This is a genomic window from Burkholderia sp. BCC1972, assembly GCF_905339605.1.
Lineage (GTDB): Bacteria > Pseudomonadota > Gammaproteobacteria > Burkholderiales > Burkholderiaceae > Burkholderia.
Genome location: NZ_CAJPGH010000018.1, coordinates 114,067 through 167,856, shown reverse-complemented (window position 1 = coordinate 167,856; position 53,790 = coordinate 114,067). Strand labels below are relative to the sequence as shown.

At 67.9% G+C, this 53,790-nt stretch carries 41 protein-coding genes and 2 pseudogenes (1 of these 43 only partly in view); 23 read left to right on the top strand and 20 right to left on the bottom strand.

Features of this window, described 5'->3' with window-relative positions:
- Positions 1 to 67: 67 nt before the first annotated feature.
- From mgtA to U5798_RS24450, 3 genes are all read right to left on the bottom strand, one after another.
- Positions 68 to 2,833: a magnesium-translocating P-type ATPase gene (gene mgtA / locus U5798_RS24460; RefSeq protein ID WP_322083488.1), complete on the bottom strand. Its 2,766-nt coding sequence runs from the start codon at positions 2,831 to 2,833 to the stop codon at positions 68 to 70.
- Between the two features lie 47 nt (positions 2,834 to 2,880).
- Positions 2,881 to 3,039 (bottom strand): hypothetical protein, encoded by a 159-nt coding sequence (locus tag U5798_RS24455; protein ID WP_185658078.1) that lies wholly within the window; start codon positions 3,037 to 3,039, stop codon positions 2,881 to 2,883.
- Positions 3,040 to 3,549: 510 nt separating this feature from the next.
- Positions 3,550 to 5,208: a S8 family peptidase gene (locus U5798_RS24450; RefSeq protein WP_322083487.1), complete on the bottom strand. Its 1,659-nt coding sequence runs from the start codon at positions 5,206 to 5,208 to the stop codon at positions 3,550 to 3,552.
- Between the two features lie 423 nt (positions 5,209 to 5,631).
- Between U5798_RS24450 and U5798_RS24445 the strand changes: the two are divergent.
- The 3 genes and pseudogenes from U5798_RS24445 to U5798_RS24435 all read left to right on the top strand — a co-directional run bounded on the left by U5798_RS24445 (position 5,632) and on the right by U5798_RS24435 (position 8,611).
- Positions 5,632 to 6,524: pseudogene (locus U5798_RS24445) on the top strand (glutamate/aspartate ABC transporter substrate-binding protein).
- A gap of 300 nt (positions 6,525 to 6,824) precedes the next feature.
- Positions 6,825 to 8,093 carry a multidrug effflux MFS transporter gene (locus tag U5798_RS24440; RefSeq protein WP_322083486.1) on the top strand — a complete coding sequence of 423 codons (1,269 nt, stop codon included), beginning with the start codon at positions 6,825 to 6,827 and terminating at the stop codon, positions 8,091 to 8,093.
- Positions 8,090 to 8,611, top strand: coding sequence for a GNAT family protein (locus U5798_RS24435; protein ID WP_322083485.1), 522 nt, complete (start codon positions 8,090 to 8,092; stop codon positions 8,609 to 8,611). Before U5798_RS24440 ends, U5798_RS24435 begins: the two co-directional genes overlap by 4 nt.
- 53 nt (positions 8,612 to 8,664) lie before the next feature.
- Here U5798_RS24435 and U5798_RS24430 read toward each other — a convergent pair whose 3' ends face one another.
- The 3 genes from U5798_RS24430 to U5798_RS24420 all read right to left on the bottom strand — a co-directional run bounded on the left by U5798_RS24430 (position 8,665) and on the right by U5798_RS24420 (position 17,902).
- Complete coding sequence (locus U5798_RS24430) at positions 8,665 to 9,354, bottom strand: hypothetical protein (protein ID WP_322083484.1); 690 nt, start codon at positions 9,352 to 9,354, stop codon at positions 8,665 to 8,667.
- Between the two features lie 255 nt (positions 9,355 to 9,609).
- The gene (gene pbpC, locus U5798_RS24425) at positions 9,610 to 11,847 is read right to left on the bottom strand and encodes a penicillin-binding protein 1C (protein ID WP_322083483.1); all 2,238 of its coding nucleotides are present in this window, start codon (positions 11,845 to 11,847) and stop codon (positions 9,610 to 9,612) included.
- Positions 11,848 to 11,857: 10 nt separating this feature from the next.
- Positions 11,858 to 17,902: an alpha-2-macroglobulin family protein gene (locus U5798_RS24420; RefSeq protein ID WP_322083482.1), complete on the bottom strand. Its 6,045-nt coding sequence runs from the start codon at positions 17,900 to 17,902 to the stop codon at positions 11,858 to 11,860.
- A 304-nt stretch (positions 17,903 to 18,206) separates the two neighbouring features.
- Here U5798_RS24420 and U5798_RS24415 point away from each other — a divergent pair, with 304 nt between their 5' ends.
- From U5798_RS24415 to U5798_RS24395, 5 genes are all read left to right on the top strand, one after another.
- On the top strand, positions 18,207 to 18,713 hold the full coding sequence (locus U5798_RS24415; RefSeq protein ID WP_124446990.1) for a sugar dehydrogenase complex small subunit: 507 nt from the start codon (positions 18,207 to 18,209) through the stop codon (positions 18,711 to 18,713).
- Positions 18,713 to 20,332: a GMC family oxidoreductase gene (locus U5798_RS24410; protein WP_124446992.1), complete on the top strand. Its 1,620-nt coding sequence runs from the start codon at positions 18,713 to 18,715 to the stop codon at positions 20,330 to 20,332. The genes U5798_RS24415 and U5798_RS24410 overlap by 1 nt, the downstream gene beginning before the upstream one ends.
- A 2-nt stretch (positions 20,333 to 20,334) precedes the next feature.
- Positions 20,335 to 21,612, top strand: coding sequence for a cytochrome c (locus U5798_RS24405; protein WP_124446994.1), 1,278 nt, complete (start codon positions 20,335 to 20,337; stop codon positions 21,610 to 21,612).
- A gap of 172 nt (positions 21,613 to 21,784) precedes the next feature.
- Positions 21,785 to 22,204, top strand: coding sequence for a DoxX family protein (locus U5798_RS24400; protein WP_124446996.1), 420 nt, complete (start codon positions 21,785 to 21,787; stop codon positions 22,202 to 22,204).
- 63 nt (positions 22,205 to 22,267) lie between these two features.
- Positions 22,268 to 23,371 carry a porin gene (locus U5798_RS24395; protein WP_322083481.1) on the top strand — a complete coding sequence of 368 codons (1,104 nt, stop codon included), beginning with the start codon at positions 22,268 to 22,270 and terminating at the stop codon, positions 23,369 to 23,371.
- A gap of 96 nt (positions 23,372 to 23,467) precedes the next feature.
- Here the strand turns inward: U5798_RS24395 and U5798_RS24390 are convergent, their stop codons facing one another.
- Positions 23,468 to 24,787: an MFS transporter gene (locus U5798_RS24390; RefSeq protein ID WP_322083480.1), complete on the bottom strand. Its 1,320-nt coding sequence runs from the start codon at positions 24,785 to 24,787 to the stop codon at positions 23,468 to 23,470.
- A gap of 43 nt (positions 24,788 to 24,830) precedes the next feature.
- A complete protein-coding gene (locus tag U5798_RS24385; protein ID WP_322083479.1) occupies positions 24,831 to 26,015 on the bottom strand; it encodes a M20 aminoacylase family protein in 1,185 nt (394 codons plus the stop codon).
- 182 nt (positions 26,016 to 26,197) lie between these two features.
- On the opposite strand from U5798_RS24385, the gene U5798_RS24380 reads away from it, so the two are divergent.
- Positions 26,198 to 27,100, top strand: coding sequence for a LysR substrate-binding domain-containing protein (locus U5798_RS24380; RefSeq protein WP_124447004.1), 903 nt, complete (start codon positions 26,198 to 26,200; stop codon positions 27,098 to 27,100).
- 175 nt (positions 27,101 to 27,275) lie between these two features.
- The gene (locus tag U5798_RS24375; protein WP_006478890.1) at positions 27,276 to 27,596 is read left to right on the top strand and encodes a pyrimidine/purine nucleoside phosphorylase; all 321 of its coding nucleotides are present in this window, start codon (positions 27,276 to 27,278) and stop codon (positions 27,594 to 27,596) included.
- A gap of 87 nt (positions 27,597 to 27,683) precedes the next feature.
- Here U5798_RS24375 and U5798_RS24370 read toward each other — a convergent pair whose 3' ends face one another.
- From U5798_RS24370 to U5798_RS24355, 4 genes are all read right to left on the bottom strand, one after another.
- Entirely contained in the window at positions 27,684 to 28,019 is a 336-nt protein-coding gene (locus U5798_RS24370; protein WP_059240325.1) for a hypothetical protein, read from the bottom strand.
- A 487-nt stretch (positions 28,020 to 28,506) separates the two neighbouring features.
- Positions 28,507 to 30,294, bottom strand: coding sequence for a chloride channel protein (locus U5798_RS24365; protein ID WP_124447006.1), 1,788 nt, complete (start codon positions 30,292 to 30,294; stop codon positions 28,507 to 28,509).
- Positions 30,295 to 30,314: 20 nt separating this feature from the next.
- Positions 30,315 to 30,728, bottom strand: coding sequence for a MarR family winged helix-turn-helix transcriptional regulator (locus U5798_RS24360; RefSeq protein ID WP_124447008.1), 414 nt, complete (start codon positions 30,726 to 30,728; stop codon positions 30,315 to 30,317).
- A gap of 123 nt (positions 30,729 to 30,851) precedes the next feature.
- Positions 30,852 to 32,027 (bottom strand): HPP family protein, encoded by a 1,176-nt coding sequence (locus tag U5798_RS24355; RefSeq protein WP_322083478.1) that lies wholly within the window; start codon positions 32,025 to 32,027, stop codon positions 30,852 to 30,854.
- 365 nt (positions 32,028 to 32,392) lie between these two features.
- Between U5798_RS24355 and U5798_RS24350 the strand changes: the two genes are divergently transcribed.
- Positions 32,393 to 33,361 carry a LysR family transcriptional regulator gene (locus tag U5798_RS24350; protein ID WP_322083477.1) on the top strand — a complete coding sequence of 323 codons (969 nt, stop codon included), beginning with the start codon at positions 32,393 to 32,395 and terminating at the stop codon, positions 33,359 to 33,361.
- 27 nt (positions 33,362 to 33,388) lie between these two features.
- Here the strand turns inward: U5798_RS24350 and U5798_RS24345 are convergent, their stop codons facing one another.
- Positions 33,389 to 34,753, bottom strand: coding sequence for an MFS transporter (locus tag U5798_RS24345; RefSeq protein WP_322083476.1), 1,365 nt, complete (start codon positions 34,751 to 34,753; stop codon positions 33,389 to 33,391).
- Positions 34,754 to 34,825: 72 nt separating this feature from the next.
- On the bottom strand, positions 34,826 to 35,764 hold the full coding sequence (locus U5798_RS24340) for a 2-hydroxyacid dehydrogenase (RefSeq protein ID WP_322083475.1): 939 nt from the start codon (positions 35,762 to 35,764) through the stop codon (positions 34,826 to 34,828).
- Positions 35,765 to 35,877: 113 nt separating this feature from the next.
- Here U5798_RS24340 and U5798_RS24335 point away from each other — a divergent pair, with 113 nt between their 5' ends.
- The 4 genes from U5798_RS24335 to U5798_RS24320 all read left to right on the top strand — a co-directional run bounded on the left by U5798_RS24335 (position 35,878) and on the right by U5798_RS24320 (position 39,400).
- The gene (locus tag U5798_RS24335; RefSeq protein ID WP_322083474.1) at positions 35,878 to 36,786 is read left to right on the top strand and encodes a LysR substrate-binding domain-containing protein; all 909 of its coding nucleotides are present in this window, start codon (positions 35,878 to 35,880) and stop codon (positions 36,784 to 36,786) included.
- A 307-nt stretch (positions 36,787 to 37,093) separates the two neighbouring features.
- The gene (locus U5798_RS24330) at positions 37,094 to 37,339 is read left to right on the top strand and encodes a hypothetical protein (RefSeq protein WP_322083473.1); all 246 of its coding nucleotides are present in this window, start codon (positions 37,094 to 37,096) and stop codon (positions 37,337 to 37,339) included.
- 136 nt (positions 37,340 to 37,475) lie between these two features.
- Positions 37,476 to 38,246 (top strand): hypothetical protein, encoded by a 771-nt coding sequence (locus tag U5798_RS24325; RefSeq protein ID WP_124447022.1) that lies wholly within the window; start codon positions 37,476 to 37,478, stop codon positions 38,244 to 38,246.
- Positions 38,247 to 38,266: 20 nt separating this feature from the next.
- A complete protein-coding gene (locus U5798_RS24320; RefSeq protein ID WP_322083472.1) occupies positions 38,267 to 39,400 on the top strand; it encodes a transporter substrate-binding domain-containing protein in 1,134 nt (377 codons plus the stop codon).
- Positions 39,401 to 39,494: 94 nt separating this feature from the next.
- Here U5798_RS24320 and U5798_RS24315 read toward each other — a convergent pair whose 3' ends face one another.
- Complete coding sequence (locus U5798_RS24315; RefSeq protein WP_124447024.1) at positions 39,495 to 40,583, bottom strand: calcium:proton antiporter; 1,089 nt, start codon at positions 40,581 to 40,583, stop codon at positions 39,495 to 39,497.
- 553 nt (positions 40,584 to 41,136) lie between these two features.
- Here U5798_RS24315 and U5798_RS24310 point away from each other — a divergent pair.
- The 5 genes from U5798_RS24310 to U5798_RS24290 all read left to right on the top strand — a co-directional run bounded on the left by U5798_RS24310 (position 41,137) and on the right by U5798_RS24290 (position 46,853).
- Positions 41,137 to 42,693 carry a 3-hydroxyacyl-CoA dehydrogenase gene (locus U5798_RS24310; protein ID WP_322083471.1) on the top strand — a complete coding sequence of 519 codons (1,557 nt, stop codon included), beginning with the start codon at positions 41,137 to 41,139 and terminating at the stop codon, positions 42,691 to 42,693.
- A gap of 59 nt (positions 42,694 to 42,752) precedes the next feature.
- Positions 42,753 to 44,075, top strand: coding sequence for a phenylacetate--CoA ligase PaaK (gene paaK, locus U5798_RS24305; protein ID WP_200097893.1), 1,323 nt, complete (start codon positions 42,753 to 42,755; stop codon positions 44,073 to 44,075).
- Positions 44,076 to 44,113: 38 nt separating this feature from the next.
- Complete coding sequence (locus tag U5798_RS24300) at positions 44,114 to 44,914, top strand: enoyl-CoA hydratase-related protein (protein ID WP_322083470.1); 801 nt, start codon at positions 44,114 to 44,116, stop codon at positions 44,912 to 44,914.
- Positions 44,915 to 45,041: 127 nt separating this feature from the next.
- Complete coding sequence (locus U5798_RS24295; RefSeq protein WP_059240354.1) at positions 45,042 to 45,713, top strand: MarC family protein; 672 nt, start codon at positions 45,042 to 45,044, stop codon at positions 45,711 to 45,713.
- 159 nt (positions 45,714 to 45,872) lie between these two features.
- Positions 45,873 to 46,853 (top strand): aldo/keto reductase, encoded by a 981-nt coding sequence (locus tag U5798_RS24290; protein WP_124447033.1) that lies wholly within the window; start codon positions 45,873 to 45,875, stop codon positions 46,851 to 46,853.
- A 31-nt stretch (positions 46,854 to 46,884) separates the two neighbouring features.
- Here the strand turns inward: U5798_RS24290 and U5798_RS24285 are convergent, their stop codons facing one another.
- From U5798_RS24285 to U5798_RS24270, 4 genes are all read right to left on the bottom strand, one after another.
- Positions 46,885 to 47,751 carry a CPBP family intramembrane glutamic endopeptidase gene (locus tag U5798_RS24285; RefSeq protein WP_322083469.1) on the bottom strand — a complete coding sequence of 289 codons (867 nt, stop codon included), beginning with the start codon at positions 47,749 to 47,751 and terminating at the stop codon, positions 46,885 to 46,887.
- A 101-nt stretch (positions 47,752 to 47,852) separates the two neighbouring features.
- Positions 47,853 to 48,509, bottom strand: a complete 657-nt coding sequence (locus tag U5798_RS24280) for a VC0807 family protein (RefSeq protein WP_124447037.1) — start codon at positions 48,507 to 48,509, stop codon at positions 47,853 to 47,855.
- A 421-nt stretch (positions 48,510 to 48,930) separates the two neighbouring features.
- Positions 48,931 to 49,995 carry a 2,3-butanediol dehydrogenase gene (locus U5798_RS24275; protein WP_124447039.1) on the bottom strand — a complete coding sequence of 355 codons (1,065 nt, stop codon included), beginning with the start codon at positions 49,993 to 49,995 and terminating at the stop codon, positions 48,931 to 48,933.
- 361 nt (positions 49,996 to 50,356) lie between these two features.
- Positions 50,357 to 50,842, bottom strand: coding sequence for a GNAT family N-acetyltransferase (locus U5798_RS24270; RefSeq protein ID WP_322083468.1), 486 nt, complete (start codon positions 50,840 to 50,842; stop codon positions 50,357 to 50,359).
- 515 nt (positions 50,843 to 51,357) lie between these two features.
- On the opposite strand from U5798_RS24270, the pseudogene U5798_RS24265 reads away from it, so the two are divergent.
- Positions 51,358 to 51,710 (top strand): annotated as a pseudogene (locus U5798_RS24265) (MFS transporter); the annotation flags it as partial.
- Positions 51,711 to 51,751: 41 nt separating this feature from the next.
- Entirely contained in the window at positions 51,752 to 52,243 is a 492-nt protein-coding gene (locus U5798_RS24260) for a DUF3331 domain-containing protein (protein ID WP_322083467.1), read from the top strand.
- A gap of 28 nt (positions 52,244 to 52,271) precedes the next feature.
- Here U5798_RS24260 and U5798_RS24255 read toward each other — a convergent pair whose 3' ends face one another.
- Entirely contained in the window at positions 52,272 to 53,474 is a 1,203-nt protein-coding gene (locus tag U5798_RS24255) for a GNAT family N-acetyltransferase (protein WP_322083466.1), read from the bottom strand.
- 165 nt (positions 53,475 to 53,639) lie between these two features.
- Here U5798_RS24255 and U5798_RS24250 point away from each other — a divergent pair, with 165 nt between their 5' ends.
- On the top strand, positions 53,640 to 53,790 hold the 5' portion of the coding sequence (locus U5798_RS24250) for a PLP-dependent aminotransferase family protein (protein ID WP_322083465.1). The gene runs 1,322 nt beyond the window's last position; the window shows 151 of its 1,473 coding nt (coding positions 1-151); its start codon is at positions 53,640 to 53,642; its stop codon lies beyond the right edge, outside the window.

The following is a 53,790-nucleotide window of genomic DNA, read 5'->3' as shown; positions in this document are numbered from 1 at the left end:
CTGATGCGGCCCGTCGTGTAGTGGCTCGGCGCATGCATCGCGCCGGCACGTTGTTATCCGGACGGAATCAGAACCACTGCTTGTAGCGGCGCACGTAGATCGTCTTGACGATCTGCGCGAGCACGATATAGCCGACCATCGTCGCGGCAAGCCACAGCCAGTAGGTGCCCGGCAGGTGCATGAAGCCGATCGCTTCCGCGAACGGCGAGAACGGCAGCCAGCAGCCGATCGCGATCGCGGTGAAGGTCGACAGCAGCACCGGTAGCGACGCCGTGCTCTGCAGGAACGGGATTTTCTGCGTGCGCAGCAGGTGCACGACGAGCGTCTGCGACACGAGGCTCTCGATGAACCAGCCCGAATTCATCACGATCTGGCCGCCGGTCCCGCCGTTCAGGTGATACAGCGCGCCCGCGCCGAACACGGTCCACATCAGGACGTAGGTCGTGATGTCGAACACCGACGACGTCGGCCCGACCCACAGCATGAAGCGGCTGATGTTGCCGGCTTCCCACTTGCGCGGCTTCTTCAGGAACTCGGGATCCATCTTGTCCCACGGCAGCAGCATCTGCGACGTGTCGTAGATCAGGTTCAGCACGAGCAGCTGCGTCGCGAGCATCGGCTCCCACGGCAGGAACGCGCTGGCGACGAGCACCGAGAACACGTTGCCGAAGTTGGAGCTGGCCGTCATGTTCAGGTACTTCAGGATGTTGCCGAACGTCTCGCGGCCCTTGATCACGCCTTCCTCGAGCACCATCAGGCTCTTTTCGAGCAGGATGATGTCGGCGGTTTCCTTCGCGATGTCGGCGCCGCTGTCGACCGAGATGCCGACGTCGGCGTCGCGCAGCGCGGGTGCATCGTTGATGCCGTCGCCGAGGAAGCCGACCGTGTGGCCGTTTGCCTGCAATGCCTTGACGATGCGCGCCTTCTGCAGCGGCGTGAGCTTCGCGAACACAGTCGTGCGTTCGACGACCCTGGCGAGCGTGTCGTCGTCGAGCGCTTCGATTTCCGTGCCGAGCATCGGCTTGCCCGGTTCGAGGCCGACCTGGCGGCACACCTTCATCGTGACGGTCGGGTTGTCGCCCGTCAGCACCTTCACCGCGACGCCGTTCTCGCGCAGCGCGGCGAGCGCCGGTGCGGCCGATTCCTTCGGCGGATCGAGGAAGGTCAGGAAGCCGCGCACGACGAGATCGTGTTCGTCGGCGGTGCGGTACTGTGCGCGCTCGTCGCCGCGTGCGATCGTGCGCGTCGCGAGCACGAGCACGCGGAAGCCGTCCTCGTTGTAGGCGGTCGCCTGTTCGAGCAGCCGCTTGCGCGCGACGAAGTCGAGCGGGCGTACGCCGTCTTCGTCCTGCACGTGGGTCGACACGGCGAGCATTTCCTCGACCGCGCCCTTGCAGATCAGCAGGTGCGTGCCGTGCCTGTCCTCGACGACGACCGACAGGCGGCGCCGCACGAAGTCGAACGGCAGCTCGTCGATCTTCTTGTAGCCCTGCGGCTTCACGCGTTCGCCGATCTCGTCGGCACGCGCGACGACCGCGATGTCGATCAGGTTCTTCTGGCCGCTCTGGTGGAAGCTGTTCAGCCAGCCGAGCCGCAGGATTTCCTCGTTCTTGTGACCGGACAGGTCGAGGTGGTGTTCGAGGATGATCTTGTCCTGCGTGAGCGTGCCGGTCTTGTCGGTACACAGCACGTCCATCGCACCGAAGTTCTGCACCGAGTTCAGCCGCTTGACCACGACCTTGCGGCGCGCCATCGCGACCGCGCCGCGCGCGAGGTTCGCGCTGACGATCATCGGCAGCATCTCGGGCGTCAGGCCGACGGCCACCGCGAGCGCGAACGTGAGCGCGCTCAGCCAGTCGCCCTTGGTCAGCCCGTTGATCATGAACACGATCGGCACCATCACGAACATGAACTTGATCAGCAGCCAGCTCACGCTCGCGACGCCGCGGTCGAAGCTCGTCTCGATGCGCTTGTGGCTCACGACGTTGCGCGCGAGCGAACCGAAGTACGTGTCCTCGCCGGTCGCGACGACGACGGCCGTTGCCGTGCCGCTGACGACGTTGGTCCCCATGAAGCAGACGTTCTCGAGATCGAGCAGCGACGCCGACGCATCGCTTGCCGGGCCGGCCGCGGTCGTGCTCGCGGTTTTGCCGGCCACCGCGCCGAGCGTGTCGTACTTCTCGACGGGCAGCGCCTCGCCGGTCAGCACGGCCTGGCTGATGAACAGGTCGCGCGACGCGAGCAGGCGCACGTCGGCGGGGATCATGTCGCCGGCCGACAGGTGCACGATGTCGCCGGTCACGACTTCGCGCATCGGCACCTCGCGGCGTGTCGGCTCGGACGTGGCGGTCACGGAACGCTGCACGGTGGCCGTCGTGCGGACCATCGCCTTGAGCTTCTCGGCCGCGCGCAGCGAGCGGAATTCCTGCACGAAGCGCAGCAGCGCGCTGATCGTGACCATCGTCAACAGGATCGTCATGCCGACATAGTCGCGATCGTCGGGCGCCGCGAAGTAGACGTCGGTGCAGAAGCTGATGGCGGCCAGCACCAGCAGCACGTAGACGAACGGGTTGTGGAACGAGAGCAGCAGCTGGCGGGTCCAGTGCGGCGGCTTGTCGTGCGCGATCTCGTTCGGGCCGTAGTGCTGCAGGCGGTCGGCGGCCTGGTCGTAGGTGAGGCCGCGCGTGCTGGTGTGCAGCGCCTTCAGCGTGTCTTCGAGCGGGCGGGCCGCTTCCTGCGCGGCGCGCATGATGCGCGGCTCGTTTTGCCGGCCGGCGCCGGCCTTGATGAAGCCGCGCTGTTTCTTTTGAGAGGTGTTGTGTCGTGTTGTCATGAGTCGCTCCTTGCGCACGAGGCGGCGGGCGGGGAGCGGCCGTGACGTTATCGACGCACGAGCGCTCCCCGCCGCGTCGCGTCAGGCGCGATCGGCTGTGGATCGGTAAAGGCGGGAACGCTCGCCGGCGCGCGTGATGCGGTCGGCATGTCGATGCGCAGCGTCGCACCGGCGAGCGGTAATCGACTACTGTCGTCTGAGTTCATCTGCACTCCTGTCGGTTGCGGATAGTCGGCACGGGCGATCGACGGCGATGCGCGCAACGCGGCGCGCGGCCGGACGGCACGCGAACGGAGAGCGCACGCGGCTGGCGCCGCGCGCGACACGAACGCACACGCGCGACGGCGCGTCGCGTGCATTCGACAACTTCGAAAAATTCGGCGGGAGATCGGGCCAGTACTCAGGCCGGAAGGACGCCGCATCCTGCTTCCCGGGATGCGGCAGAAGACGAGGCTCTGCGCGTTTTCCTCAGGCAGCAGTCGAGTTGGTCAAGCACCAACTACAACTCGCATCGGTGTTCACAGAACACTCCATGTAACTAGACGGGGGCGATGGTAATGGCTCGCCGTGCGAAGCGTCAACCCTTTTGTCAGGCGTTATTTCGAGATACGTGACCGGGTCGATGCGGGCTCGCGGAAGCGCCGGCGGGCCGGCAATGAAGCGGCCGCGCGCATGCCATGCTTGCATGCGTGCGGCCGCTTCGGGCAGGGCGCCGGTTACTGGTTCGCCGACGCGATGGCGGCCCCTGCATCGAGGATGCCCGAGCCTGCAGGCATCGCGGTGCACGACGTGCCGGCTGCCAGCTTCGCCGCGCGCGTGCCGCCTTGCAGCTTCTGCTGGATCTGCGTGGGCGTGAGGTTGCCGTTCACCGACAGCATCAGCGCCGCGACGCCCGACACTTGCGGCGTCGCGAGGCTGGTGCCGTTCGCGAGGCCGTAGGTGTCCGTGCCCGGCGTCGTCGTGCCGGTGTTCGACGTCGACAGGATGTTGACGCCGGGCGCGCTCAGCGACACGTCGGCGCCGAAGTTGCTGAACGATGCACGGCGGCCCGTCGCATCGGTCGCGGCGACGGTGATCACGCCGCGGCAGTTCGCGGGCTGGTCGAGCCCGGTCGACAGGCCGTCGTTGCCGGCCGCGACGATGACGGTCACACCCTTCGCGGTCACGTCGTCGATCGCCTGCTGGAACGTCGTGCTGCATGCGCCGACGCCGCCGAGGCTCAGGTTGATGACCTTCGCGGGCCGCGGGTTCGTCGGGACGCCGTTCACGGCGATGCCGGCTGCCCAGCGCATCCCGTCCGCGATGTCGCTCGTCACGCCGCCGCACTTGCCGAGTACGCGCACCGGCAGGATCTGGCCGAGCCACGACACGCCGGCGATGCCGGTGCCGTTGTTCGCGGTCGCGCCGATCACGCCCATCACGCGCGTGCCGTGCCAGCTGCTGTCGCTCGGCTGGCTCGCGCAGTGATAGTACGGACCGTTGGCGTTGTCGAGTTCCTGCTGCGTGACCCAGTCGCCCGGATCGGTTGCATCGGGGCCGCGCGTCAGGCCGTTGTTGCTGGTGTTGACGTTGCTGATGAAGCTGTAGCCGGACAGCAGGTTGCCGACGAGGTCGCCGTGCGGCCGGTAGCCGGTGTCGAGCACGGCGGTGACGACGGTCGGCGAACCCTTGGTCACGCTCCACGCGGGCGGCAGGTCGATCCCGGCCGTCGGATCGGACAGGTTCCACTGCTGGCTGTAGAGCGGGTCGCTCGGCGTGTCGCGAACCTGCATCGGGTGATCCGGTTCCGCGTAGTCGACATCGCTGTCAGCCGCGAATGCCTGGGCCAGGGCGGCTGCGTCGGCGGCCGCCATGCGCTGGCCGAGCGACAGCACGGCTGCGCCGTTCGAGATCGTCCGCTCGACCTGCACGTTGACCGGCGTTTGCGCGACCGTGCTCGCATAGGCGCGCGCGCTGCCGGCCACCGGCGCCGTCCAGCGCGTCATCGAGCGCTGGATGACCGCATCGAGGCGCGTCCCGTTGTCGACGGCCGCCATCGCACGCGTGGCCGTCAGCGTCTTCAGCTTGACGATCAGGTGATCGACCGGCGGCTCGACCGGTGCCGCCTGCGCAGCCATCTGCACGGCGGCCTGCTGCGTGGCGCATGCATTGCTGCCGGACGAGGCGGGCGGGGTCGTGGGGTTGGTGGGCGCGGGGGCGGGGGCAGGCGTCGGGGCGGGTGCGGGTGAGGCGTTGGACGAAGAGGGGTTGCTGCCGTCGCCGCCGCCTCCGCCGCAACCGGCGAGAGGCAGGAGGGCGGCGGCGGACAGCATGCCGGCGAGCATGCGCGCGTGTGCGGAGCGCGCCAGCGCAAAATTGAAACGTTTGGCTCTCATGTTGAAACTCGATCCTCGTAGATAACCGTCGTGCCGGCGGTGGCGCTGGTCCGGCTGACCCGGACCTAGTCTTTTTTGTCTGACGGTTGCAGCCAGGTTGCTGCGACGCGCCATGCTCTGGGTAACGGCTTGCGCGGCGGCTTCTTGAGTACGTTTCACGAGAAAAACAGGGGTGGCCGCAAACGATTACGTTGGTGCGCTGCGGCATGAACGCGCGTTTGGAACGCGTGGCACAGAGGATGGCGGCGCGGCCGCGCGCGGCCGGTCGGGTCGAATGCGCCGCCTCGACGCGATTGGCGCGGCACGGAAAACGTCTTTCACGGCGCGGCCGGGGCGGAAGGTCGCTTACGCTTTCCCTGATGCGACGCGAATATTGACGGAGGTAGGATCGCGATTCGATCAACGTTTCATCAGGAGAAAAGCATGGATCGCCGCTTCCGTTTGCTGGCTGTCGCGCTGTCCTGTGCACTGGCGGGTGCCGCGCACGCGCAGGCCCTCACCGGTACGCTGAAGAAGATCAAGGACACGGGCATCGTGTCGCTCGGCATTCGCGAATCGTCGGTGCCGTTCTCGTATTCGGACAACCAGCAGAAGAACATCGGCTACTCGCGGGACATCGCGTCGCGCATCATCGACCAGCTGAAGACGGAACTGAACGTGCCGAACCTCGCGGTAAAGGAAATTCCGATCACGTCGCAGAACCGGATTCCGCTGCTGCAGAACGGGACGATCGATTTCGAATGCGGATCGACGACCAACACGCTCGAGCGGCAGAAGCAGGCCGCGTTCTCGAACAGCATCTTTCTCTACGGCATCCGTTTCAGCACGCGCAAGGATTCGGGCGTGAAGGACTTCACGGACCTGGCCGGCAAGACGGTCGCGACCACGGCCGGCACGTCGGACGAGCGTCTGCTGCGCAAGCTCAACGAGGAGAAGGCGATGAACATGACGATCATCAGCGCAAAGGATCACGCCGAAGCGTTCATGAACGTCACGACCGGGCGGTGGCGTTCGTGATGGACGAGCCGCTGCTGTACGGCGAGATCGCGAAGGATCGCAACCCGGGCGCGTATACGGTGACGGGCACGCCGCTCGTCCACGAGAACTACGCGTGCATGATGCGCAAGGACGATCCGGCGTTCAAGCATGTCGTCGACGGCGTGATCGCGAAAATGCAGACGTCGGGCGCGGCCGAGAAGCTCTACAACCAGTGGTTCACGCAACCGATTCCGCCGAAGGGCGTGAGTCTCGACTATCCGCTGTCGGCGGAGATGAAGCAGCTGTTCAGGAATCCGACGGACCAGGCGCAGTATTGATCCGGTCGTCGCAATGAAATGCCGCCGGCGCGTGCCGGCGGTTCGGGAGCGGGGCGAAACGCGCCGGGTGTCGAGTTGACGATCGGCTCGTGCGGAGGCGGGCCGTTGCGATGACGGATTCATCCCGGCTAGCGCCTTCCGGGATGTGCCACCATCGGCATTCAACCTCGCGCGCGCCATGGGAATCCTGTCGCCCGATGCAACAACGGGCACAATACAGGATTCGCCACGACCGCACGCATGTTCGTTATTCGAACATTGGCGGCGCGTCATTGCTGCCCGAGATCCTTCCCAGTCGTCATGAACGCCACGCCCACCCCGGCGCGCGAGTCGAACTCGCCGCGCTTCCTGCTGTTCCTGATCTGCCTGTTTGCGTCCGCCGGTCAACTCGCCATCGACATTTACGTGCCCGCGCTGCCCGACATGGCGCGTTCGTTCGCGACCACGCCGCAGGCGATCCAGTCGAGCGTGTCCGGCTACATGGCGGCCTATGCGCTCGGCCAGCTGATCTTCGGGCCGATCGCCGACGCGTACGGCCGCAAGCGCGTGCTCGCGTTCGGGCTCGTGATCTACACGATCGGCTGCCTGCTGTCGCTCGGCGCGCCGAATCTCGAGACGTTCATCCTGGCGCGCTGCCTGCAGGGCTTCGGGATCGCGACCACCAACCTGCTGGCGAAGGCGATCATCACCGATTCGTTCTCGGGCCAGGCGCTGATGCATGCGTTCACGTACATGTCGATCGCGTGGGGGCTCGCACCGATCATCGCGCCGGTGATCGGCGCGCACCTGCAGGAATGGTTCGGCTGGCGCGCGTGCCTCGTGTTCCTGCTGGTGTATTCGCTGGCGATGTGGGCACTGCTGTGGCACTACCGCGAAACCTTGCCCAAGCCGGTGCATCTCGAGCCGCGCACGCTGATGACGAACGCGGGCAAGGTGCTGGCGAGCCCGGTGTTCCAGAGCTGCTTCCTCGCACAGGGGCTGTGCTACAGCATCCTGCTCGTGTTCAACATCGTCGGGCCGTTCATGGTGCAGACCACGTTGCACAAGCCGCCGACCTTCTTCGGCTATCTCGCGCTCGGGATCGGGCTGATGTACTTCCTCGGCGGCCTGTCGAACCGGATTCACGGGCGCGGGCTGCCGAGCGCCGAGCAACGGCTGCGCATCGGCGCGCGCGTGATGGCCGGCGCATCGGTCGCGATGCTGGTGCTCGCGCTGACCGTCGGCCTGCGCGTGTGGACGCTCGCGACGCCGGTGCTCGTGATGGGCTTCTGCGCGGGCGCGATGTATCCGACGCTGATGGCCAAGGGCAATTCGCTGTTTCCGCATATCGCCGGGCTGACGAGCGCGATCCTCGGCTGCGCGCTGCTGCTCGTGTCGTCCGCGATGATGGGCCTCGCCGGTTTCGTGTCGATCCACGTGCTGACGCCGCTTGCGGTGTTCTTCGTCGCGCTGTCGTTCATCGTCGTGTGGATGGTGACGAAGCTGCTGCGCTACCTGTCGCAGCAGCAGGCCGCGCCGGTCGCGTGCCGGAGCGGGGAGGCCGCGCAAGCGCTGCCTGCCGACCGATGAATCGAATCCTGCTGAACCGCGTCGCCCGATCCGACGCCGCCGACCTGATCGCCGCCAACCGCGCGAGCCGGAGTCATCATCTGCCGTGGGTCGACTCGTTCGTCGACCAGGCGGGATTCGACCAATGGTTCAACCGCTGCCTGACGGGGCCGAACGTCGGCCTCGTCGCGCGCGATCGGGCTTCCGGCGTGGTGGTCGGTGTCGTGAACCTTAACGAGATCGTCGGCGGCGTGTTTCAGAGCGCGTATCTCGGGTACTACGGGATGGCGGATTTCAGCCGCAAGGGGCTGATGACGGATGCGCTGCGCGCGGCGATCGCCGTCGCATTCGGCGAGCTGGGACTGCATCGGCTCGAAGCGAACATCCAGCCCGGCAACCACGCGTCGATCGCGCTGGTGCGGCGGCTCGGCTTTACGAAAGAAGGCTTTTCGCCGCGCTATCTGCGTATCGGCGGCGAATGGCGCGACCACGAACGGTGGGCGCTGCTGGCCGACAACGAGAGCGCTGTGGACGCGTGAAGCCCGATGCCGCTCCCGCTCCCGCTCCCGCTCCCGCTCCCGCGTCAGGCCGCTTACAGCGGATGCGCGGCGCCGGCCTGTGTCAGTAACGACACGGCGGCAGGATCCGGCTGCCCGTTCGAATCGATCGCGCCGGCCTTCGCCAGCGCGACGAGGTCGCTGTCGACGCCCGGTTGCCCGACCACGAACGATGTGGTCAGGAACGCCGGCGCCGCGAGCGTGACCGCATAGCGCTGCTGCAGGTTCGACACCACGGCCGATTGCGCGGCCTGGACCGCGTTCGGATCGTTCATCACCTGCTGATCGTGCAGGCTGCCCTGGAAATTGCCGATCAGCCCGGCCGTGTTCGTGCCGAGCTGTGCCGCGAGATAGACCAGCATCAGCTCGGTCTCGGGCGTCGTGTTGAAGGTGCCGCCCGCATAGGCAAGCGAATGCAGGCTCGTGCCGCCCGACGCCACGGTGATGACGCACGGCAGCGTCGCGTTGACCGTCACGCGGTAGTTGCCGCCGCCGTCCGTCAGCGTCGTGGCCGAGCCGGCCGCGCAACTGACCGTCACCTGCGCGCTCGCGAGCGCGCCGCCCGTCGCGGCCGTACCCGACAGCGCGACGGTCTGCGTGTTGTTGTTGAAGCAGGCATCGACGCCGAAGCAGGCATCGCCGTTGCACGCCTGGAGGGCTGCGAGCGTTGCAACGCACAAGGCGCCCAGCGCGGGGCGGGTGAAGCGTTCGTGGCGAATGTTCATGGTCGCGTGCAGTCGGGAGAATGGGGCAACCGGCGAGCGTCGGGAATACGGCGCTGTTCTCATTCTATGTCCCGAATCGGCGTGCTGCTTGGCTGTTCGAATGGTTGGCGGCTTGACCCGCCCAGTCGGGCGATCGGGTGGCAAGCGATCCGGCAGCGTGGGCAGGCAGCGCTCCAAACAACCGCCTGGGCACTCGACTCCTACGCCCAGCCGCCGAACGCGAACACGGCCGGCCAATAAGGCCGGCTCGCCGGCTCACGGCTTGCGCGCGGCCGCTTTCGCGAATGCGCCGCGCACCTCGAAGCTGATCGTATCCGCGACGTTGCCGCGCGCATCGACGAGTTCCAGCCGGTGCCGGCCCGGCCACGGCAGCCACGCGATACGGTCGGCATGCCCGATCACCTTGTCGTCGAGCCGCCACGCGAACTTCGTCGCGCGTCCGGCCGAGCGCTCGAACCAGATCCGCTGATTCTTCGGCGGAATGTCGGGGTCGATCGCGAAGATCGTGCCGTCGGTCGGCGCGCCGATCGTCAGCGGCGCGCGCGCACCGTCCTTGCCCGGCGTGACGGGTGCCGCGAGCTTGATCGTGTCGACCGCCGTCCCGGCGAGGAACCACTCGTTGCGTGCCGGCTCGATGTCGCGCTCGAACGCGATGCGGCGCGTCTCGACGCCGGCCGGCGCGCGCGGCGCGTGGCTCGGCAGGTCGCGGTGGAGGTAGCCGACGACAGCCGACCACACGGGCGACGCGCCCGTGACGCCAGACACGTCCCACATCGGCGAGCCGTCCGCATTGCCGACCCACACGCCGACCGTATAGCGCGACGTGTAGCCGACCGTCCAGTTGTCGCGCATGTCCTTGCTCGTACCGGTCTTGACCGCCGAGAAGAAGCGCGTCGCGAGCGGGTTGTCGAAGCCGAACGTGCGGACGCGCGCGTTGTTGTCCGACAGGATATCGGTGACGACGAAGCTGGCCGCCTCGCTGAATACGCGAGTGCCGCTGTCCACCCGTACGGGGGCCGATGCGCCGGACGCCGGTGCCGGTGCGGGCAGGTCGACCACCTGGCGCGCGACGCCGCCGTTCGCAAGCGCGCGATACGCATTGGTCAGGGACAGCAGCGTGACGTCCGCACTGCCGAGCGCGAGGCTGAAGCCGTAGTAGTCGCCTTCCTGCGCGAGCGGCAGGCCGAGCGCGGTCAGCGTGCGCGCGAAGCGGTGCGGCGTGACGAGCACGAGCGTGCGCACGGCCGGCACGTTCAGCGAGCCGCCGAGCGCGCTGCGCACGCTCACCCAGCCCTTGAAATCCTTGTCGTAGTTCTGCGGAATGTAGAGGCCGCCGCCGGCGGCGAGGTTGATCGGCGCATCGTCGAGCAGCGACGCGGCCGTCAGCCGCTTTTCGTCGAGCGCCTGCGCGTAGAGGAACGGCTTGAGCGTCGAGCCGGCCTGGCGCGGCGCGAGCACGGCATCGACGTCGCGCGCGCTCGACAGCGCACCCGACGACCCGACCCATGCGCGGATCTCGCCGGTCGCGTTGTCGATCACGACCACCGCGCCGTCCTGCACGTTGCGCCGGTGCGCGGGCGCGTTGAGCTCGGTCAGCGCGCGCACCAGCGTGTCGCGCGCGAAGCGCTGCAGCGGCGCATCGAGCGTCGTGCGCACCTGCGCGCCGGCCGCCGGCTTGACTTCGGCCGCGATGCGACGCGCGAAGTGCGGGGCGAGGGCGGCGCCGTCGTCGCGCACCGCGTTGGCCGGGCGCGCGACGACGAGCTGCACGTAGCCGTCGAGTGATGCGCACGCCTGCTCGGCATGCATGTCGCGCAGGATCCGGCACGCACGCTCGGCGATCTTCGCGGGCGCCGCGTTGGGCGCGCGCACGAGCGCGGCCGCGATCGCGGCTTCGCGCGCGTCGAGGCCCGACGGCGCCTTGCCGAACAGCACCTGCGACAGCGCACCGAGCCCCACGGTCTCGCCGCGGAACGGCACCAGGTTCAGGTACGCCTCGAGGATCCGGTCCTTGCGCCAGCCGCGTTCGAGCAGCAGCGCATTCATCGCCTGCGTGGCCTTCTGCGGCAGCGAGCGCTGGCCCGAGCGGCGCGGCGAATCGCTGAGCAGCCCGGCGAGCTGCATCGTGACGGTCGACGCGCCGCGCGTGCGCTCGTTCCACAGGTTGCCCCACGCGGCGCCGGCGATCCCGCGCCAGTCGACGCCGCTGTGTTCGTAGAAGCGCTTGTCCTCGGACACGACGATCGCCTCGCGAAACGCGGGCGAGACATCCGCGAGCGACACCCAGTCGCCGCGCCGTTCGGTGAGGTCGACGCGCGTGCGCTGCAGCGGCGTGCCGTCGCGCGCGAGCAGCACCCAGTCGGAACTGCGCCAGTTGCGGCGCACATCGTCGTAGCCGGGCAGCGCATGCGCGACCAGCGGCGCCGCCAGCACGACGGCGACGAATACGCGGCCGGCGAAACGCGCCGGCCGCGGCCATGCCAGATCGATCATCACGTTCTCGTTACTTGCCCGCGTCGGCTGCCTTCACGGTCATCGGCGGGTTCGGCCACAGGCCGTACACGGACGGTGCGTACAGCGCCTCGACGCGCGTCGGCGGCAGCCCGAACGTGCCGACGTTGTTCAGCCGTACCGTGTACTCGACCGAGAATTTGCCCTTCGGCAGATAGTCGTAGTACGCACGGTAGCCGTCGAAATCGCGCTCGATGAACGCCGGCCACGCGCCGTCCGGCGTTTTCTCGCCCTGCGTCGCCGCTTCCGAATCGCGGCCGAGCCCCGAGCCGAGGATCGTCGCGCCGGCCGGGATCGGATCGTTGACGGCAACCCACGTCATGTCGCTCTGCGCATCGATATCGAGATGTACGCGTACGACGTCGCCGCGCGTCAGCACACCCTTGACGGCCGGCGACACGGGCGTGACGGTCTTCGTGATCCGGTAGCCGGCCGCGAACGGCGAGCGCAGCGGCACGGCCGCGAGGCTCTCGACCGTCGCCCACGGGCGCCCCGTGCCGTCCTGCGTGACGGACAGCGTGGCCGGCCCCTGCGACGCGCGCGGCCACGGCAGCATCACGCTGCGCGCGGCGGCGGCGCGGGTCGCGGGCGTGGCGGACGCGGACGTATCGGCGGGTGCGGCGGGTGCCGCTTGCGACCACGAGATCGAGCGCTCGTCGCCGCCCAGCGCGACCTTCGTCGCACCGGCGACCGGCGTGCTCTCGTAGGTACGCGAGAAGCGCTCGACCGCGAGCAGCCCGAGTGCATTCGACGTCGTCGTCTGCCATGCGCCCTGGCGCTGCAGCGCGAGCAGGCCGGCCGTGACGCGCGGCATCTCGTCCTTCCACGCCGGGTCGCCCGCGAATTCCAGCGCGAGACGGGCAGCATTGGTCTCGTTGCTGGTCATCAGCCACCACAGGTCGTCGTCGCGCGCGGTCGAGAACACGAGCTGCGTGCCCTGGTACGTGAGGCGCGCACGCAGGATCTGCTCGACCTGCGCGCGTTTCTCCTCGCGTTGCGGGATGTCCTTCACGCGCGTCAGGATCGCGTGATAGTCGATCACGGCCGACGTTGGCCACTGGTTCGGCGCGATCTCGATCGAGCCGAGCATGCGGCCTTGCGCGGCACCGTAGCGCGACAGCGCCTCGATCGCGGCGAGCTTGCGCAGGTCGCGATCCTGGCGCGGCGCCCACGCGTTGCGCTCGATGCGGCCGTCGACGAAGCGCGCAAGCCCGGCCTCGAGCTGCGTGCGTACATCCTCCGGCAGCGCGAAACGCGGATCGAGGCGGCTGGCTTCGTCGGACACCACGAGCAGGTATGACGACAGCGTCGGGCTGCCGTGGTGCGAATCGTCGGACGACGGCGGGAAGTAGCTCGCGAGCCCGTCACCGTCGAGGTAGACGGGCATGCGGGCGACCAGCGCCTGCCATTGCGCCGGGTCGCGCAGGCCGATCGCGCGCGACGTCTGCTGTTCGAGGCAGCGGTACGGATAGCGCTCGAACCAGCGCCGCACGCCCGGCAGGCCGTCGGCGAGCTTCGACTGCAGCGACACGGCGATGCCGCCGCGCGGTGAACCTTGCGCGTTGTTCACGGCGCCGGCCGGGGCCGATACGGGCACCGTCAGCGTGCCGTCGACCTGCGCGAGCGTCGCCTGCTGCACCGTTACGGGCAGCGCGGGCACGACCTTCTGCGCGACCGCCAGCGCGTCGGACGCGCGCTTGCCGCCTTGCTCGGCCGCCTCGATGCGCCAGTTCAGCGCACCGGCCGCGTCGAGCGCCTGCTCGGGCACGGTGATCGTCCACGCGACCTCGGTCGCCGTATTGGCGGCGAGCGACACGGTCTGCGGCGCGACCTCGAGGCCCGTCACGCGCGGCGTCACGACGACCTGCATCGCGCGATCGGTCGTGTTGCGCAGCGTGACCTGCGCGCGGAACGCGTCGCCTTCGCGCACGAGCGGCGGCAGGCCGGAGATCAGCTGCAGATCCTGCGTGCTGCGGATCGACGTGCTGCCCGTGCCGAAGCGGTCGGCGCCGACCGCCGCGATCGCGACGATCCGGAAGCGCGTGAGCGCGTCGTTCAGCGGGACTTCGACCGTCGCGCTGCCATTCGCATCGAGCGTCACGCGCGGGTTCCACAGCAGCAGCGTGTCGAACAGCTCGCGCGTCGGCGCGCTGCCGCCCCCGCCGCCGGCCGGCACGGCCTTGCGGCCGAAGTGGCGGCGGCCGACGATCTCCATCTGCGCGGTGGCCGTCTCGACGCCGTAAGCGCGCCGGCGCAGCATCGCGTCGAGCAGGTCCCAGCTGTTGTTCGGCATCAGTTCGAGCAGCGCCTCGTCGACGGCCGCGACGGCGATCTGCGTGCCGGCCGGCGCGGGCTGGCCGTTCGGCAGCGTGACCTTCACGTGCGCCTGCGCCTTGCTGCGTACCGTGTAGCGCGTCGCGTCGGTCGTCACGGTCACGCCGAGACGGTGGACGCCCGTGCCGACCTTGATTTCGCCGAGGCCGTAGCGGAACGCGGGCTTCGACAGGTCGACGAACGCGGTCGGCGCTTCATAGTGACGGCCTTCGCGCCAGAACGCGCGCGCCCATTCGACCGGCGCCTTCCAGCCCCACGTGAAGAACGAGTACCACGGCACCTCGCGAATCCGGCCGCGCAGCGCGAGCACCGACACGTAGACGTTCGGCCCCCACGATTCGCCGACCTTCAGGTCGACGGTCGGGTTCTTGCCGTTCAGCTCGACGATGTGCGTTTCCATCACGCCGCCGCGTTCGACCGCGACGAGCGCCGTTGCATAGCGGAACGGCATCCGCACCTGGAAGCGGGCCGTTTCGCCCGGTTCATACGACGTTTTTTCGGGGATCACGTCGATCCGGTCGGTGTTGTCGCCGCCGAACCAGAGCTCGTCCTCGCGCGTGACCCACACCGACGTCGATGCATTCGACGTGCGGCCGTCGCCGTCCTTCGCGACCGCGATCAGCTGCACGTTGCCGGCCTGTTCGAGCGTCGCGTCGCAGGCCATGCGGCCCTTGTCGTCGGTCTTGCCCGAGCACAGCACGCCGAGGTCGCGCGTGTCGTTCTTGTTGTCGTACGCATAGAAGCCGCCGACCACCCGCTTGCGCGACGACGTCGTGATGTGCGCGACGCCCTTGATCTCGATCGGCACCGAGGCGCGCGGCTTGCCTTGCAAATCGACCGCCAGCGCCTGCACCGGCACGCGCTGGCCGACCGACACCCAGCGGCCGGCCTTGATGCCGGCGACCACCGCGGCCGGCCACAGGATCGTGTCGCCGCGGATCGTCTGCACTTCGCCGTTCGGGTCCGCGAACGTCGCTTCGAGCGCGATGCGCTTCGGCGCATCGACGTCCGGCAGGCCCTTGAGCGTGACCGAGCCGGCGCCGTTGCGGTCGAGCGTCAGCGGCAGCTTGTCGGCGATCAGCTTCGTCGCATCGGGGTCGTGGTTCGAAGACGACGACGCGTTGTCGCCGTCCTGCGAATCGTCGTCGGCGTTGCCGTCGCTCGCGTCGGGACGATACGGCGTGAAGCTGAAGTCCTCGAAGCGATCGGCGAACGGCGGCGATGCCCACTTCATCAGCGCCGACACCTGCACGGGCAGGTTCGATGCGCCGCCGCCCGACACGTAGTCGATCTGCACCGCGAGCGGCGCTTCCTTCACGGCGACGAGCGGGCTCTTCTGCGCGTCGCGCGCGCCGATCGAGCCTTTCAGCACCGGCAGGCGGAACGCCTCGACGCGGAAGCTGCCGCTGTAGTAGGTCGCGGTCGGGGCATCTTCCGGGCCGCCTTCGAGCTCGACGCTGTATTCGCCGAGCTTCGCGGCGGCCGGCAGCGTGAACTGCGTGTCCGCGCTATGGTCGGCCGCCCACGTGAGCGGCAGCTTGTATGTCTGGCCGGTGCCGAGATGACGGATCGTCACGCGCGTCGGGTATTGCGACGGGAACGCGAGGCTCTGCAGCGTTTCGGCGCGGATGAAATGCTTCATCGACACGGTTTCGCCGGCGCGCAGCAGCGTGCGGTCGAACACCGTATGCGCACGCACGGTCGGCGCGCTGTCGGTATCGGTCGGCACGTTGAAGCGCCACGATTCGATCCCGCGGTTCCAGCCCGAGCTGACGAACGCCATGTCGGGGCCCGTCTTCGGATCGTCGACGCGGGCCGACACGAAGTAGTCGTCGTAGCGCTGCTCCGACGAACTGCACGCGCGCTTCGGCTCGAACGGCCCGTCGATCTTCAGCAGGCCCTGCGCGTCGGTCTTGCCGGCCGCGATTTCATCGCCGTTGCAGTCCGACACGCGGATCTGCGCGTTCGGCACCGGCTTGCCCTTGTCGAGCGTCGTGACCCACACGAGATTGTTCTCGCGGCCCTGTTTCAGGTGCACGCCGAGGTTCGTGACGAGCACGGTGGTGCGCACGTACATGCTCGACGGCTTCGCGAGCAGCGAGCGGCCGAGCGCGGGTGACGCGAGTTCGAGCACGTAGAAGCCGGGTTTGTCGATCGGCACGCCGACCACCTCGAACGGGCGCAGCGTCTTCGGGTTGGCCGGCGGCAGCGTCATCGTCTGCGCGCCGGGCTCGCCCTTGAGCAGCGACAGCGAGCGCACGTCGATGCGGCGGTTCTTCGGCGCGGGCTGCTTTTCGCCGGCCTCGAGCGGCACGTAGACGGGGTGCTGGCCCTTGCGGTCGAGCAGGCCGGGAATCTGGCTGTCGATCGAGCCGGCCGTCATCGACCAGTTGTCGAAGCGGTCGACGGTGCGCATCCACTGGCGGATCGCCGTGTCGTTCTCGACCTTCAGGTTCGCGAATTGCGCGCCGCCTGCGTTGAGGCCCGCGATATGCAGGTCGGCTTCGACGTTGCGCAGCGTGACGGGCACGAGCGCGGGCGTATCGGGTTCGGCGAAGCGCTCGACGATCCCGAAGGTGCCCGACGAGAATTTCGCGAGCGGCGGCATCGGCGCGGTGCGCGTGGCCAGCGGGAACAGGTCGGCATTGGACAGCGAGCGGTCGGTGATGTCGCGCAGGCCCGACGGCAGTTCGATCGTCAGGCCGGCCTGCGCGGGCAGCGGCGGGTTGAACGTGACGGTCGTCACTTCCTCGCTGTGGTCGTCGGCCGCGAAGGTCGGGTTCAACGTGCCGTCGGGGCCGCGCAGCTTGATCGCTTCGGCGTTCTTGCGCGAGATCGGCGCGTTGAACGACAGCGTGAGCGGGCGCAGCGGCGTGCAGGGCGCCTTCGCGTTCTCGCGTTCGCACGAGAAGCTCGCGGCGAACGGCGCGCGCACGGTGAAATCGAAGCGTCGCTCGGTCTCGTTGGCGATGCCGCTCGGGCTCGCGACACCCTTGCCGTACACGAGCTGCATCTTCGCGCTCGCCGGCAGCGCCTGCGAGCACGACAGCGTCAGCACGCGCGCCGCCTCCTTCTTCAGCCCGAAATGATCGAGCAGTGCGTTGCGTGCATCGTCGTCGGCCGCCGTGACGGGAATGCGGTTGCCGATGCCGGCCGCTTCGCACCAGATGTTCGCGAGTGCCGAACGCGGCTCGGCCGGGCCGTTCAGCTTCATGACGAAGACCTGGCGTTCCTCGATCTCGCGCGAGCCGGGGCGCACCGACACCGGGAACGGGCCGCCCGTCTGGAACGTGAAGCGGCGCGGGCCGCTCGCCGCATTGCCGGCGACCGAGCGCAGCGAGTCGTTGAGCGCAACCGAGCAGCGCACGCCGGGCGGCAGGTCGTTTTCGAAATCGTAAACCCAGGTCTTGTCGTCGAGCCAGTGACCCTGGCCGCGCGCGGCCGTCGAGTCGTTGCAGGTCACGCGTGCGGGATTCGGCGCGGAGGCCGAGCCGAACGCGACCATCGGTTCGTCGAACTTGACGACGCTCTGCCGGACTTCGGTGACGGTGCCTTGCGGCGATACGCTCACCGTGCGCGCCGCGCCCGCATGCAGCGACAGCGCCGCGGCGCCGCCGAGCACCGCGACGGCGCCGATGCGCCAGAGCAGCCGGGTGGTGTGGTTGGTTCGATTTGCTTTGTTGTGTTTGTCGCGCTGCTTCATCGCTCGATTGCCCTCGGAGGGAAGCTTTCTGTTTGATTGCACGCGATTCTAACCGACCGTCATGGACGCGCATCGCGGTGCGCAGAGTGTCGCCCGCACGCGACACGGGTGCCGGTGCCGCAGATTTGTCGCGCCGACGACACAAAAATGCAGCGAAATGTCGATTGTCTCGGATTGCGGAACATTTAATGGACTATAAAAAGATTGTTCGATCCGATTTGTGCGCGTACATTTCAGGTCCGCGCCAATGTTTGAGAAATATCAAGCGTGGTTTTCCCGAATCCGGTGTTCGAGAGAAGGAAACATGCACAACGACAACACTCCCCACTCGCGTCGCGAAAGCGACGCAACCACAAGCGGCATCACGCGGCGTCAATGGCTGCAGGGCGCACTGGCGCTGACGGCGGCGGGCCTCACGGGCTCGCTGGCGTTGCGGGCCCTGGCCGACGACCCCGGCACTGCGCCGCTCGATACGTTCATGACGCTCTCCGAAGCAGTGACCGGCAAGAAGGGGCTGAGCCGCGTGCTCGGCGAACGCTTCCTGCAGGCCTTGCAGAAGGGCTCGTTCAAGACGGCCGACAGCCTGCCGCAACTCGCCGGCGCACTCGCGTCCGGTTCGCTGAATCCCGATCAGGAAGCGCTCGCGCTGAAGATTCTTGAAGCGTGGTATCTCGGCATCGTCGACAACGTCGTGATTACCTACGAAGAAGCATTAATGTTCAGCGTCGTATCCGATACGCTCGTGATTCCCTCGTATTGCCCCAACAAACCCGGCTTCTGGGCCGAAAAACCGATCGAGAGGCAAGCCTGATGGCCGATACCGATACGCAAAAAGCCGACATCGTCGTCGTCGGATCGGGTGTCGCAGGCGCGATCGTCGCCCACCAGCTCGCGATGGCGGGCAAGTCCGTGATCCTGCTGGAAGCCGGCCCGCGCATGCCGCGCGGGGAAATCGTCGAGCGCTTTCGCAACCAGGTCGACAAGACCGATTTCATGGCGCCGTACCCGTCGAGCGCATGGGCGCCGCATCCGGAATACGGCCCGCCGAACGACTACCTGATCCTGAAGGGCGAGCACAAGTTCAACTCGCAGTACATCCGCGCGGTGGGCGGCACGACGTGGCACTGGGCCGCGTCGGCGTGGCGCTTCATCCCGAACGACTTCAAGATGAAGACGGTGTACGGCGTCGGCCGCGACTGGCCGATCCAGTACGACGACCTCGAGCATTACTACCAGCGCGCCGAGGAAGAACTTGGCGTGTGGGGCCCGGGCCCCGAGGAAGACCTGTACTCGCCGCGCAAGCAGGCGTACCCGATGCCGCCGCTGCCGCTGTCGTTCAACGAGCAGACCATCAAGAGCGCGCTCAACGGCTACGACCCGAAGTTCCACGTGGTGACCGAACCCGTCGCGCGCAACAGCCGCCCGTACGACGGCCGGCCGACCTGTTGCGGGAACAACAATTGCATGCCGATTTGCCCGATCGGCGCGATGTACAACGGCATCGTCCACGTCGAGAAGGCCGAGCAGGCCGGCGCGAAGCTGATCGACAGCGCGGTCGTCTACAAGCTCGAGACCGGGCCGGACAAGCGCATCGTCGCCGCGATCTACAAGGACAAGACCGGCGCGGACCATCGCGTCGAGGGCAAGTACTTCGTGATCGCCGCGAACGGTATCGAGACGCCGAAGATCCTGCTGATGTCCGCGAACCGCGATTTCCCGAACGGCGTCGCGAACAGTTCCGACATGGTCGGCCGCAACCTGATGGACCATCCGGGCACCGGCGTGTCGTTCTACGCGAACGAGAAGCTGTGGCCGGGCCGCGGCCCGCAGGAGATGACGTCGCTGATCGGCTTCCGCGACGGCCCGTTCCGTGCGACCGAAGCCGCGAAGAAGATCCACCTGTCGAACATGTCGCGCATCAACCAGGAGACGCAGAAGATCTTCAAGGCCGGCAAGCTGATGAAGCCCGCGGAGCTCGACGCGCAGATCCGCGACCGTTCGGCGCGCTACGTGCAGTTCGACTGCTTCCACGAAATCCTGCCGCAGCCCGAGAACCGCATCGTGCCGAGCAAGACGGCCACCGACGCGGTCGGCATCCCGCGGCCCGAGATCACGTATGCGATCGACGATTACGTGAAGCGCGGCGCCGTGCACACGCGCGAGGTCTACGCGACGGCCGCGAAGGTGCTCGGCGGCACCGAAGTCGTCTTCAATGATGAATTCGCGCCGAACAACCACATCACGGGCGCGACGATCATGGGCGCGGATGCACGCGACTCGGTCGTCGACAAGGACTGCCGCACGTTCGACCATCCGAACCTGTTCATCTCGAGCAGTTCGACGATGCCGACCGTCGGTACGGTGAACGTGACGCTGACGATCGCGGCGCTGGCGCTGCGGATGTCGGACACGCTGAAGAAGGAAGTCTGACCGTGCGGAAATCTACTCTCACCTTCCTCCTCGCCGGCTGCCTCGCGCTGCCGGGGCTCGTCCGTGCGGCCGATTCGGCCGATCCGGCGCAGGTCAAGCGCGGCGAATACCTCGCGGTGGCCGGCGACTGCATGGCCTGCCACACCGCAAAGGGCGGCAAGCCGTTCGCGGGCGGCCTCGGGATGCCGGTGCCGATGCTTGGCAAGATCTACACGAGCAACATCACGCCCGACCCGGACACCGGCATCGGCAACTGGACGTTCGACGACTTCGAGCGCGCGGTGCGTCACGGCGTCTCGAAGAACGGCGACAACCTGTACCCGGCGATGCCGTACGTGTCGTACGCGAAGATCAACGACGACGACGTGCAGGCGCTGTACGCGTACTTCATGCACGGCGTCGAACCGGTCAAGCAGGCGCCGCCGAAGAACGAGATCCCCGCGCTGCTGAGCATGCGCTGGCCGCTGAAGATCTGGAACTGGCTGTTCCTGAAGGACGGCGTATACCAGCCGAAGCCCGCGCAGAGCGCCGAGTGGAACCGTGGTGCGTATCTGGTGCAGGGCCTCGCGCACTGCAGCACGTGCCATACGCCGCGCGGCATTGCAATGCAGGAGAAGTCGCTCGATGAAACCGGCGGCAGCTTCCTGTCGGGTTCGGTGCTCGCGGGCTGGGACGGCTACAACATCACGTCCGACCCGAACGCGGGGATCGGCGGCTGGACGCAGCAGCAGCTCGTCCAGTACCTGCGCACCGGCAGCGTGCCGGGCCTCGCGCAGGCGGCCGGCCCGATGGCCGAGGCGGTCGAGCACAGCTTCTCGAAGATGACCGAAGCCGATATCGGCGCGATCTCGACGTACATCCGTACGGTGCCGGCCGTGGCCAGCGGCGACGCGAAGCAGTCGCGCTCGTCGTGGGGCAAGCCGGCCGAGGACGGCCTGAAGCTGCGTGGTGTCGCGCTCGCGTCGTCGGGTATCGATCCGGCGCGGCTGTACCTCGGCAACTGCGCGACGTGTCACCAGATGCAGGGCAAGGGCACGCCGGACGGCTATTATCCGCCGCTGTTCCACAACTCGACGGTCGGCGCATCGAATCCGACCAACCTCGTGCAGGTGATCCTGAACGGCGTGCAGCGCAAGGCCGGCAGCGAGGACGTCGGGATGCCGGCGTTCCGCCACGAGCTGTCGGATGCGCAGATCGCCGCGCTGACGAACTACCTGACCGGGCAGTTCGGCAATCCGGCCGCGAAGGTGACCGAGCAGGACGTCGCGAAGCTGCGTTGATGCAGCGCGCGACGCAGCAGGGCGACGACAGACAAGAGGAGGCGCACAGCACATCGGGCGGGCCCGATGCCGGTTGTTGCAGAGCGGGGCGGGCGGCGCAGGCGGCCGCCCGTCCTGGTTCGTTGGCAATCCGGTGCGCGCAGGCCGCGCATCGCTTTCGTTGATCGAGACCATGACACCGAATCAACCGTTTCTCGCGTCCCAGCGCGATGTGCTGCTGCTGCTGTCCCGGATCCTGCTCGTGATCCTGTTCGTGATGTTCGGCTGGAAGAAGATTGTCGACTTCTCCGGTACGATCGCGTTCATGGGCTCGGAGGGTGCGCCCGCGCCGATCATCTCGGCGGCGATCTCCGTCGTGATGGAGCTGTTCGTCGGCATCGCGATCCTCGTCGGCTTCCAGACGCGCCCGCTCGCGCTGCTGCTTGCGCTGTATACGATCGGCACCGGCATCATCGGCCACCATTACTGGACGATGACGGGCGGCGAGCAGATCAACAACATGATTCATTTCTACAAGAACATCGCGATCGCGGGTGGCCTGCTTGCACTGTGCGCAGCGGGCCCCGGTCGATATTCGATCGATCGCGGATAGGCGGACCCTGGGCGCGCGCATGGGGCGCGCGCGGGAAGGTCGAGACTCCGAGGGGGCATCATTTTGCGACTTAAACATTTCGCATGGCTGATTGCGGCTGCCACACCGGCGGCCGCCTTTGCACAGACGAGCGTGACGCTGTACGGCCGGATCGACGGCGGCATCGAATACCTGAACCACATCGCGACGCCGAACGGCAGCAAGTCGCGCTGGAGCGCGGAAGGCGGCGACTGGGGCACCAGCATGTTCGGCCTGAAGGGCTTCGAGGATCTCGGCGGCGGGCTGTCGACGGTCTTCAACCTGGAAACCGCATTCCAGGTGATGAACGGCACGACGGGCGGCGGGCGCATGTGGTCGCGGCGCGCGTACGTCGGGCTGAAGAGCGACACGTGGGGCCAGCTGCAGGCCGGCCGCAACCTGTTCATCGACAGCGACGGCGTGTGGGAATTCGACCCGTTCGTCCAGCAGGCGTTTTCGTCGGCGTCGCTCGTGCGCGGCCGCAACTGGCAGCAGAGCAGCAACAACATCGAATATCACAGCCCGGTGATAGGCGGCTTCGACGTGCAGGCGCAATATGCGTTCGGCAACCAGTCGCGCGGCTTCAACTACGGGGCGGCCGACGATTTCGGCCGCTCGGACGGGATCATGATCTCGTACCACTCGCCGGTGCTCGACGTGCGCGGCATCTACGACGAACTGCGTGACAACAACGGCAAGTTCAGCAACATCTTCACGGCGTCGCGCGAGTACTTCGTCGGTGCGAACGTGAAGGTGTCGAAGTTCAAGATCCAGGGCGCGTATACGCACTATCAGGCGCCGGACAGCCCGGCCGGTGTTGCCGATCGTGCGGATCATTACTGGCTCGGTGCGACTTATGCGGCTACGCCGCAGTGGGCCGTGACGGGCGGCGGCTATTACGTGAAGGTGGGCGACGGCGGCAGCGATGCGTCGCACGATCCGTCGGGCCACGCGATGATGTACGTGCTCGGTACCACGTACAACCTGTCGAAGCGTACGTTCCTGTATGGAACGGTCGCGTATGTGCGCAACGGCGGGAATTCGAACTTCTCGCTGCTCGCGACGCCGCGGGATGCGACGTCGGGAACGAGCCCGCTTGCGGGTGAATCGCAGACGGGTGCTTATGTGGGGATGATGCATACGTTCTGAGCGCGGGCAGCGCCAGATACGCAAAAGGCACGGGTGATGGAGCCCGTGCCTTTTTCATTTGCGGCCTGCGGCAACTTCGGCCGCATCGGCCGCCATTCAATCCAGCGCCTTCCCGGCTTTCTCATCCATGCAGCGAATCGCGAGCAGCGTCATCGCACCACACCCGATCGCATACCACGCAGGCGCATTCGGATTCCCGGTTGCCGCGATCAGCCACGTGACGAAGAACTGCGCGAAGCCGCCGAAGATCGCGACGCCGACGCTATACACCAGCGCACCGCCCGTCGCACGCACGGCCCGCGGAAACAACTCGCCGAGCATTGCGCCCGTCGCTCCGATATTGATCGCATGCACGATCGACAGCGCGGCGATGATCGACAGCAGCGATGCGGCGCCCGGCCAGCGGTTCAGCGCGATGAACGCCGGGTAGATCGCGGCCATCAGCACGATGCGCGTCCACCAGACGATCCGGTTGCGCCCGTACACATCGGACAGGTGGCCGCCGATCGGCGTCACGAGCATCAGGATCGCGCCGGCGACGCAGCCGGCCGTCATCGACAGCCACGTCGGCAGGTGCAGTACCTGAACGCCGTAGATCGCCATGTAGAACACGATGATGTAGTGGATCGATGTGCCGCCGATCGTCACGCCGAGGCCCGCGGACACGGCCTTGCCGTGATGGCGCAGCACATCGGCGAGCGGCAGCGATGCGACCGGCTCGTCGTGCGCGGCCGCCGGTGCGGCAGCGGGCACTTCCTCGACGGTGCGGCGCAGCCAGTAGCCGAGCGGCACGAACAGCGTGCCGATGATGAACGGCACGCGCCAGCCCCAGCTTTCGAGCTGCGCGGCGGTCAGTGTCGACGTCAGCGCGACGCCGGTGAGCGCGCCCGCGAGCGCGGCAAGCCCCTGGCTCGAGAACTGGAACGACGCATAGAAGCCGCGACGATGTTGCGGCGCTTGTTCGAGCAGCAGCGTCGTCGACGCGCCGACTTCGCCGCCCGACGCGAACCCCTGCAGCAGCCGCGCGAGCACGAGCAGCAGCGGCGCGGCGATGCCGATCTGCGCGAAGGTCGGCGCGACCGCGATCGTCGCGGTGCCGAGCGCCATCAGCAGCAGCGTGAGGATCATCGCTTTCTTGCGGCCAGCGCGGTCGGCATACATGCCGATCACGAGCCCGCCGAGCGGGCGCGTGACGAAACCGACGCCGAAGCTTGCGACCGCGAGCATCAGCTGCCCGAACGACGAATGCACGGGAAAGAACAGCTTGCCGATCAGGATCGCGAAGAAGCTGTAGACCGTGAAGTCGTAGAACTCGAGCGCGTTGCCGACGGCGGCTGCCGCGATCAGCCGGCGTTTCTTCGCGGCGGCGCGGGCATCGACCGGCGTGCCGGCGAACGGAAGGGCGGACGTTTCCATGGGGTTCCCCCGGTTAAGCGCGAAACTGCGTGGTGAAAGGCCGTCAGGCCGCGAGCCAGGCTTCGGCGACGCGAACCCAGTAGCTCGCGCCGATCGCGAGGATGTCGTCGTTGAAGTCGTAGCCGGGGTTGTGCACCATGCAGCCGCCCTTGCTGCCGATCCCGTTGCCGATGAACGCGTAGCAGCCGGGACGCGCCTCGAGCATGAACGCGAAATCCTCGCTGCCCATCAGCGGCGCGGCGTCGGTTTCGACGCGCTCGGCGCCGAGCATCTGCTGCGCGATCTCGGCCGCGAACGCGGTCGGTTCCGCGTGATTGACGAGCACCGGGTAGCCGTAGTCGTAGTCGACTTCCGCGGTGATGCCGAAGCTTTCGGCCTGGCCTTTCGCGAGGGCTTCGATGCGGCGCGCGAGCAGCGCGCGCACGTCGGCGTTCAGCGCGCGCACCGACAGCTTCATCACGACGGTTTCGGGAATGATGTTGAAGGTCTCGCCGGCCTGCACGCTGCCGACCGTAATCACGGCCGCATGCTGCGCATCGACCTCGCGTGCGACGATCGTCTGCAGCGCGACCATGATGCTGCCCGCGGCCGACATCGGATCACGCGCGAAATGCGGCATCGCGCCGTGGCCGCCGACGCCGCGCAGCGTGATCGTCACGCGGTCGGCCGATGCCATCGCGGCGCCGGTGCGGAATGCCATGTCGCCGGCCGCGCGGCCCGGCATGTTGTGGATCGCGAAGATCGCGTCGCACGGGAAGCGGTCGAACAGGCCGTCGTCCATCATCGCCTTCGCGCCGCCGAAGTTTTCCTCGGCCGGCTGGAAGATCAGGTTCAGCGTGCCTGAGAACTGGCGCGTGGCCGCGAGGTGGCGCGCCGCGCACAGCAGCATCGCCGTGTGGCCGTCGTGGCCGCATGCATGCATCTTGTTCGCATGGCGGCTCGCGTACGGCAGGCCCGTGGCTTCCGCGAGCGGCAGCGCGTCCATGTCGGCGCGCAGCCCGACCGTGCGCGTGCCTTGCCCTTCGCGCAGTACGCCGACAACGCCCGTCTTGCCGATCCCGCGATGCACGTCGTAGCCCCAGCCGGTGAGCAGCTCGGCGACGAGATCGCTCGTGAGCGTCTCCTCGAACGCGAGCTCGGGATGAGCGTGAATGCGGCGGCGCACCTCGACCAGTTCGGGGGCGATCGCGGCGATGCCGGGGATGACGGGGTTCACGGCTTGCAGCATGGGGTCTCCTGTGGGGCAGGTGGAGCGTTTGACGTGCATATGACGAGCAAGCATATAAATTTCTTTCGGGTACCAGAAGCTGCTAAATTGCTTTGGTGCACACCGTCGGTTGCCGCTCGGGAATACCCTGAGCCACTGTGCCGCGCGACGCACAGGGTTTCCACGGATCACGCATTGCCGCCATGAAATACCATCAGCTGAAAGCGTTCGTCACCGTTGCCGAAGAAGGCAGCATCCGCGCGGCCGCGCGGCGTCTGAACGTGTCACCGGCGGCGTTGACGAAGGCCGTCAAGGAACTCGAGATCGCACTCGGCGTGTCGCTCGTCGTGCGTACCGCACGCGGCGTGCAGCTCACCGCGTTCGGCCAGCAGCTGCAGGTGCGCGCGCGGTTGATCGTCGCCGAAATGCAGCGTGCCCGCGACGACATCGAGCAGGCGCAGGGCGCGATGACGGGCTCCGTCGCGGCCGCCATCACGCCGGCGGCCGCGGTGACGATCCTGCCCGACGCGTTCCGCGCGTTCCGGCGCCGCTTCCCGGTGGCGCGCGTCAATCTGGTCGAAGGGTTTCCGGGCGTCGCGCTGCCGCGCCTGCACGACGGTTCGCTCGATTTCGCGGTCGCCGTCGTCGTGCCCGAGCTGCTGGCGGCCGAGTTCGATCATGCGGAGCTCTACGCGAGCCGTTCGCTGATCGTCGCGCGCAAGGGGCATCCGCTCGCGTCGGCTACGTCGCTCGCCGATCTCGTCGACGCCGACTGGTTGATGAATCCGTCGCCGGAAAGCTCCACGCAGGTACTGTTCAATTCGTTCGTCGCGTACGGGCTACCGGTGCCGGCGCGCGTCGTCGAATGCCCGAGCTTCGGGCTCGCGCACAGCCTGATGACGGGTTGCGACCTGATCGCATCGATGCCCGAGCAATTGCTGCAGGGCGAGTGGGCGCGCGACCAGCTCGCGGTGCTGCCGATCCGCGAGCGCCTGCCGGGCGTCTCGGTGCAGGTCGTCACGCGCCGCGACAGCCCGCTGACGCCGGCCGCGGCAATGCTGCTCGACTGCCTGCGCGATTCCGCGCGGCGCAAGGGACTGCGGTGAAGCGGCGCCCGACGAAAATCATGTAGTCATCCTGACGATGATCGTGCCGACACGCGGCGAGCGGTACGCCATTCCGGCGCATGCCGCGCGAGCCGGTATGATATCGGCCGGCCCGCCGCTGCGGCCGGCCGCCAACCACTCTCGCCATCCGGCATCCAGCAATCAGAGGCATCACATGACCAGTGCAACCCAATTCGACAACGTATCGGTCGTCAAGCGCGCGAACGTCTATTTCGACGGCAAGTGCGTGTCGCATACCGTGCTCTTCCCGGACGGCACGCGCAAGACGCTCGGCGTGATCCTGCCGTGCGCGCTCAACTTCGGCACGGACGCGCCCGAATTGATGGAAGTGCAGGCCGGCAAGTGCCGCGTGAAGCTCGACGGCAGCAGCGAATGGCAGACCTATGGCGCCGGCGAATCGTTCTCGGTGCCGGGCAAGAGCCGCTTCGACATCGAAGTGCTCGAGACGCTCGATTACGTCTGCAGCTACCTGTAAGCGCAGGCGGCAGAAAAAGAAAAGCCCCGCCGAAGCGGGGCTTGTCGCAAGCGGATGGCGCAAGGCCATCCGGAGCGCCTGTTCTCGTTACAGGCAGGCGTTGATGTCGCCGGCCGACGATGCATCGCCGCCGCGGAAACCGACCCAGGTCTTCGCGTTGCCGGCGTTGGCCGGGCGCACCACGGCGGCAGCGCCGTTCGGCGGCTGCTGGCCCGGCGCGTAGACGGCCATTGCGAGGCCGTTCGCCAGTTCGTACTGCGACGTCACTTGTTGCTGCGACTTGTCGGCCCACGTCTTGGCGATGCACTGCGCCACTTGGTCGGCGGGCTTTTGGCTTTGTCCCACGTTCTGCAGGGCAGAATCGGCTGCATGAGCAGAAAATGCCACGGTCAATGCGATGAGCGGTAAGTATTTCGCGTTCACGTTATCTCCCTCGAGTCGTGATTGATTAAGTGGGATGCGCAGCAGTACTGCGTGCTAATGAGATCGCATCGGGCAAGCACGGTTCCGGTGATTCCGAAACAAGTTGTTAACGCGCTTGCCAAATGGCGGCTCCGGTGCTGTGCGGCGTTGCTGCGATGCGGCATGCGTCGTGTGCGGCTCGACATCATGCGTTGCACGGTCAGCGCGCTGCCCGGTCGTGTGGTGTCGTGACGGTCACGGCACACGGCATGTGTGTGCATGCCGTGCCGCGACTCTTTATCTGATGGCGAAGTGGAATGGCTGATTGATGGCCCCGTCGCATGGGCACCATGATGACAAACTTTCGCCAGACAAAATGTTAACCAACTTTAAACACGGAACACGGCGGAATACGATGCGGCGCACGAGGGTGCGCCGCATCGTGCAGCGAGGCGAGGCGCGATGAGGAGGCGGTGCGCAGCCGGTGTGCCCGAGCACGCGGTTGGCGTCAGCCGGCCTTGCGGGTGCCGGCGTCGCGCAGGTTGACCGGGACGATCGGGCGAAAGCGCTCGCGCTTCTGTTCGTCGTCGAAGTGCTGGAGCGCGGGCTTGATCAGGTCGCTGCGCGACACGAGGCCCGTGACGCGCAGCGATTGCTCGTCGTCGACGACCGGCAGGCGTTCGAGGCCCAGCATCGCGAGGCGCGATGCGACGACGCGGCATGTTTCGTGCGCGAGCGCGACGGCCGGGGCGCGGCCTGTGAACGCGCCCGCGATCGGCGTATCGGCGCCGGCCTGTGCGCGCTGCGCGTCGAGCGTCGCACGATCGACCAGGCCGAGCAGGCGGCCGTGCTGCACGACCGGGTAGGCGCGATGCGTCTGCTTCGCGCCGAAGTATTGCGACGCGACGATATCGAGCGTCGCTGCGCCGTCGATCGCGACGAGCCGGTCGGCCGGCGTCATCACTTCACCGATGTCATGGCGCTCGAGCGGATCGACGCCGTATTCGCGATAGATGTGATAGCCGCGACGCGCGATCTTTTCCGTCATGATCGAGCGCTTCATCACGATGGTCGCGAAGCCGTGCGCGACGAGCGTTGCCGCCAGCAGCGGCAGCAGCGCGTTCGCATCATGCGTGAGGCCGAACGCGAACACGATCGCGGTGAGCGGGGCGCCGAGCGTCGCGCCGAGCGTCGCGGCCATGCACACGAGCGGCCACAGCGCCGGATCGCCGCCCGGCAGCAGCGGCGACAGCACGGTGCCGAGGCCGGCGCCGAGCATCAGCAGCGGGGCGAGCACACCGCCCGACGTTCCCGAGCCGAGTGCGATCACCCACATCACGGCCTTCACGATCAGCAGCGCGAGCGCGATCTTCAACGCGATGTGCTGATGCAGCAGGTCGCCGATCACGTCGTAGCCGACGCCGAGCGCGCGCGGTTCGAGCCAGCCGCCAATGCCGATCACGACCGCGCCGAGCGCAGGCCACCACATCCAGTGCACCGGCAGCTTCGCGAAGGTGTCCTCGACGCGGTACAGCGCCGCCGACAGGCCGCATGCGAGCATGCCCGACAGCAGCCCCGCGACGATGCACGACAGCAGCGCGACCGGCGACGGCGCGGCCGTCGTCAGCGGAAACAACGGATCGACGCCGAAGAACAGCGCACGTGCGAACCCGGCCACCGCGCACGCCAGCGCGACCGGCAGGAAACTGCGCGGCCGCCATTCGAACAGCAGCAGCTCGACCGCGAGCAGCACCGCGGCGACGGGCGTGCCGAACACGGCCGTCATGCCGGCGGCCGCACCGGCGACGAGCAGCGTCTTGCGCTCGGCGGCGGTCACGTGCACGCATTGCGCGATCAGCGAGCCGAGTGCGCCGCCCGTCATGATGATCGGGCCTTCGGCGCCGAACGGGCCGCCGCTGCCGATCACGACGCCGGACGACAGCGGCTTGAGGATCGCGACCTTCGGCGACATGCGGCTCTTGCCGAACAGGATCGCCTCGATCGCTTCGGGAATGCCGTGGCCGCGGATCTTCTCCGAACCGAAGCGCGCCATCAACCCGACGATCAGCCCGCCGACCACCGGGATCACGATCACCCATGCGCCGAGCGTGTTGTTCGCCGGGGAGCGGTCGGCGAACGAGAACTGCTGGAAGAAGAACAGGTTCGTGAACAGGTGGATCAGGCTCAACAGCACGAACGCGGCAAGCGTGCTGAGCAGGCCGATTCCGGCGGCAAGCAACGCGATCCTGGGCAGGCGTGCGTTGGTCGAGAAATCGCGTTTGTGTGGTGCGTTCATCGGCGTGGAAAGAGCAAGGGTCAGTAATCGATCTGGGGAACCTGGAACGTGCCCTTGAGCGACTTCAGCTCGGCGCGGTGCATGGCCGCGAGGCGGGCGAGCAGCGTCTCGCCGGCGGGTTCGAGGTGGACTTCGACCTGCCGGCGGTCGGCTTCGCTCGTCTTGCGCTTCACGAGCCCGAGCGCCTCGCAGCGCGTCACCAGCGCGACGACGCCGTGATGCTGCGCCTGCAGGCGTTCCGCGAGCTCGCCGACGGTTGCCCATTCGCGATGCGGATAGCCCTTGATGTGCAGCAGCAGCAGGTATTGCAGCGGCGTCACGCCTTCGCTTTGCGCGGCGCGTTCGGAGAAGCGCTCGAAGCGGCGCATCTGGTAGCGGAACTCGGACAGTTGCTGGAAATCGCTTTTGGCCAGCGCGCGTCGGGTATCGTTCATCGAGGGCGGTCGTACGGTCAGTTTCGGTGGCGTCAAATATATCACAATATGATATAAAAGGCCGGGCGATGGCGGAATGAATGCATTCCACGTTGCGTCAGCCGTTACGGGACATGGCGAGTGCTACGCGGCCTCTAGCATTCGGGTCTGCTGATAAAGGCCCGTCACGAGATCCGTCTGCGTGATGATCCCGACGAGCCGGCGCGACGCATCGACGACCGGAATGTGGTGATGGCCAGAATGCGTGAACAGCGGCACGAGTGCGGTGATCGGCATCGTTTCCGGCACGCATGCGACGTCGCGCGTCATCACGGTGGCGACGCTCGCGGGCTGGCCGCCGAGCGATTGCGGCAGCCGCGCGGACAGGCGCTGCCACAGCGGGGCCGGACGACGCAGCTGGCGCGTGAGATCGGCGCGCGTGACGATGCCGGTCAGCCGGCCTTCGCCATCGACCACCGGCAGCGCCTTCACGCGGTGGCGGTCGAGCAGCGTCAGCGCGGCCGTCACCGATGTCGACGGCGCGACCTCGATCGCATCGTTCGTCATCAGGTCGGCGCACGTGAGCTGGCCGAACGTGCGCGTATAGGCCTGCATCTCGGTTTCGCGCAGCAGCGTTTCGAGATCGTCCGGATCGACGTCGAGCCATTCGCTGCGACGCTTCAGCACCACGTCGAGATCGCCGCGCGTGAAGCCGCCACGTGCCGATGCGGCGCCGCCCGCCTGCGGTTTCGCGTCGGGTCGCACGCCGCCGTGCGGATAGCGGTGTCCGGTCAGCGCGTGATACACGAGTGCGGCCGACAGCAGGATTCCCGATTGCAGTGCGATCGGCTCCAGCACGAAACCGAAGCCGAGCGAGTGGATGGCCGGGCCGCCGACCACGGCCGTGAGCGCGACGGCGCCCGACGGCGGGTGCACGCAGCGCAGCGCGAACATGCCGCCGATCGCACACGCGATCGCGACCGCGGCGGCCGTGACCGGATCAGCGATCCATTGCGCGCAGGCCACGCCGACCGTCGCCGCGACGAGGTTGCCGCCGATGATCGACCAAGGCTGCGCGAGCGGGCTCGCCGGCACCGCGAACAGCAGCACGGCCGATGCACCCATCGGCGCGACGAGCAGCGGCACGAGGCCCGGCACGCCGGGCAGCAGCCGCATCGTGACGCCGACCGTCGCGATCCCGACGAGCGCCCCCGTGCACGAACGCAGGCGCTCGCGCCAGCCAAGCGACATCGGATGGGGAAGGAAGCTGCGCAGCCATTGCTGCAGCGTGCGGCGCGACGGAGAGGAGCCTGACGACATGGACGGGTACGCGGTAAATAGGACGGCGCGGGGCCGCGCGGCGACAAGGGGCGCAATTATATCGCGTTGTGATACAAATTGCCGTGCTGCATCACGCCGTTGCGTGCGCACGGCGCGCGAGTCTTGCGAAAGCCTTTCATTCGATGAAAGCTTTGGGGCCACGCAACCGCGCACATTCGTCGGCAGCGGCGTACAATTCGGGCCACCGAATCCCCCGTCATGCCAGAACCACGTACGCGATGCCCGCTCTCCCGCCTTTCCCCCGGCCCGGTGATCGACTCGACGTGGTTCGCGGCCGTGTTCCGTTTCCCACTTGACGTGAGCGCCGCCGACGCCTCCCCATCGACTCCCCCCAAGCCAATTCAATGGACATGCTCGAAAACATGCGCCTGTTCGTGCGCGTTGTCGAAGCCGGCAGTTTTACTGCGGTCGCGAAGGAAATCGACGCGACTACCGCGCAGGTGTCGCGCGCGGTCTCGAACCTCGAAGCGCACGTACAGACGCGCCTGCTGCATCGCACGACGCGCCACCTCGGCCTGACCGAAAGCGGCGAACGCTATTTCGAGCGCGCGAAATCGATCCTCGCGGAACTCGACTATGCGAACGCGGAGGCGCGCAACGCGCTGCTGCGGCCGAGCGGCAAGATGCGCATCCATGCGATGACGGGGCTCGGGCAGAGTCATGTCGTGTCGTCGATCGTCCGCTACCAGGAGGACAACCCCGACGTGTCGGTCGAGCTGACGCTCGCGCAGCGGATGCCGAATCTCGTCGAGGAGGGCTACGACGTGTCGATCGTGACGGCGTCGCAACTGCCCGATTCGGGCTATGTCGCGCAGACCTGCGGCACGAGCTGCAGCGTGCTCGTCGCGTCGCGCGAATACCTGGCGCGGCACGGCACGCCGCAGACGCCCGGCGAATTGCCGAACCACGTGTGCCTGCGTCTCGACACGCCGGCCTCGCCGGCCAGCGAATGGCGGCTCGAGCGCAGCGACGGCGAGGAAGCCGTCTACGAGCTGCAGCCGGCGCCGTTCCAGGTCAACGTGCCGGACGCGCTGTGCGTCGCGGTGCGCGCCGGGCGCGGGATCGCGTGCGTCGCGCTGTATACGGTGCTCGACGACATCCGCGCGGGGCGGCTGATCCGCGTGCTGCCGGAGTACCGGCTGCAGACGGTGAGCGTGTATGCCGTCTACGCGACGCGCCGCTATCTCGACGCGAAGATCCGTACGTTCCTCGAGCACCTGCGCACGACGCTCACGCCCGCGCTGGAGAACGACCTGCGCGAACTCGACCGGCTGACGACCGAACACGCGCCGGGCGGCCGCAAGCGCGCGTGACGGCGTACGTGCGTGCCGCTGCGTCGCTCAGGCCGCCGGCGTGATGCGGATCCGCTCGAAGCGGCCCGCGAGCCATGCGTATGCGGCGATGCCGATCAGCCCGTGCGCGGCGACGAACCACAACGCGCCGGCGAACGAACCGGTGCTGGCGACGAAGTAGCCGATCACGAGCGGCGTGACGATCCCGGCGATGTTGCCGAGGCCGTTGAACACGCCGCCGCTCAGCCCGACCATGCCTTCGGGCGCCGTATCGGCGAGCACGGCCCAGCCGGCCGCCGCGAGCCCCTTGCCGAAGAACGCGATCGTCATCAGCGCGATCACGGCCGCGTTCGACGCCGCGCCGTTCGCGAGCACGAGCAGCGTCGCCATCGCCATCCCCGCGACGAACGGCGTCTTGCGCGCCTTCGACGGATGCATGCCGCGCTGGATCAGCCAGTCCGACAGCACGCCGCCGAGCACGCCGCCCGTGAACCCGCAGATTGCCGGCAGCGCCGCAACCCAGCCGGCTTCCATGATCGTCATCCCGCGCCCCTTGATCAGGTAGATCGGAAACCACGTGATGAAGAAGTACGTGAGCGCCGTGATGCAGTACTGACCGATATAGATCGCCCACAGGTTCCGGTGGCGGAACAGTTGCGATGCGTCGTGCCACGAAACATGCGGCCGTTGGCGCACGCGGTTCGCCTCGAGATCGACGAGCGCACCGTGTGCGCGCAGGTAGTCGCGCTCGGCATCGGTCACGCGCGGGTGCCCGTGCGGCTCGCGATACCACGCGAACCACAGCGCGGCGAGCGCGATGCCGAGCAGCCCCATCCACAGGAACACATGCTCCCAGCCGAGTGCGTGGGTGAGCCAGGCCATGGCCGGCGTGAACAGCACGACGGCCATGTACTGCGCGGAATTGAACAGGGCCGACGCCGTGCCGCGTTCGGCGGTCGGGAACCAGCAGGCGACGATCCGCGAATTGGCCGGGAACGCCGGCGATTCGACGAGGCCGAGCATGAAGCGCATCACGAACAGCGCGAGCGTCGCGGCCGCACCCTGAACGGCGAGCCAGCCGACCGTGCCCTGCAGCATCGTGAAGACCGACCACAGCAGCAGGCTCAGGCCGTACACGCGCCGTGCGCCGAAGCGATCGAGCAGCCAGCCGCCCGGGATCTGGCCGATCGCGTAGGCCCACGCGAACGCCGAAAAGACGACGCCGAGCTGCACGGGCGTCAGGCCGAGATCGTGCGCGACGCCGGTGCCGGCGATCGACATCGTCGCGCGGTCCGCATAGTTGATGACGGTGACCGCGAAAATCAGCGCGAGGACCGCATAGCGGACGCGGCCGATCCTGCGCGAGGCCGCGGGCGACGCGGCGAGGGCGGCGCCGCTGGATCGATTGGACATGCGTGTCTCCTGGCCTCCGTCGGGCGGAGGCATCCGGTGTTGTAACGAGGCGGCCGTGCGGCCGCGCGGCGTTCAGCGCGTGATGCTGGTCGGCGGGCGCTGGCCCGCGAAGCACGCGGCGAGGTTGGCGAGCACGATCCGGCCCATTTCCTCGCGCGTTTCATGCGTGGCGCTCGCGCGGTGCGGCTGCACGACGACGCGGTCGAGTTCGAGCAGCGCGGCCGGCACGTGCGGTTCGTTCGCGAACACGTCGAGGCCGGCGCCGGCGATCGTGCCGTCGGCGAGCGCACGGACGAGCGCGGTTTCGTCGACCAGCTTGCCGCGCGCGACATTGATCAGGAATCCTTTGGGGCCGAGTGCGGCGAGCACGTCGGCCGTCACGAGCACGTTGCCGTGGTCGGCCGATGCCGCGATCACGAGCACGTCGCTGTCGCGCGCGAGCGCGGCGAGGTCCGGAACGTAGCGATAGCCGCTGTCGCGATGCTCGCGCGGGCCGAAGTAGCTGACGGGCATCCGGAACGCCTGCGCGCGCTGCGCGATCGCGCGCCCGACGCGGCCGAGCCCGACGATGCCGAGCCGCTTGCCGGTGACCTGCGTCGCGAGCGGCTGGGCCGTTTTGCCCCAGCGGCCGGCACGGACGATCCGCTCGCCGGCGCCGAGGTCGCGCAGCGTCATCAGGATCAGCCCCAGCGCCATGTCGGCGACGTCGTCGGTCAGCACGTCGGGCGTCGTCGTCACGTGGATGCCGCGTGCGCGGGCGCGGTCGAGATCGACCGCGTCGGTGCCGATGCCGCTGATCGCGATGATCTCGAGCGCGCTCAGCCGGTCCATCAGCGCGGCGGACAGGCCGTTCGCGCCGCCGGTCACGACGCCGCGAATGCGCGACGCCACGCGGTCGAGCAGCGCGTCCGGGTCTTCGGCCGCATGCAGCCGGTGCACCGCGTAACGGGCGGACAGTTCGGCGTCGATGGTGGCGGGGAGCGGCTGGGTCAGCAGGATGTCGATGGTCATGAAGGTCTCGGTCGTCGTGCGCGGCGCGGGCCGCGCATCGGGTGGAACCGAGTATAGAAATTGCATCGATATCGGTCTAACATCAAAAGACTATCGATTGATTCAAGAATTGGATGATTGAACTGCACCAGCTTCGCTGCTTCGTCGCGGTGGCCGAGGAACTGCATTTCGGCCGTGCGGCGAAGCGGCTCTTCATGACCCAGCCGCCGCTGAGCCGGCAGATCCAGCTGCTCGAGCACGCACTCGGCATCGCGCTGCTCGAGCGCAGCAGCCGGCAGGTCAGCCTGACCGCGGCCGGCGAGCGCTTCCTGCGCGACGCGCGGCACATCCTCGAATTCTCCGCCCGGGCCGAGCAGGCCGCGCAGCGCGTCGCGCATGGCGGGGCCGGCCGCATCACGCTCGGTTTCACGGCCGTCAGCGCGTACAGGATGATTCCGGTGCTGCTCGCGCACGCGGCGCATGCGCTGCCGGACGTCGACGTCGAATTGCGCGAGATGGTGTCGACCGTGCAGATCGATGCGCTCGCATCGCGGATGCTCGACGCCGGTTTCGTGCGGCAGCGCGCCGCGCGCCAGCCGCTCGAATACCGGCTCGTGCAGCGCGAACCGATGCTCGTCGCGGTGGCGCAAGGCGCGCCGCTTGCCGCCTACGAGCAGATCGGCCCCGACGAACTCGACCGGCAGCCGTTCATCGCGTATTCGCCGAACGAGGGGAAGTACTTCCACGACATGATCTCGGGGATGTTCGCGAGCGCCGGACGGCTGCCGAACTACCTGCACTACGTCGGGCAGACGCATACGATCCTCGGCCTCGTGCGTGCGGGGCTCGGCGCGGCGCTGGTGCCGGCGTCGGCGCGCGAGCTTCATGTCGACGGCGTGGTGTTCCGGCCGCTGGCGGGCGTCAATGTCGCAGCCGAGCTGTATCTCGCGTGGCGCGCGGACAACGACAATCCGGCGCTGCCGGTGTTCAACGCGATGGTCGAGCGGTTTCTCGCGCAGGAACAGGGCGGCGGCGCAACGTAGCGGCGTCGCGCGGTCGCATCGTGTCACAAGCTTTCAATCCGGAAGCTTGCGGCGCCGCGATGACAAGCAATCCTGAGCGAGCGGTGCATGTGCCGATGACAGGAATCCTTGCAATTTCGAAAGCATGCCGTCATGCGCGTGCTTCGCGGCGGGCGGCACGAACGCCAGGGGCGCTGTCAGCCCGACGAAGGGCTCCATGCCGACCGCTTGACGCTGCATGCCGGTCGGCGCAGGATACGTCCGTGCATTTGGAGCGGGACGCGCCGGCCGCGCGGTTCCTGCACCCGCGACACGCAAAAGAACAACGATGAGCCTTTACGCCCTCGTACCGGAATACCGGCGCCGCATCGATCCGCGCGCCGCAACGACGCTTCAACCGACGCCCGTCGCGTCACGTATCCGTCATCCCGTTCGTACCTGCGCGCCGGTACACTTTCCCGTCCGCGCGCTGGCCGCGACGATGAACGGCGCCGGTCCGGCCCGCCGCATCGCACCGCCGCCAGCTACCCCCGATCACCGCATCCCGAACGGCGCCTACACCGGCGTCTCGTGACGCCCGCACGCGTCCGTCCTGGTATTGCGCCGCCGGCTTTCCTGATTGCCTGGCGGCACCGGAGTCCGAAGCATTTCGATTGCATTTGAAAAAGCAAACGTACGCAGTCCGGTTCGAGGTTCAAGGAGAAAAACTCATGTCGCAGCTTTCAAATGAAGCAAACGGCAGTTCGGGGAGTGGCAAGGTCAAGCTGATCAAGTGGGCGATCATCGTCGCCGGCGTCGCGATCGCGGCACCAGCCGCGCTGTTCATCCTGAAGGGGGTGATCGCGCTGGTCGCGGCGGGCGTGATCGGTCTCGGCGCGATCTATCTGGCGCCGGTCGTCGCGATGAAGCTCGCGAACCAGAAGGTGAAGATGATCGTCGAGGAAGCGCAGTCGAATCCGATCGAGACGCTGATCAACCAGCTCGCGGAAAAGCGCCAGGACGCGCAGAAGTTCGCGGACAGCATCACCGCGTTCCGTACCGAAGTGAAGAACTTCGAGAGCAAGACGGAGCTGTTCGAGAAGCAGTACCCGGACGACGCGCCGCGCTTCCGGGCGCAGCTCGACACGATGAAGCAGCTGCTCGCGTTCCGCGAGGGCCGCTACAAGCAGGTGCAGGTCGAACTGAAGAATTTCGCGTCGGCGATCGACCGCGCGAAGGCGATGTGGGACATGTCGCAGGCGGCGCAGCAGATGAACAAGCTCGCGGGCCGGCAGGCGTCCGATACGTTCGAGCAGATCAAGACCGACGTGGCCGTCGATTCGGTGATGCGCTCGGTCAACAAGGCGTTCTCCGAGATGGAGACGTCGCTGATGGATAACCCCGAGGTCAAGCAGGCGCAACAGCAGGCGGTGTTGAACGGTGGCCGCGCGCCCGGGCTCGATGCGGCGAACCCCGCCCAGTTGCCGTCCAAACAACAATAACTTCCCGCAGGCCCTCAACCATGAAAAAACTTCTTGGCGCAATTGCGTTCCTGGTCGTGCTCGTCGGCGTATGGATCGTGCATCAGGGCGGCCTGTCGACGCTGATTCCCGCGCACGACGTGGCGCCGTCGTCGACGTCCGCACAAAATGTCGACACCGGCCAGCCCGCGCAGACGCCGCCGTCGGCCAACGTGCTGCCGGCCGGCTTCACGCCGCAGGCCAGCACGCTGAAATCGATTGCGGAAAACGGCATCGTCCGGATCTCGGTGCAGAATCCGAGCGAGCCGTTCTTCGGCGAGGACAAGGGCGCACCGCACGGCTTCAACGTCGAATTCGCGCGGCTGCTGTTCGCGGATCCGTCGTTCTCGCACGGCGGCAAGCCGGTCGTCGTCGATACGCATCACGAGGTCGATACGTACCCCGGTGTGCCGAAGCAGCTGCTCGATACGGATGCGAAGGGGAACCACGTGGTCGACGTCGCGATGGACGGGCTGACGTTCCCGGACAACTCGCCGGCCGGCATCGTCTATTCGGTGCCGTACGTCGACGATTTCGGCTATTCGCTGATCGTGCGGCAGGGCTCGGCGATCCGCTCGACCGACGATCTCGCCGGCAAGACGGTCGGCATCCTGAAGGGCGACCCCGACGTGCGCGCGTTCGTCACGCGCCAGTATCCGAACGTGCACTTCGTCGAGGTCGACGATTCCGATCCGGCGTTCATCGCGAAGAGCGTCGACGGCCGGACGGTCGACGCGTTCATCTACGACTATCCGTTTGCGGTCAGCTCGATCAAAAACACCGACCTGAAATTCGCGGTGACCAAGCTCGACGGCTCGAACATCGCGTACAAGATCGGCGTGCGCGCCGACGACCAGGACCTGCTGATCTACCTGAACGCCGCGATCGCGAAGCTCAGGCAGTCGCCGCAGTATCTCGAGCTGCTGCGCAAGTACTTCGTCAGCGACCAGGCGATGACGACCGCGGCCGCATCGGGCGAGCTCACGTACGTGGTGAAGGCGGGCGACACGCTGAACCTGATCGCGGCGAGCAAGCTCGGCAGCGGCCAGCGCTATCGCGAGATCCAGCGCCGCAACAACCTCGCGAACCCGAACCTGATCCTGGCCGGCCAGCATCTCGTGATTCCCGCCCGGTAGCCGCGGCGTGGCGTGAATGAAGGAAGGCGAAGGGGCGTGAAAGACGTCACGCGGCCCGGCGGTGTTGATCCGCCGGGCCGCGTGCATTCGGACGTCAGTGGGTGATGGACAGGAACAGGTACGCGGCGAACAGCGCGAGGTGCACGACGCCGTGCAGCACCGTCGTGCGCCCCTGGCTGAGGGTGAGCGTGCTGACCAGCAGCGTGAGCGCGAGCAGGACCGTTTCCATCGCGCCGATGCCGAGCGTGAGCGGCTGGCCGACCCAGATGAACACGGCCGCGACGGTCGGGATCGTGAGCCCGATGCTCGCGAGCGCCGAACCGAGCGCGAGGTTCATGCTGGTCTGCAGACGGTTCGCACGCGCGGCGGTGACGGCCGCGAGCCCTTCCGGCAACAGCACGAGCGCGGCGATCACGATGCCGACCGCGGCTTCGGGCGCACCGAGCTTCAGCACCGCATGCTCGACGGCCGGCGACAGCAGCTTCGCGAGCAGCACGACCGCGACGAGGCTCGCGAACAGCAGGATCATGCTGATCACGGCGGTGCGGTTGCTCGGCGCCGCCGCGTGCACCGCCTCGTTTGCACTGTCGTGCTCGGCGAGGAAGTAGTCGCGATGTCGCACGGTCTGCACGAACACGAACGCGCCGTACAGCACGAGCGATGCGACGCCGGCGAACGCGAGCTGCGATTTCGAGAAGAACGGGCCCGGCGCGGCGCTCAGGTAGTTCGGCATCACGAGCGACAGCACCGACAGCGACGCGAGTACCGCGAGCGCCTTGCTGGCGCCGCGTCCCTGGAAGTCCTGTTCGCCGTGCTTCCACGCACCGACCAGCAGGCAGATGCCGACGATGCCGTTGCAGATGATCATCACCGCGGCGAACACGGTGTCGCGCGCGAGGCCCGATTTCTCGGGGCCCGCGCCGAGCATCACCGACACGATCAGCGCGACCTCGATGACGGTCACGGCGACCGCGAGCACGAGCGTGCCGAACGGTTCGCCGACGCGGTGCGCGACGACTTCCGCATGGTGGACGGCGGCGAACACGGCGCCGGCGAGCGCGGCGGCGAACACCGCGATGACGAGGCCTTCGGCCGGCACGACGCGCGACAGCGCGAGTACCAGCCAGGCGGCAAGCGGGGCCCAGAGGGTCCAGCGCGGGAGCTGGTTGGACGAGTGCGGCATGGAGGGTTTCCTTATGCGAGTGGCGGCGCGCGACGCGCCGTCACGGGTTGACGAAGCCCGGCCGTACTATCCGCCGAACGAGGACGATGAAACCGAAGGGTGGCAGCACGCAACGGCGCTGCCCTGGATTCGCTGCCGTGAGGCGGCGAGGGGCGCGGGCGGGCCGAAGCCCGTCGCTGGATGAAACGGTGGTTCGATGCGGCTGCCCGCCGACGGCGAGGCGGTACACGTGACGACGCGCGGGCCGGAGGGCCGGTCCCGACCCCGAAAGGGCGGCCAGCGATGGACGGCGGTGGCGACGTGACACGCGGTTTCCCCCTGAAATCCGGCGGTTTGTCGAATTTTATCAGGCGTTCGGGGGTCACTATCTCATATTCGAACGCTTACGTTGACCTTTCGGTTGATAAAAAGTGCCCCGATCTTTCAGTTTTTTTACCTTTGCAGTCTCCGAAACGGTTTCTTGCACGACGAATTCGGGCACGCCCTGACATAAATCTACCGACCGGTCGGTTTATAATCGCTCGCACCTCCACTTCATGACGGATCGCAAGCGATGGCTGTTTCCTCTGCACAATCGGTGAACTCGGGCGCGCTGGCGCCGTCGGCCGTCGTCGGCGTGATAGGCGCCGGCGCGATGGGCGCGGGCATTGCGCAGGTCGCGGCCGCGGCCGGGCACACGGTGCTGCTGTACGACCTGAGCGAAGCAGCCTGCGACAAGGCGCTGGCCGGCATCCGCGCACAGTTCGCGCGACTCGCGGAGAAAGGCCGGCTCGAACCGGCACAGGCCGACGCGGCCGGCAACCGGATCCGCGCGGTGCGTGCGTTGGCCGACTTCGCGGGCGCCGCGCTGGTCGTCGAGGCGGCGGCCGAGCGGCTCGACGTGAAGCGCGAGATCTTTGCGACGCTCGAAGGCCACGTCGACGACGCGTGCATGCTCGCGACCAACACGTCGTCGATCTCGATCACGTCGATCGCGGCCGGGCTGCGCGTGCCGCAGCGGGTCGCCGGGCTGCATTTCTTCAACCCGGCGCCGCTGATGGCGCTCGTCGAAGTGGTCAGCGGGCTGGCGACCGCACCCGAGGTCGCGCAAGTGCTCCATGCGACCGCCGCCGCATGGGGCAAGCAGCCCGTGATGGCGAAATCGACGCCCGGTTTCATCGTGAACCGCGTCGCGCGGCCGTACTACGCGGAGGCGCTGCGCGTGCTGAACGAGCAGGGCGGCACGCCGGCCTCGATCGACGCGGTGATGCGCGAAGCCGGCGGCTTCCGGATGGGGCCGTTCGAGCTGATGGACCTGATCGGCCACGACGTGAACTTCGCGGTCACCGAATCGGTGTTTCGCGCGTACTTCAACGATCCGCGCTACACGCCGTCGCTGATCCAGCAGGAACTCGTGAACGCGGGCTTCCTCGGGCGCAAGTCGGGGCGCGGCTTCTATTCGTATGGGGACGGCGCGACGCCGCCCGCGCCCGATCTCGAACCGCCGCGTGATGCGCCGGCTGACGTCGTGCTGTACGCGCAGGATGGCCCGGCCGCGGCGTTGCAGGCGCGCTTCGCCGAACGCATCGCGGGTGCCCGGCAGGCCGGCGCGCAGGCGGACGACCTGCTCGCGACGGCCGGCCGCGCGTCGATCGCGCTGACCGACGGCCGCACGGCCACCGTCCGCGCCGCGCAGGCTGGCGTGGCCGATCTCGTGCTCGTCGATCTTGCGCGCGATTTCGCGCAGGCCGGGCTCGTGGCGCTGACGCGTGCGCTCCAGTGCAGCGACGCGGCCTATGCGGATGCGGTCGGCCTGTTCCAGCAGGCGGGCTTGCGCGTCGTCGGCGTCGGCGACGTGCCGGGGATGGTCGCGATGCGCACCGTCGCGATGCTTGCGAACGAGGCGGCCGACACGGTGAACCAGGGCGTGTGCTCGGCCGCCGATCTCGATCTCGCGATGGAGAAGGGCGTGAACTACCCGTGCGGCCCGCTCGCGTGGGCCGATGCGATCGGCATCGGCCGCGTGCATCGCGTGCTGTCTAACCTCGCGGCGAGCTACGGCGAGGACCGCTATCGCGTGTCGCCGCGGCTCGCCGCGCTGCATGCGGCCGGCCGCGCGTTCCGGTCGTAGCCGCCGGCCCCGTGACTTCGAACACGATAACGACATCACTCCATTGGAGGAGCACCCCGATGACTCACCCGACGCATCCTGCCGCCGCCCTCGAGCCGATCGAGACCGCCAGCCGCGACGAACTGCAGGCGCTGCAGCTCGAGCGCCTCAAGTGGTCGCTGCGCCACGCGTACGACAACGTCCCGCACTATCGCCGCACGTTCGACGCGGCCGGCGTGCATCCCGACGACCTGAAGTCGCTCGCCGATCTCGCGAAATTCCCGTTCTCGACGAAGAGCGACCTGCGCGACAACTATCCGTTCGGGCTCTTCGCGGTGCCGCGCGAGCAGGTCGTGCGCGTCCATGCGTCGAGCGGTACGACCGGCAAGCCGACCGTGGTCGGCTACACCGCGCGCGACATCGATACGTGGGCGAACGTGACCGCGCGCTCGATCCGTGCGGCCGGCGGCCGCCCCGGCGACACGCTGCACAATGCGTTCGGCTATGGGCTGTTCACGGGCGGCCTCGGGATTCACTACGGCGCGGAGCGGCTTGGCTGCATGGTCGTGCCGATGTCGGGCGGCCAGACCGAGAAGCAGGTGCAGCTGATCCGCGATTTCGAGCCGAAGATCATCCTCGTCACGCCGTCGTACATGCTCAACCTGATCGACGAGATGGTGCGGCAGGGGATGGACCCGGCCGAGTCGTCGCTGAAGATCGGCATCTTCGGCGCCGAGCCGTGGACGCAGGCGCTGCGCGAGGAAGTGGAAACGCGCGTGGGCATCGACGCGCTCGACATCTACGGGCTGTCGGAAGTGATGGGCCCGGGCGTCGCGTGCGAATGCGTCGAGACGAAGGACGGCCCGGTGATCTGGGAAGACCATTTCTACCCGGAGATCATCGATCCCGTGACGGGCGAAGTGCTGCCCGACGGCAGCCAGGGCGAGCTGGTGTTCACGTCGCTGACGAAGGAAGCGATGCCGGTGATCCGCTACCGCACGCGCGACCTCACCGCGCTGCTGCCGCCGACCGCGCGCGCGATGCGCCGGCTCGCGAAGATTACCGGCCGCTCCGACGACATGCTGATCGTGCGCGGCGTGAACGTGTTCCCGAGCCAGATCGAGGAGATCGTCGTCGCGCTGCCGCAGCTGTCGGGCCAGTTCCAGATCACGCTGTCGCGCGACGGTCACATGGACCGCCTCGACCTCGCGGTCGAGCTGCGCTCCGAGGTGGCCGCGTCCGTCACCGACGGCGATCGCGCGGCGCTTGCGCGCGAGTTGCAGCACCGGATCAAGACGATGGTCGGCGTGTCGTCCGGCGTGACGGTGCTGGCGGCCGGCGGGATTCCCGCGACCGCGACCGGCAAGGCGCGGCGCGTGATCGACCGCCGCCAGGCTGCCTGATTCCGATAGTGGCCGTTCTACCCGAGGAAACCTGTTCGATGGATGGATTGAAGACCCTGGCCGTCGCGGTCGATGCGCGCGGCATCGCGACCGTCGCGCTGCAGCGCGGCGACGTGCTCAACGCGTTCGACGAGACGATGATCGCCGAGCTGACCGATGCGTTCACGGCGCTCGGCCAGCGCGACGACGTGCGTGCGATCGTGCTGCGCTCGGACGGTCGTGCGTTCTGCGCGGGCGCCGACCTGCAGTGGATGCAGCGCGCGAGCGCGAACGACGCGGCCGCGAACCTGCGCGACGCCGAGCGCTTCGCCGCGATGATGCGCGCGATCCGGCAGTGCCCGAAACCGACGGTGGCACGCGTGCAGGGCCATGCGTTCGGCGGCGGCGTCGGCCTGTGCGCGGCCTGCGACATCGTGATCGCGAGCGACCATGCGCGCTTTTCGGTCAGCGAGGCACGCTTCGGGATCCTGCCGGCCGTGATCGGGCCGTATCTGGTCGAGGCGGTCGGCCAGCGCCAGGCACGCCGGCTGGCGCTGACCGCGACGCAACTCGGCGCCGCCGAGGCCGTGGCGATCGGCTTGATCCACCAGGCCGTGCCGCTCGATGCGCTCGACGCAACGCTCGACCGGACGCTTGCCGAACTGGGCCGCAACGGCCCGAACGCGCTGACGGAGATCAAGCGCTTCTTCGACGCGATCGGCGAGTATCCGCCGTCGGAAGAGCGTGCGGCATTCACCGCGCAGACGATCTCCCGCGTGCGGGCGATGGCGGAAGCAAAGGAGGGCTTCGCCGCGTTCTTCGCGAAGCGGCCGCCGGCCTGGGAGGCGCCCGCCGAGTAAGGCGGCGCGACCACGATCGGCGGCGAAACGGGCCCGGCCGCAAATTGCGTCTCGGGCCCGGGCGCTTGCTCTACAATGCGTGACCCCCGGCGCGCTGCCGGCCCAGCCCCGACCGATGCTTCGCCCGATGATCGTCAACCGCCTTATCTCCGAGATCCTGTTCGGCTTCACCGGCCTGATCGGTATCATCAATCCGATCGGCATCGCGTTCCTGTTTCTCGAACGGACCGAGGCGTTGACCGAGCACGAGCGCGACTTGCTCGCGCGGAAGGTCGCATTCAACTCGTTCGTCGTGCTGCTGGTCGCGTTCTTCGCCGGCACGCCGGTACTGCATTTCTTCGGGATCTCGATGGAAGCGCTGCGGATCGGCGGCGGCTTCGCGGTTGCCGTGGCGGGCTGGCAGATGCTGAACGAGCCCGACGGCCCCGGCGGCGGCGATACGCCGGTCAAGCCGATCGACGCGAACGCGATCATGACGCGGGCGTTCTTCCCGCTGACCGTGCCGCTGACGGTCGGCCCCGGCTCGATCGCCACCGCGATCGCGCTGAACGCGAACCGCACGCACAAGCTGTCGGAGTTCATGCTGTCGAGCATCGTGTCGATCGCCGTCTCCGTGCTCGTCGCGGTCGTGATCTGGCAGGTCTACAGCCGCTCCGCGCTGCTCGCGCGCTATCTCGGCAGCGAAGGGACCAAGGTCGCGAAGCGCGTGTCAGCGTTCCTGCTGCTGTGCATCGGCGTGCAGATCATGCTGACCGGCTTCTCCGCGTTCCTGCAGCCGATCGCCGACCAGGCGAAGTAACCGGCGCCTTCCGGTTCATCCTTCGAGGTTTATTCTTTCACGCAGCCTGCACGCTGCGCGCGGTCATACGCGTTCGCGGCATGCGGGATACCATGCGACGTCTGGCGGATGCGCGGCGCGCATCCGGCCGCAATCCCAACTTGAGTGGCGAGGCATGCAATGGAATACGTGAAATTCGGGTCGACCGGGCTGGACGTGTCGAAGCTGGTGCTGGGTTGCATGACGTTCGGCGAGCCGTTGCGCGGCACGCATCCGTGGACGCTGCCGGAAGCGGAGAGCCGCCCGATCATCCAGCGGGCGGTCGAAGCCGGCATCAATTTCTTCGATACCGCGAACATGTATTCGGACGGCACGTCGGAGGAGATCGTCGGCCGCGCGCTGCGCGATTTCACGAAGCGCGACGATGTCGTGATCGCGACCAAGGTGTTCTACCGGATGCGCCCGGGGCCGAACGGCGCTGGCCTGTCGCGCAAGGCGATCATGACCGACATCGACCAGAGCCTGAAGCGGCTCGGCACCGATTACGTCGACCTCTACCAGATCCACCGCTGGGACTACGGCACGCCGATCGAGGAGACGCTCGAGGCGCTGCACGACGTCGTGAAGGCCGGCAAGGCGCGCTATATCGGCGCGTCGTCGATGTTCGCGTGGCAGTTCGCGAAGGCACTGCACATTTCAAGGCAGAACGGCTGGACCCGCTTCGTCAGCATGCAGAACCACCTGAACCTGCTGTATCGGGAAGAAGAGCGTGAAATGCTGCCGCTGTGCGCGGACGAAGGCATCGCGGTGATTCCGTGGAGCCCGCTCGCACGCGGCCGCCTGACGCGCAACTGGGACGAATCGTCGGAACGGCAGCAGAAGGACGACGTCGCCAAGCAGCTGTACGACGCGACGATCGACGCGGACAAGGCCGTCGTCGAGGCCGTGGCGGCGATCGCCGCCGCGCGCAACGTGCCGCGGGCGCAGGTCGCGCTGGCGTGGGTGGCGCAAAAGCACGGCGTGACCGCGCCGATCGTCGGCATTTCGAAGCCGCAGCAGCTGGACGACGCACTCGGTGCGCTCGCGCTGAAGCTGACCGACGACGAGATCGCGACGCTCGAACGCCCGTACGTGCCGCACGCGGTTGCCGGGTTCAACTGAGCGGCATCGCAGGCGCCGCCGCGCACCGCGTTCAGTGTGCGGCAGCGAGCATCGGATAGGTGAACAGGCCGAAGTGGACGACGTTCAGCCCGGCATGCGCGATGGCGGACGCAAGCAGTCCGCCGCGCCGCCAGGCGAGCCCGTAGCCGGCGCCGGCCACCGTGCCCAGCACGATCCATTGCCAGCCGCCGGCCGCGTGCGCGGCGCCGAACAGCACCGCGCCGGCCGCGAGCGCGACCCACGGGCCCCATGAGAACGCGCGGAGCACGCGCGTCAGCCCGCCTTGCACGTAGCCGCGGAACAGTGCTTCCTCGGCAAGCGTCACGAGCAGCAGGTTGTTCACGAGCCACAGCCAGCCCGACGCCGGCCACTTGGGCGCCCAGCCGACCATCCCGAACGCCAGCGCGCCGGCCAGGCACGCGGCCGCCGTCGCGACGGCCGCCACCGCGCCGGTGCGCAGCGCGCGCGACAGCGCGACGTCGGGCGCGATCCATGGCAGCACCCACAGCAGCCACAGGCCGACCAGCGGCTTGTCGAGATTCAGGTACATCGTGAACGGCACGGCGTCCGGCGTGAAGCGCGTCGGGCCGATCACGAGCGGGTTGTGGAATCCGGGGACCAGATGCAGGCTCAGCGCGACCGCCAGCGCGGCAAACACGGCGTGCGCGGCGATCCGCACCGCGAGCGGGCGCGCGGGCCACACGCCCCACGCGGCTGCGGCCAGCAGCGCGAGCGGTGCCAGTGCGACTGCCCCGAGCTTGCCGAACGCCAGCGCGACGGCATAGCCGAACCCGGCCAGGATGATGCTCAGGCCGTGCAGCGGGCGATGCCACGCGAATGCGGCGGCCGCGAACAGGGCCAGCCAGATCGTGGCACACGGAAGGAGCGAAAGGGACATGACGGGACAGGCTTGGCTCGGACGGGACGCCGCGCATCATACAGCACGCCGGGACTGCCGCCGGGCCGATGGCGACGGGGCGTTGGCGGGCAGGCCGGGCGTCAGCGGCCTGCGGTCTCGGTGACCCCGTTGCGGCCCGGAATGTCGACGCTGTTGCGCACGCGCATTCGCCGCCGGTACCAGAACGTCCAGGCCAGCAGGCAGCCGAACACGGTGTAGCCGACGATCGGCGACACGACCAGCACGCGCTCGACCGGCCAGGTCATCACCATCCAGCAGCGCAGCAGCATTTCCAGCGTCATGAAGCCGCCCCACACGAACGTCATCCGGCGCAGCATCTGCCGCAGCCCCGGCTGCACGGCCCAGACCGCTTCGAAGTGCGCGGCGCCGCCGTCCATCTCGCGGGCCACGGTCGCGCGGGCGAGATAGAAGATCAGCGGGCGCTCGCGGAACAGCGACAGCAGGAACACGACGCCGATCGTGCCCGACGCCAGCGATTCGCGCATCAGCAATGTACGCGGGCTGCCGCCGAGCGCCATGCCGATGATCGACAGCGCGATGCCGAGCAGCACGATGGCCGCCACCGCGTCGACGCGGCGCGAGCGGACGAATTCGACGATCGACCAGATGATCGGCGGAACCGCCGACGCGTACAGCGCGCCGGTATCGCCGAACTGCGGCTGCGCGACCCGGTAGGCCACCCACGGCAGCACGAGGTTGACGAAAAGTTCGAGTATCAGTCCGGCTCGCGGTTTCACGGTGCGCAATTCCACGCAGGTTGGGGCGAACGTACGACGGACGTGGTGGCCTCCGGTCGCCCCGAAAAGGGTTCGGTCCAGTATATCCAAGAATCGCACGCAGCAGCGGTGGCAGGCTTCGTCACGCGTTGGCGGCTGCCGGCAGCGTGATCGTGATCGTGACCGTGGTGCCTTGCGCCTCCGTCCTGTCGACACCGGTCGAAACGTGCCCGATCGGGAGAAACCCTGATCGCGCGTCAGGCCGGTGGTGCGTCGTGCTTGATTGTTTGGATTGCGAAAATTATTTGACGGCGTGTCCGGGCGGCGCACGGGATGCGGATCGCGTCGGATGACGGCAGGGAGGAAATCGCGCGGGAGGTACCCGAATACGTCGCCCGGGAAGCGGGCGACGCTCGACAGCGAAATGGCGATACGCGCGCTGTCAGGAAACGGCAGGCTGAACGATGATCTTCACGTTCCGGTCCTTGTGGTTGACCAGTTCCTCGAACCCGTGCGCGACGATGTCGCCGAGCGCGATACGTCCGGTGATGAGCGGCTGCACGTCGATGCGGCCGTCCGCGATGAAGCGGATCACGTCCGCGAATTCGCCGTTGTAGGCGAGCGAGCCGATCACTTCCTTCTCGGTCGACACGATGTCGAAGAAGTTGAACGGCGTCGGCTCCTCGAAGATGCCGACCATCACCGACTTGCCGGCCTTGCGGATCACGTCGATCGCGAGCTTCGCGGTGGCCGTGTGCCCGATGCATTCGAACGACACGTCGGCGCCATAGCCGCCCGTCAGCGCCTTGACTTCCGCGATCGCGTCGGACGTCTTCGGATCGATGACGACGCTCGCGCCGACTTCCAGCGCCTTCTGCTTGCGCGCAGCCGACATCTCCAGCGCGATCACGCGCCCGGCGCCCGCGGCCTTCGCACACATGATCGTGCACAGGCCGATCGTGCCGGCGCCGACCACGACGACGGTCTGCCCGACGATGTTGCCGGCCTTCTTCACCGCATGCAGCCCGACCGCGAGCGGCTCGATCAGTGCGCCGGCCTCGGTCGGGAAGTTGTCGGGCAGCTTGTACAGCAGCTCGGCCGGCACGTTGACGAATTCGGCGAACGCGCCGTTGTTCATCAGCCCGGTGAACGCGAGGTTCTCGCAGATGTTGTACAGCCCGTGCCGGCAATACCAGCAGGTACCGCAATGCTGGCACGCGTCGGCCGTCACGCGGTCGCCGACCGCGAAGCCGGATACGCCCGCGCCGAGTTCGGCGATCTCGCCGCTGAACTCGTGCCCGAGGATGCATTGACCCTTCAGGCCCGTCAGCGGATGCGGCGCATCGACCGGGATGAACACGGGTCCGGCGACGTATTCGTGCAGGTCGGAGCCGCAGATGCCGCACCAGTGCACGCGAATCGTGACCCAGCCAGCCGGCGGGCGCTCCGGAACGGGAACCTCTTCGACGCGGATGTCGTGGCGGCCGCGCCAGACGGCGGCTTTCATGCTGCGGGCGGTGATCGGTGCCGGTGTATTCACGTTGCTGTCTCCGTCAGGTTGTCGTCGGGCGCATGGCGTGGCTGCCGGAGCGCCCGTCGCGCGATTGCGCGCTCGACCGGTATGCAGGAACGGGGCCAGCGTGAAGCGGTGCCGGTTACGGTGATCCAGCGTGTGAGAAAGCGTGCGGCGCAGCATGCGTTCTTACGCTGTCCGAAAATGAACTGGCGAGAAAGCCGCGCGGAATTTGCTGCATGTGCGAAAAAGAGGATCGCGTGAGACGCCGGGACGTTCGTCTCAACGCGATGAGACGAATCGTGAGACGAACGGCGGCGGGCGGCGCGCGGCGGCCGGTGCGGTTCGATGCGTGTCAGGCGACGACTTCGTCCACCGCGACCGGCGCGAGCCGCATGAATCCGGCGGCACGGTACAGCGGCTGACCGGCTTCGGTCGACACGAGCCACACGCGCTGTGCGCCGCGTTGCCGCGCGTGCGCGACGATGGCCGCCAGCAGTTGCATCGCGAGGCCGCGGCGCCGGTACGCGTCCGCAGTCCCGACGCGGTCGACGACGATATCGCGCGGCGACGCGAAGCCGTAGCGCGCGGTGGGGCAATCTGCCCGTCGAGGCGGTGCGCGAACAGGAACGCGGCCGGATTCGGCTGGAACGGCGGGAAGGCGTCGCTGGCGTTGAACGCGTCGATGTCGTTCGGCGTGTGGCAGGCGAGCGCGCGTGCGAGCGCATCGTCGCCGGACAGCGCGTCGATCTCGGCGGCCATGAAGGTCTCGTCCGACAGCCGGCGCGTCCTGCCGTGCAGCGCCGGCGGCAGCGGCACGGCACCGTAACGCGTGATCCATGCGCCGACGGCGAACGGGCCGTCGCCGGACGCGGGCGCGCCCTCGATCATGAAATGCTCGAAAGGCCGGCCCATGCCGCCGTCGAACTGCACGACCTGGCCGTCCGGACTGTCGTGCAGCGATGCATCGCGCCGGTTGCGCGCAGCGCAGTACCCGGCGATGAATGCATGTACGGCCGCCTTGCGGCGGGGGAACGCCGACCAGGCTTCGTCGAGCGCGAACAGGGTGGCGGGAGCGGGGGAGGCGGTCGGCATGCGTCGGTGTACAGCTTCGTCGGGGCGAAGCCGACAGCTTAGATCAGGATGCCGCCGCTGTCGCACCGACCGATTGCCGCGATCGCCGAAACGCATCGTTGCACACGTTACCCCTTTACTTAAAGTGAACTTCAATTTGTATCATGTGCGCCAGTCCGATTGCGGCCGCGTGAGGCATCCCGTTGCACGTGGCCGCTGCAACGGAGGTGGAGATGACCGAAGCGCCTGTCGCGGCAGATGCCGCCACGCTGCCGTCGCGCAGTTGCCGGGCCGTCGGTTGCAATCTGCGCGGCCGGCGCGGGACGGTTCAGTGCGGCGACGCCCGCGCCGTTCGCGGTCGCGCTGGGCTTCGCGTTCTCGGCGATGGCCGGGATGCTGCCCGCGACGATCCTGGCCTGCGCGCCGGGCTCCGCGCCTTCGCCGTCGCCGGCGCCGCTCGGCATCGGCTGGGTCGTGCAGGGCAACTGTCTCGGCCAGGTGATCGGCCGCTGACGATCGGCGCGATCGTCGGCGGGTTCGGCTGGTCGGGCGGCATCGGGCTGATGCTCGCGGCCGCCGTGGCCGGCGCCGCGATCGGCCTGTCGTTGCTGCGCGAACCGATGGGCCGGCGCTGAGTGCGCCGGTGCCGCTCAACCTGCACGGAATTCCGTCAAGCATGCTCAACATCATGGAAAGCCCGATCTGCGAAGAAGACGTGTCGTGCAATGCGCGTGCCCGTGGCGCGCACGATGCGATGTCGCTGCGCGATGGCATTGTCGCGCATCCGCTCGTGACGATCGGCCGCGCGCCGGTACCGGATCGCGCCGCGGCGGCGGCCTCGCCGTTGCGTCCGCAACTGTTCGTCACGGTGCTCGAGGCCGGCGACGACGGCCTGCTGATTCGATGGGTCGAGAGCGGCCGTTGCCATTACGGCGAGCAACGCTGGCGCTTGCGCGTCGCGCTGCAGCCGGGCCGCTGCGCGTTGTCGGGGCGGCCGATCGAGCTGGGCGAGCCGGTGTTCCGGCCGGTGCGGCGGCCCGTGCCGGCCAATGGCGACGAGATGATCTGCCCGGCGTCGGTGCCGGGTGCGGCTGCCATTGCAGGCACGGCGCGGGACGGCGTGCCGGAGCACGACGACGCGCGCGATCCGGCCGACGTGCTCGACTGAGCGGAACGCCGGCCGGCCGCGGATCGGCTTACTTCTTCAGATCGTGCCGGTACTGGATGAACCCCGCATTGTTCGCGAGCTTGTCGTACAGCGCACGTGCGGTCGTGTTGGTTTCATGCGTGAGCCAGTACACGCGGCTCGCGCCGGCTTCGCGGGCCCGTTCGTACACGGCCTCGATCAGCGCGCCGCCCGCGCCTTGTCCGCGCGCGTCGGGCGCCGTGTACAGGTCCTGCAGGTAGCAGTACGGCCCGTCGGTCCAGCACGAGCGGTGGTAGATCGCATGCACGATCCCGACCAGCGTGCCCGACACGTCGAATGCGCCCAGCACGAACATCGGTTCGGCCGGATCCATCAGGCGCGCCCACGTCGTCGCGAACACCGCGTCGCTCAGCGCGGTGTCGTAGAACTTCTGGTAACCCTGCCACAGCGGGCGCCATGCGGCTTCGTCGGCGGCGACGAGCTGGCGCACCGTGACGCGCGTGGCGTCGTTCGCGCGGGCCGCCGCGTCGCGCGCGCCGGCCTGCGCGTGGCGGATCGCGACGAGCGATCGGCGCTGGCTGCCCTCGGCGTCGAAGTTCTCCGGTGCGAGCCACGCTTCGAACGCGGCGCGCACGTCCGGCCATTCGCCGTCGATGATCGAGAACCACGCGGTGTCGCGATTGCGGCCGCGGTAGATGATCGCCTGCCGGAACGTGCCTTCGTAACGGAAGCCCAGCCGCGCGGCCGCCTTGCGCGACGGTTCGTTGAGGTCGTCGCACTTCCATTCGTAGCGCCGGTAGCCGAGTGTGTCGAACGCGTACTTCATCAGCAGGAACTGCGCTTCGGTCGAGATCGGCGTGCGCTTGAGCAGCGGCGAGAACGTGACGGAGCCGACTTCGATCACGCCGTTGGCCGGATCGATCCGCATCAGCGCGAGCGTGCCGACCGCGCGGCCCGTCGCGCGATCGATCACCGTGTAGTGCAGCGGGTCGGGGCTCGCCTGCGCGGTGCGTGCGTAGTCGCGGTAGCTCGATTCGTCGGTGTACGGGCCGTGCGCGAGATAGGTCCAGTCCCTGCCGTCGGGCGCTTGCGAGTAGGCCGCATACAGGTCGGCTGCATGGCGCTCGGCGTCGAGCGGTTCGAGCCGGCAGTAGCGGCCTTCGATCGCGATGCGCTCCGGGCGCGGGCGCGCGGACCAGTCGGGAACGGGGTGGCCGATGGATTGCTGGAAGGCGTTGGTGAGCGTGGACAAGGTCGATCTCGCTTCGGTTGGCGGCCGGCGACATGCCGGCATGCAGACGATCGTAGTCCTGGCGAGGTACCATGAGAAGCGCCAGAGATTGGCAAATTTATGGTGCCACGACCGGGGTGCCATCACCTGTGCGCCGTTCCGACACTTTCACGCTGCGATGTTCCGATGACGACTGCCATTTCTTCCGGCGACGTGCCGTTGCTGCCGCTCGATGCTCCGCTGGCGCGTGCGCCGGGCGCACCTTCGCTGCAGCGGCAATTGCTGCGCCGCGTGCGCGACGCGATTCTCGGCGGCGCGATGCCGGCCGGCACGCGGT

What these genes read in the sequence shown, in the direction of transcription:
- U5798_RS24385 (WP_322083479.1), bottom strand. Translation starts at nt 26,015, where the DNA reads ATGCTGCAAGCCGTGAACCCCGTCATCCCCGGCATCGCCGCGATCGCC.
- U5798_RS24320 (WP_322083472.1), top strand. Translation starts at nt 38,267, where the DNA reads ATGAAAAAACTTCTTGGCGCAATTGCGTTCCTGGTCGTGCTCGTCGGC.
- U5798_RS24400 (WP_124446996.1), top strand. Translation starts at nt 21,785, where the DNA reads ATGACACCGAATCAACCGTTTCTCGCGTCCCAGCGCGATGTGCTGCTG.
- U5798_RS24380 (WP_124447004.1), top strand. Translation starts at nt 26,198, where the DNA reads ATGAAATACCATCAGCTGAAAGCGTTCGTCACCGTTGCCGAAGAAGGC.
- U5798_RS24450 (WP_322083487.1), bottom strand. Translation starts at nt 5,208, where the DNA reads ATGAGAGCCAAACGTTTCAATTTTGCGCTGGCGCGCTCCGCACACGCG.
- U5798_RS24310 (WP_322083471.1), top strand. Translation starts at nt 41,137, where the DNA reads ATGGCTGTTTCCTCTGCACAATCGGTGAACTCGGGCGCGCTGGCGCCG.
- U5798_RS24345 (WP_322083476.1), bottom strand. Translation starts at nt 34,753, where the DNA reads ATGTCCAATCGATCCAGCGGCGCCGCCCTCGCCGCGTCGCCCGCGGCC.
- U5798_RS24275 (WP_124447039.1), bottom strand. Translation starts at nt 49,995, where the DNA reads ATGAAAGCCGCCGTCTGGCGCGGCCGCCACGACATCCGCGTCGAAGAG.
- mgtA (WP_322083488.1), bottom strand. Translation starts at nt 2,833, where the DNA reads ATGACAACACGACACAACACCTCTCAAAAGAAACAGCGCGGCTTCATC.
- U5798_RS24290 (WP_124447033.1), top strand. Translation starts at nt 45,873, where the DNA reads ATGGAATACGTGAAATTCGGGTCGACCGGGCTGGACGTGTCGAAGCTG.
- U5798_RS24375 (WP_006478890.1), top strand. Translation starts at nt 27,276, where the DNA reads ATGACCAGTGCAACCCAATTCGACAACGTATCGGTCGTCAAGCGCGCG.
- U5798_RS24335 (WP_322083474.1), top strand. Translation starts at nt 35,878, where the DNA reads ATGATTGAACTGCACCAGCTTCGCTGCTTCGTCGCGGTGGCCGAGGAA.
- U5798_RS24325 (WP_124447022.1), top strand. Translation starts at nt 37,476, where the DNA reads ATGTCGCAGCTTTCAAATGAAGCAAACGGCAGTTCGGGGAGTGGCAAG.
- U5798_RS24390 (WP_322083480.1), bottom strand. Translation starts at nt 24,787, where the DNA reads ATGGAAACGTCCGCCCTTCCGTTCGCCGGCACGCCGGTCGATGCCCGC.
- U5798_RS24295 (WP_059240354.1), top strand. Translation starts at nt 45,042, where the DNA reads ATGATCGTCAACCGCCTTATCTCCGAGATCCTGTTCGGCTTCACCGGC.
- paaK (WP_200097893.1), top strand. Translation starts at nt 42,753, where the DNA reads ATGACTCACCCGACGCATCCTGCCGCCGCCCTCGAGCCGATCGAGACC.
- U5798_RS24430 (WP_322083484.1), bottom strand. Translation starts at nt 9,354, where the DNA reads ATGAACATTCGCCACGAACGCTTCACCCGCCCCGCGCTGGGCGCCTTG.
- U5798_RS24315 (WP_124447024.1), bottom strand. Translation starts at nt 40,583, where the DNA reads ATGCCGCACTCGTCCAACCAGCTCCCGCGCTGGACCCTCTGGGCCCCG.
- U5798_RS24455 (WP_185658078.1), bottom strand. Translation starts at nt 3,039, where the DNA reads ATGAACTCAGACGACAGTAGTCGATTACCGCTCGCCGGTGCGACGCTG.
- U5798_RS24330 (WP_322083473.1), top strand. Translation starts at nt 37,094, where the DNA reads ATGAGCCTTTACGCCCTCGTACCGGAATACCGGCGCCGCATCGATCCG.
- U5798_RS24355 (WP_322083478.1), bottom strand. Translation starts at nt 32,027, where the DNA reads ATGTCGTCAGGCTCCTCTCCGTCGCGCCGCACGCTGCAGCAATGGCTG.
- pbpC (WP_322083483.1), bottom strand. Translation starts at nt 11,847, where the DNA reads ATGATCGATCTGGCATGGCCGCGGCCGGCGCGTTTCGCCGGCCGCGTA.
- U5798_RS24285 (WP_322083469.1), bottom strand. Translation starts at nt 47,751, where the DNA reads ATGTCCCTTTCGCTCCTTCCGTGTGCCACGATCTGGCTGGCCCTGTTC.
- U5798_RS24440 (WP_322083486.1), top strand. Translation starts at nt 6,825, where the DNA reads ATGAACGCCACGCCCACCCCGGCGCGCGAGTCGAACTCGCCGCGCTTC.
- U5798_RS24420 (WP_322083482.1), bottom strand. Translation starts at nt 17,902, where the DNA reads ATGAAGCAGCGCGACAAACACAACAAAGCAAATCGAACCAACCACACC.
- U5798_RS24350 (WP_322083477.1), top strand. Translation starts at nt 32,393, where the DNA reads ATGGACATGCTCGAAAACATGCGCCTGTTCGTGCGCGTTGTCGAAGCC.
- U5798_RS24365 (WP_124447006.1), bottom strand. Translation starts at nt 30,294, where the DNA reads ATGAACGCACCACACAAACGCGATTTCTCGACCAACGCACGCCTGCCC.
- U5798_RS24340 (WP_322083475.1), bottom strand. Translation starts at nt 35,764, where the DNA reads ATGACCATCGACATCCTGCTGACCCAGCCGCTCCCCGCCACCATCGAC.
- U5798_RS24415 (WP_124446990.1), top strand. Translation starts at nt 18,207, where the DNA reads ATGCACAACGACAACACTCCCCACTCGCGTCGCGAAAGCGACGCAACC.
- U5798_RS24410 (WP_124446992.1), top strand. Translation starts at nt 18,713, where the DNA reads ATGGCCGATACCGATACGCAAAAAGCCGACATCGTCGTCGTCGGATCG.
- U5798_RS24260 (WP_322083467.1), top strand. Translation starts at nt 51,752, where the DNA reads ATGCTCAACATCATGGAAAGCCCGATCTGCGAAGAAGACGTGTCGTGC.
- U5798_RS24300 (WP_322083470.1), top strand. Translation starts at nt 44,114, where the DNA reads ATGGATGGATTGAAGACCCTGGCCGTCGCGGTCGATGCGCGCGGCATC.
- U5798_RS24435 (WP_322083485.1), top strand. Translation starts at nt 8,090, where the DNA reads ATGAATCGAATCCTGCTGAACCGCGTCGCCCGATCCGACGCCGCCGAC.
- U5798_RS24270 (WP_322083468.1), bottom strand. Translation starts at nt 50,842, where the DNA reads ATGGATCACGCGTTACGGTGCCGTGCCGCTGCCGCCGGCGCTGCACGG.
- U5798_RS24360 (WP_124447008.1), bottom strand. Translation starts at nt 30,728, where the DNA reads ATGAACGATACCCGACGCGCGCTGGCCAAAAGCGATTTCCAGCAACTG.